We start from the raw sequence: 57,671 nt of genomic DNA, 5'->3' as shown, positions 1-57,671 counted from the left end.
GTCAGAACTCCTCGCGGGTGATGTCGGCACCGAGGGCGGTGAACCGGCTGGTCAGGTCCGCGTGGCCCCGGTCGACCATGGTGCCCTTGCCGATTACGGTTTCACCGTCGGCGACAAGTCCGGCCAGTACGAGCCGTACCAGGAGACCCTGGACAACCGCCAGCGTCCACGGCAACGCCACCCGTCCACCAATGGTCGCAACCGTCCAACCGCTCCCGAGGACCCACCGAGCACCGGGCCACCGGCACGGAAACGAGAAAGGCTCCGACCCAGGGTGAAACCCCAGGTCAGAGCCTTTATTGCTGGTGCGCCGCCAGGGACTCGAACCCCGAACCCGCGGATTAAGAGTGCTGCCGCTCGATCCTGGTTGGCCATCCTGACCTCGCTCCGTCCTGCTCGGCGGACATGCTTGCGGTGCTCGTCTTGCGGTCCGTTGGGGTCGCGCAGGGGTCGACCCCTCAGCCTGTTCTCCTGGGCGGCAGCCCCTGCATTGCAAAGATCAAGACTACTGTCGGCCAGCGTCGGTCACTGCCGCTGGCCTGCTCGCCGTGTCGCCTCCCGTCGACCTCGGGTCGCTTCCGTCGGCGGGCTTGGCTGTACGGATGGCTGTACTTACCGGCTCCACATCTCAGGCATCAAATCGCGCTTTAAACGCTCTACGTCTTCCGGGTAATGCCGGACCGGTTGCCCAATACGGACACGATTCGTATAGCTAAACTCTGGAATCTTCCACTGCGAGGCAAGCAGGCTTTCCCGCCAACTTTTTTTATCCCAACTTGCCGGCTCGATAGGCTCCACATCAAGCACGATATCCACCGTGCTTAAATATTGGTCTTTTGATCCAGGTGACAACACGAAACGGGCGGAGAGGTCTGGCTCTTTGCGCGGATCATCGAATGATTCAATCCATCGCTCCAGTATTTTACTTGCCTCCCATTCAAAGAGGGCGGCTTCGCCGGGCTTCAGTAGCACTTCCATCCAGGCGGGATCAACAGTTGGGGGGATCGATACTTCACGGCCGAGGATGGGAGAGTAACCTGATATGAAGGCTGGCCCATCTGGCGACACCCGCATAGAGTGAGCACCATCATTGATAATGATCCCCCGAACAGTGAAGGCGATGCGCAGAAATCTGTCATCCATGAAGTTTAAGGTGATCGGTAGATCCTCGGTTGACCTTTCCCTGTCCCTGTCTCCTTTAGCACCAGCAAACTCAGTCAATCGAGGCGGCCAGGGCACCTTTTCTACGGCAATGACGGCCTTGGGAGCTAGGGAGTCAATCCTTGCCCTAGCCGCTTCTAGAACTGAAACATGCGCCACCTCTACCGATCGCCCTGCTTCGACTGCCGCCGCCCTCGACTCAATCGCCTGCTCTCTTGCTGACTGACTCTGGGCTTTAGCGGCCTGACTCTGCACCTCTGCGAATTTGGCGCTCCTCTCGGCGGCATCGGCGTTTCTTCGTGATTGCTTGGCCGAGTGAAGAGCTACCACAAGCGCAGCGAATGCAATCAAGAAAGATGCACGGTCAAGGGTGATAACGTCCTTCAACGCTTCCCAGGTCATAGCGCCCAGGGTATTGGGTTTGGTCGAGCCGGCGAAGACGCCCAGCTGCTATCCCGATGCTCCTATGGAGGTCAAGTGGTCAGGGCGGCGAAGTCCGCGCGGAGGGCGGTGTAGACGTCGCGGACGATGTAGCGCTTGAGGCAGCGCAGGATCTCTTGCTTGCTGAGGCCTTCGGTGGTGCGTCGTTGCTGGTAGGCACGGGTGCGTTGGTCGTAGCGCAGGCGGCAGAGGGCGATGGTGTGTAGGGCGTGGTTGGCGCCGCGGTCGCCTCCTCGGTGGAGGCGGTGGCGGCGCACCCGTCCGGAGCTGGCGGGGATGGGTGCCGCTCCGCAGAGGTGGGCGAGGGCGGCCTCGGAGTGAAGTCGGTCGGGGTTGTCGCCGGCAGTGGTCAGGAGTTGGGCGGCGACGTCGGTGCCGAGGCCGAACAGGGCGCTGGTGCGCGGTGCGGTTCGGCGGACCAGCGGTGTCAGTTGCTGGTCAAGGGCGTGGATCTCCTCGGTTAGAGCGAGCGCCCGTCGGGCGAGCCCGGCCAGCGCCGCAGCGGTGGCTTGTTCCGGGTCGTGGAGTCGGCTCAGGTCGGCGGTGAGGGTGGCGCAGCGGTTGACCAGGACAGCGGCGCTGAGCTTGGTCAGCTCGGCCCGGAGGGCTTCCGGGGCAGCGGCGACCAGGCCCCGCATCTGGTTGATCGCGGCGGTTCGGGCCTTGACCGCGCCCTGGCGGGCGACCCGTAGGGCGCGGATGGCCTCGACCGGACCGGTACGGGTCTTCGGGATGCCCATGGCGGTGCCGGCGAGGGTGGCCCTGGCTGCGGCAATAGCGTCGATGGGGTCGGATTTGCCCTTGGTTCGGCGGGTCCTGCGGTCCGGGCGGTCGACCTCGACGACGGGGATCTTGCGGCTACCCAGGTGACGGGCGAGGCCAGCGCCGTAGCTGCCGGTGCCCTCTACTCCGACAGCGACCAGCTGGCCGAAGGAGGACAACCAGTCCAGCAGGTTTTCATAGCCGTCACGGGTAGCGGGGAACTCGGCGTCGCCGAGGAGGCCGCCGGTGCTGTCGATGACTGCCGCGTGGTGAGTGTCTCGGTGAGTGTCGACACCACCGATGACCGATCGCTTCTTCGCTGCCATGCTGGTGAGGTCCGCCCTTCTCGGTCGCGTCGAGAACACGTGGACACGTCACCGGTCAGGCGATACGGACAACACAGTGGTGGGCGCCTCTCGCACAGGCTCCTATCAAGTCACGACGCCTGACCGGTGACATGCAGTTGGGAGGGTCACCGAGCCGGCCGACGAATCGGGATCAGGACAGCAGCCGTCGGTCTGCCGGTGAGTCAGACCAACCCGGCGACCCACCCCACCATCCTCACTGTCTGCCGCCGACCCACACACCGTGGAGCGGGCCAGGGCCAGGGCGACAAGGTGGAGCGCCCTACCGGACGTACGACCTTGTCGCCCTGGCCCTGGTCTGCTCGGCTTGCCTGGATCGGTGGCTGGCGGGATGGCATCCCTCCTCAACCACCCACCCATCGGAACCGTTCGGCAACCCCATCCCGGAGTCGTCTGGCCCCCGCCGGAGGCGCTCTGACCCCGCGTCCGCCGACCACTCCGCACCGTCCGTGGAACCGTTCGGCAACTTCTACCTCGGGCCAGCCCAGCCACCGAATGACGACCCCGACGCGGCCGGCACCCCGTCCGACCGGCGGGAGGAGTCACCTCGACCGGGCCGGCGGGTAACCACTCCTCCCGGTTCTTCAAGCCGTCGACCACCTGGCGGTGACGCGCGGGCAGCTCCCCACCCCGCACCTCCTCCTCACCCCGCCCCCTCTCACCTCTTCCCCACCCCGGTCCCGAGCGGCCCCGTGTTCCGTTCGGCAACTCCACCGCGGTCGTCCCTGGTACGGCTTCGAGGCTCGCCGGAGTAGATGCGACCGGCGGTAGGGCTTCGTCGTATCGACCTGGTCGAGCCAGGCTCGTCACCGGGTCACCTCACTAACCCCAGGGATGACGCGCGGGGCGTGGGTTTCGGGCCGGCTGACTTTCCGCCCCGGCGCGGTCAGCGCCGGGGCGGCGGCTCCGCAGGAGCCGGTTGCCGCGCCCCGCGCCGCGCGTCAGCGCCTTGATCGGCAAGCGGTTCCGCTCAAGAGCCGACTCCCCGGAATGGCCGCCGCAAGGTCAACGGTGAGGGCACCATCCGACAGCGGAAGGATGGCCGCTGGGAAGGCCGGGCATGGGTCTTTACCAGCGACGGCCGCGAGATCCGCAAGAGCGTCTACGGCAGCTCGTGGGCAGACGTCCACGAGAAGCTGACCGCGCTCAAGGCCAAGACCCAGGCCGGTATCCGGGTCGCCGGTTCCATCCAGTCGGTAGCCGACTTCATGGCCTACTGGCAACGGGAGGTGCTTCACGACCGGGTACGGCCGAGCACGCTGCGCACGTACGAGTGGCTGTCGCGTTGCTACGTGGTGCCGCTGCTCGGGAGTCAGCGTCTCAGCAAACTCCAGCCTCCGACGATCCGGACGTTCCTGAACCGGGCGAAGAGCACGTGCCAGTGCTGCGCTCAGGGCAAGGATGCGGCGCGTGCCTCCGCAGGGAAACCGGCTCAGTGCTGCGCGAAGAAGCCCCGGCAGTGCTGCGAGTCGTACCCGTCCGACGGCACCATCCGGCACCTCCACCGGATGATCCGGGCAGCCCTCCAGGATGCCGTGGTCGACGGACTCATCCCCGAAAATCCCGCGCGCAACCTTCGGCTGGCGCACCGGTACCGTCCGCGGTTCACCCCGCTGACCGGCGAAGAGGCCAAGCTGCTGCTCAAGACTGCACGCGCGGATCGGCTCTACGCCCTGTACGCGGTGGCGCTCTCCCTCGGGCTCCGACGTGGCGAAGCGTTGGGTCTGCGGTGGCAGGACGTGGACCTGGTCGACGGCGTCATCTTCGTTCGGCAGTCGCTGCAACGCCTGGGCGGTCGGCTCGTCTTCGGTCCGGTGAAATCCGACGAGTCAGAGCGGGTCATCGGTCTTCCGGCACCATGCCTGGCCGCCCTGCGTCAGCACAGGACGATGCAGGAAGCGGAACGGAAGACGATGGGTGATGACTGGCAGGACTTCGGCTTGGTCTTCACCACCGGGATCGGCACGCCCGTCGAGCCGCGGAACCTCAACCGGCACTTCGTCCGGCTCCTGGAACGTGCCGGCTCCGACGGGTCCGCTTCCATGACCTCCGCCACTCGTGCGCGACGCTGCTCTACGAGCAGGGCGTCCCCATCGAGAAGATCCAAGATGTGCTCGGGCACAGCTCGCCCACGATCACGAAGCTGATCTACGTGGAGGTGACCCGGCAGGCTCAGCGATCGACCACAGACAAGCTCGGTTATCTGTTCGATGCCTGACGTAGGGGTCAGGAAAAGGGGTCAGGCCCAGTCCAATTGGACCGGGCCTGCTCTGTTACTGCTGGTGCGCCGCCAGGGACTCGAACCCCGAACCCGCGGATTAAGAGCCGGCGTTGGCAAGTGTTTCCCAGTCCCCACGCATCCCGCCAGTCCACATTCTGTCGGGTTTTCGTCGCGATGATGCCGGACAGTCCCTCCTAGTCGAACCTGTCAAAGGGCGGCCGAGCACCCGCAGAGCACCCCGTCAACGGGCTCGGGCATCCGTTGTAGGGCACTCACTGGCTCGTTAACAGCAGCGGTAGCAGCGAATCGCGTAGCTGCTCCGTAACCTCGACGATCTTCCGGTGTAGCGCAACCTTGTCGTCAAGAGCACTCATGGTGTCACCGATGGCTTCTTGAATGGCGGAGGGCGGAACCAGTACCGGCAAAGTCCGGAGGGTGTTAAGGGTCAGCGTTGGCACGGTGGCTGTCGACGCGTGCCTGTCGATCCAGTCACGGACCGCCGGATGTCGCATGTAGTGCAGCAGGTACCGAGAATCGACAAATGGTTGGGGACGTAGCCGGAAGCAGGCTGTCCCGGTTATCCATCCCTCGTGCTCCGGGCCGGCGAGGGCCTGCTTGCCGAGGTCTCCGGTCCGCACACAGATCAAGTCGCCGGGGGCGAGTCGATACCGATCTAGCTGCGCGGATGCTTTAGCCGTCACTAGTACGGTGCCACTATCCGCGATGCGCCCGTACATCAAATGCTTAGGTGCGACAACTTCGACTGGCACGCCATCGGCGTCAACCGGCCGGATCATGGTGCTCGACGGGCCCGCTACCACGTCGCATACCTCAGCTAGCGGCATCTCCTGCCAGTCGGCGGGAACAGGACCGACCAGAGAGTTCACAGGGAAAACTCCCTCAGGCGCGCCTCAATGATCTCATCGAGGCCGGCGGCTTTTTGGGCAAGCCGGTCAAGTTGCCGCGCGAGCTCCCCTACCTCTCGGGCTCGCGTCCGCAAGTCTGGCACCTCATTGATTGGCGGAATGTAGGCACGGGGATTTATCCGGTATCCTTCGCTTCGAACCTGCTCAATTGGTACCGCTGCCGCGAACCCTGCGACAGGGTCAAGCGAGTGCTTCCGCCAATCACGGTACGCCTCGACGATCCTGTCAATTTCTGCGGCGTCGAGGGTTCGGCGCCGCTGCTGGATGCTGCCGAGCTCGGTTGCATCTACGAACAGCACCTCACCGGAGCGGATAGCGGGTAAGTGTTGCAGGATCCACAGCGTGACTGGAATGTCGGTGCCGGCGAACATCTGACCTGGTAGCGCAATGACTGCCGAGACCACGCCGTCGTCGAGCATCGCCGCCCTGATATTTCGCTCATGTGTGTTCTCCGAAAGCCCAGCACCGTAAGGCATTACCACCGCCGCCCGGCCACCGGCCTTGAGCGAGGCGATGACGTACTGCAACCATGCGAAGTTACTGTTGTGCGCCGGTGGCACACCGTATCGCCACCGTCCGTTGAATCGGCCGCCTCCGTTCCAGTTCGATAAGTTGAACGGCGGATTTGCCACTACCACGTCGTATCTGCTCTCCGGCGCCCCAGTTGGCAGGCTGCCGGTAACGCTAGGCAGCACTTGCGGCGTTATCCCTCGCAGACGCAGCTGCAGGTACGCCAACGCGCACGACCGCAACGAGTAGTCGGAAATTGCCACCGCCAGCCGGTCGATAGCCTTACCCTGCTGCGTCAGCCGATCGACAATCGCCGCCGGAAATTCACCTGCTTTACAGCAGGGGTCGAAGATCTCGTCGCCCTCTCTCGGGTCGAGCAGATTTGCGGACAGTTCCGTGATGGCCCTAGGAGTGTGAAACTCCCCGCTGCCCTTGCGGGTCGTCAATCCGCCCACACGCTCGAGTACCGCGCTGAAGACCTGCGCAAGGTGAGCTTGGTGATCCGAGCCAAGCTGGTCGACCAGCTCCACAAGCGACGCCATCTGGCGCATATCACCAGCCTTGCGCACCGACTCCAGCAACGGGCGGAGGAGCACAGCATCTCCCCCGTCTGCCGGCAGGTCGGAGCGAAGCGCCCGCTCGACGTCTGAGTCACCGTCAACCAACACCTGCCATGCGGGGCGGCCCCGCAGATACAACAGGACGAGCACGACATCGCCGAACTCAATGACATCGAGCAACCCCCGGTATCGATCGAAGCCGCGCCAAATCGCTTCTCTGATGCGCCCCTCCGCCGCGCCTACCGTCACCGGCGGAGGGGTGAGCTTGCCCGATCCGTAACTCACGTGCCCCGCCCCTCGTCCCGCTTGTCCTTCGGCCCTCTCCGGCGCGAAATGATACGCAGCCAGAGATTGAGTAAGTCCTTCGAGTCCCGAGGCAGCATTCGGTGCACCAACGCGAGAAGCGTCATACCGGCGAACGCCCACCACGGCGCCTCAGCCAACGCCGCACTGACCGGTACCACCACGCCGGTCAACGCGCCAGGTGACAGCTTGGCAATCATCGGACCTCACCAAGCAGTCTGGAACTACGGCCACTCGGCGCGCCGGCAATCAGGCGCCCAACCGCCAAGAACTTCATCACATCCAAGAGTGCACCCCTCCCCATCGGTGGACCTCTCCACTGTAGACGCGTATTGCTCTGCGCGTCAACGCGCAGAGCAATACGCGCAACTAGGCCGGGTCTATCGAGAGTTCGCATCGGGGTGCGATGTGACCGACGAGCTGAGCCGGTCCTTGACGGTGCACGCCTGGCCGAGCATCCCGGAACCTGCTGGCACGCCTTACCGTGCCGGTACTGCGCGGCGCGGTAGCGATCTACGCTCACGGCCTGGATCGCTGACCAGCAAAATCCAGCCGCCACCAGGCCCTCACCTCATCCGGGAGACAGCGTGGTGAGCGAAGCGAGAGTTGCCCCTCGACCCGCAGCGTCGGCTCATCGGCGGATCGCGCGGCGTGTCCCGTGGGAACGTGCCGCTGATGCGGTAATCGTAGTCGCCGCGAGGGTCTGAGCTGCAGAAGGTAGACCAAGCAAGCGCCAACAACGAGAGGAGCTCGGGTTTCCATCCGACCCTGATGCAGGGATAGGTGGCAGGTGTAGACGCGGCCTGACTGGCCGACGATCTCCACCCTCAACGGACTTGGCGCGGCCCGGTGACTCCTGCACGTTTCTCGGTATCTGGCTTCTGGAGGACGGGCCGCCTCGACCTCACCGTCAAGGCGTTCGTCCGACGGAAACCTTGGTCACTGGACATGGCTTCACAGATGAAGGTGGGACCGTAGCACGCCGACCAACTCGCCTGACTGGCGCTCTGACAGCTTCTACATGCTGCACGATGGCTTCGCCTACTGCTTGAGCGAGCTTCGGCGGTACGGCGTTGCCGATGAGCCGTCCCAGAGACGCGAAGTGCACAGGTTCTCCAGGGGCAACGAACTCGTAGTCAGGCGGGAAGCTCTGGAGGATCGCGGCTTCGCGCAGGGAGATGGCGCGGTCCTGTTCGGGATGGCCGAATCGACCGGCGCCGTAGTTGTACGACAACGTCGTGATGGTGGGTGACGGTTCGTCCCAGACCATGCGGGCGTAGACGTTGCGGAAGGTGGAGCCGGACGACTTTCGGTGGCAAGGCGCGCGAAGCTCTTCACGCCAGTCTTCCCAGGTGCCGCCTGGGTTCGAGCTTCTGATTCTCTCCAGGTTGACTGGGGTGAGCTTGCGGCTCTTGTGTAGGCGGTCGGTGGGGTCGACCGTGCCGTCTTCGAGTGCGGGAAGTCCGCGAATGGCCTGCTCGACGGTGGCGTAGTCGGTGGGTGCGACCTTGCCCTTGGGTACGCGGATCTCGCCGAGGAGCGATGCGACGAGGACCATGCGCCGACGATGCTGGGGCACGCCGTAGGCCGGGCAGTGGCAGGACTCGTGGTGCACCGAGTAGCCGAGTTTCTCCAGCTTGCCGACGAACGCCTTGAAGATCGGGGTGCTCCCGATGCGAGGAACGTTCTCCATGGTCACGATCTCGGGCATCGTGCCCTCGACCAGACGGCTGACCTCGTCGATCAGCGGCCACTGGGCTTCGCGCGAGGTGTCCGTGCCACGGCGGTACGAGGAGAACGGTTGACAAGGAGCGCATCCGGCCAGCACCCGGATCGTTCCCTTTGGCCACATGGAGGCCAGCTCCTTGGCCTTCAGCTCGCGCACGTCCTTCTTGCGGAAGGGGGCGCGGATGTTCGACTGGTAGGGGTATTCGCATGCCGAGTCGATGTCCACACCTGCGGCGATATCGAGGCCTGCCTCCTGCAGTCCGTACGAGAGCCCGCCGACTCCACAGAAAAGGTCGACTGCGGAGATCTTGACGGTTCGCGGAGCCATGCCAGGACTGTAGTTGGTCGACAGGCGTCGACGCTGACGGCGTCGACGATCGTACCTTCGGCCTCGCGTCGGGGACGGACGGTCGAATCCTCGACCGCTACGTCACCTGAACGTCCCCGTTGCGCTCGAGGCCTGGTAGGAAGGCAGGGACACGTCCACAGTGGTCTCCCCCGAGGAGCTCGAGTGTCGCGCGGCCACTTGGAGGCCGCGAGACGGCAAGTAGAACGATTGTTCTAATCGTCCGCTTTTGTCGTACCCCAGCTCTACGCTCGGATCCCCACGGAGGAGGGAGGGGCCCATGGCGGCGGTCGCAAGGTCTTTTGCGTCACCTTCCGCGAACGTGTCCGCAATCCTGGTTGACGAACTGCGGGGGATCCTCGATCGCAACGGCAGGCATAGAGCCCAGTCCTTGGTGGCGGACTTCGTCGTCCGCCACCGCCTCAACCACAACGACGTCGACGCCCTGTTGGTGATGCTGACCCGGCAGCCAGTCTCGACTGCTCCACCCAGCCGCTCCGAGAACCAGGCACCTGCTTCGCCCGGCCCCGACAGTGCACCCACCGAGGAGCCTGACGCGGCGGAGTGTGATCCACCAACCTCGGCCGGAGGCGAGGACGACACCGCCCAGCCTCGACACGAAGAGACGCTCGACGACGGCCTCGACTGGATGTTCGGCGACGTTCCCGAGCAGCCCGTCGCACTGGCGTCCGACGACAAGGTGCAGGGTGCGTTCGACGATCTGCTCGGTGACTGGACTCGCACAGGCGGAAAGCTGACGCGCGCCGAGGTCGCGCTGCTCGTGACGCGGCGGGCCCTCTCCGCAGAGCAGCATGGCGAACTGCTGCGATTACTGAAGGAAGCCGGCGTCGAACTGCCCGCATCCGCCGACGCGCGTCCGGTCTCGTCTGCCGCAAAAGGCTACGAGCTGCACGGGGACACCGTGCGCCAGTACTTGCGCAGCATCGGCCGGTACCCGCTGATCGGTGCCCAGCGTGAGGTGGAGCTGTGGTCGCTGATGAGGCAGGGAGAGGCAGCACGACGTACGCTCGAGGCCGGTTGGAACGACCTCCCACGCGAGGAACGGCGGTCGCTGCGTGACCGGGCCGAGGATGGCCGCGACGCACACGCCGAGTTGGTGTGTGCGAACCTGCGGCTCGTCGTCTCGATCGCCAAGGCCAACCACTACAACCGCGGTGGAGTCGAGTTCGCCGACCGCATCCAGGACGGCAACCTCGGCTTGATGCACGCGGCTGATCTTTTCGACGGATCCAAGGGATTCAAGTTCTCCACCTATGCGACCTGGTGGATACGGCAGTCCATCGAACGGGGCATCGCCAACCACGGCCGCACGATCCGACTTCCCGTCTACGTCCGAGAGCAGATGCTGAAGGTCGACAAAGCTGCCCGCAGGCTGACCGACCGATTGGATCGGGAGCCCACCCTGACCGAACTCGCCGAGGAAACTGGCCTCGAGCCCGGCAGGGTGCAGGCGGTGTTGGACCATCTGCGCCCGCTGCTCAGCCTCGATCAGCTGTTCGGCGACGAGGGCGATCTTCGCCTGTCGGACGTTCTCGCCGACGAACAGGAACGTGACGGGCGTACCGATCCGGCGGAGATCGTCGGTCACATGATGTTCCGAGCCGACGTCGACCGCACGCTGCGTGAGGTGCTGCCGGAGCGGACGGTGAACGTGCTCCGACGGCGGTTCGGCCTCGGCACCGGCATCCAGGAGACCCTGGACGACATTGGTGCCGACTACGGTGTCACCCGCGAACGGATCCGCCAGATTCAAGGCAAGGCGATGACGACACTCCGGGAAGACGAGAGGGTGTTGGCGTTGCGCGAATACGTGACGGACGCTCCCGTGGTCGAGTCCGGCGATGCCGCTGAGGGGAAAGCGTGATGAACGTCGACAAGGGCCAGCCGCTGATGGAGGCATGCGACCGGTTCGTCACCTGGCTGGACCGTCGAGTGGTGGCGGCGGGCCGGGGCGACGGTCTGCAACGGCTGGAAGTGGCGCCCTCTGGAACGTTCTGGCTCGGCCGGCTCAGCCGGCTCGTCGGCAAGGACGAGGACGCTGGGGGCGCCAACGACGATCGGTCGGATCGCCTGGACCCGTGCGCGATGGGCATCCGGCTCCGCCCGGCCGAGTCGCCGCCGTGGTCGATGACGGTGACCGTGCGGGCTCGGGCCTGGGTGAAAGACCCCAAGGACGGTCCGGAACCCGATCGGCCCTGGTGGCGAACTGGCCTGGTGGAAGAGAAGATTCCGGTCGTGATCGGCGCTGCCGGGGGGACCTTCGGGGCCAAGCAGTTGCAGGACGCGTTCTCGGCGGTCGGCGCATCCGGCCTGAGCGCTGAGGTACGGGTCGAGGTGGAGGACTGGCACAAGCAGCCTGAGCTGGTCGTGCAACTGGTGAACACCAGCCCTAAGCCAGGCCGCGGGCTGACCGATCCCCATCTCTACGAGACGCAGCTGGAGGTGGCGGGGCTCCTCACGGTTCCGTTCGAGCTGGAGGCCCTGCCGGACACCTTCCGCTACGACCGGAAGGTGCCGGCGTACGGAATCAACGTGGGCGTCGAGGTGGTGGCCCCTGGGGTGTTCCGTACCACCGACACCGTCAGTGTGCAGACCTTCCGACCGGAGTACTGGAACAGCGACCGCCCGAAGCCCGATCTCTCCTTCGCCCGTCTCGCCGCAGATCCGATCCCGGTCCTCACCGATTTGGTGGACGCGCTCGACGAGTACGACCAGAAGCACTGGTCGGTAGCCGCGCTGGACGCACGTCAGTTGGCCGACGGCTGGTCGGATGCGATGCGCGCCGAAGCGGACGGCTCGGCGGCACTTGTGTTCGACGAGCTTGCTCGGCTGCGCACCGGCCTGGACCTGGTCCGGACGCATCCCGAGATCCGACGTTCGTTCCAGCTCATGAACGAGGCAATCGGGCTGAGCGCCAAGGGACGTGGCTACCGTTCGTGGCGGGCGTTCCAGGTGGGGTTCCTGCTGTCCGCCATCCGGTTTCTCGCCGAGCCGGCCGAAGAAGCCGATCACGTCGACACCGTGTGGTTCGCCACCGGTGGCGGCAAGACCGAGACCTATCTGGGCCTGCTGCTGACCGCGGCGTTCTTCGACCGGCTGACCGGGAAGCGAACGGGCGTGACCGCCTGGTCGCGGTTCCCCCTGCGGCTGCTGAGCCTGCAGCAGACGCAGCGTTTCGCCGACGCGCTCGCCGGCGCGGAACTGGTCCGCCAGCAGCAGGAGGACCTCCGGCGGACCGCCCCGTTCAGCCTGGGCTTTCTCGTCGGCCAGGCCGGCACCCCGAACAAGATCGTTCCGAAGCCGGAGAACGACGAGACCGGGCCGGACAGCCCGGGCATGCCCGACAAGTATCAGGTGCTGCTGAACTGCCCGTTCTGCCGCGACGAACGCCTGACCATGAAGTTCGACCGCAAGCGGTGGAAGCTGGAGCACCACTGCACCAACCAGGCTTGCCCCTGGAAGCGGGGTGCGCTACCGATCTACGTCGTCGACCAGGAGGTGTTTCGCTTCCTGCCGACCGTCGTCGTCGGCACCCTCGACAAGGCGGCATCGATCGGCCTGCAACAGGCCATGCGCGGTCTCATCGGCCCGCCCCAGAAAATGTGCTCCGAGGAGTGGCACGGATTCACCTACTCGACCCGGTCGAAGTCCCCCAACGGCTGCCTCGTACCCGACTGCCAAGGCACCCTGCTCGAGCTACCCATGCCCGACGAGCGCTTCGGCCCGTCGCTGCGGCTACAGGACGAGCTGCACCTGCTACGCGACAGCCTGGGCGCCGTCGACTCGCACTACGAGAGCCTGCTCGACCACCTTCAGCACAAGCTCTGCGGCACCCGCGCCAAGATCGTCGCAAGCAGCGCGACCCTGACCGGATACGACCATCAGGTCAAGATCCTCTACCGCCGTGACGGGCGCGTCTTCCCTCAGCCCGGGCCCCGAGCCGGTGAGTCCTTCTGGAGCCTGCCGGAGGACACCAAGCTGCGGCGCTTCGTCGCCGTCGCACCGCGCGGCGTCACGCTGGAACACGTCAGCGACCGGACACTCGACGCCCTGCAGCGATGTGTGCGGGAGATGCTGGACGACCCGGCGAGGGTGTGTGCGGAAGCCGGGATCGACCCAAACCACGCCGAAGAGCTGATCAGCATCTACGGCACCGACGTGGTCTACGGCTCGACCCTCTACGACGTGGAGGCCGCCGGCCGAAGCCTCGGCAGCAACAACACCGTCGACGGCATCAATGTCGAGCAGCTCACCGGCCAGACCGACTTCGACGAGGTGCGCGACATCCTGGAGCGGCTGGAGAACCCGGAGGAGAAGTTCGAGGACCGCATCCACGTGATCGCCGCCAGCTCGATGCTCTCCCACGGTGTCGACGTCAACCGGCTCAACACGATGGTCATGCTTGGCCTGCCGCTGACCACGGCCGAGTTCATCCAGACCACGGCCCGCGTCGGTCGCCGCTATCCAGGTCTGGTGTACGTCCTGCACAAGATCGGCCGTGAGCGTGACGCTCAGACGTTCCGCCACTTCGACAAGTACGTGAGCCAGGGCGATCGGTTCGTCGACGCCATTCCGATCACCCGCCGCAGCCGACGCGTGTTGGCCCTCACCCTGCCCGGCGTCGTGGCCGCCCGGGTCCTGATGCTCAAGGAACCGGCCAGCAAGCAGCGGCTGAGCACACCGGCGAAGCTACGCCAGTACGCCCACGACGCCGGGCTGACACCCGCCGACGAGGCAGCGGCTGTGACGGAGGTCCTCGGACTCGACGGGCCGGAGGACTCCCTGCACCAGCAGCAGATCGTCGAATGGGTCCGAGAGTGGTTCGCCGATCTCCACGACACTGCCAGCAAAGCCCGGTTCATCGGCGAGATCGGCAGCCCGTCCCCGATGACGAGCCTGCGCGACGTCGAGGCCCAAGCCCCGATCCACGACTGAGGCGGACGACATGACGAAGCTGGGCTCCCGCAGCGGCAGCCAGATCCTGCGGACCTTCCTGCCAGCGCAGACGGTCGACCTACGCGGTGACATCTACCGGGTCGACGAGTGGTCGGCACCGAGCCCGATCGACGTCGACTCCGAACTGGTCCGCTGGAGCCTGCTGAACGAGATCGCCGTGTGGACCGCCAACGACAAGGACAGCGGCATGGCCGCCGACCTGCTGCGCAAGATGCCGGTGGAAGTGGTCGAACTCGACGAGCGCCGCGGCGTCACAGTCGAGCGATACCCGCGAGTCTGGCTGTGCCGCGCCTGCAAACGCATCGGGAAGTCGGAGGACGCCCGCTGCAAGTGCGGCAAACGAGCCTGGGGGCAGCTGCACTTCGTCGGCGTGCACGAATGCGGAGCCATCACCGAACCCTGGATCAAGCGCTGCCAGCAGCACGACGACGTGCAGGTGGTCATCCCGAAGAGCGCCAAGGCAGCCGACATCAAGTTCGTCTGCCCGACCTGCCGCACCGAGACGATGCAGGGGCTCGGCTTCGGTCGCAAGTGCGAGTGCGGCGACGGCAACGTGCGGTGGAACGTGCACAAGGCCCGCATGGTCTACGTGCCGCGCGGCATGGTGCTGATCAACCCGCCGCGCCCGGAACACCGGGAGAACCTGAAGCTCGCCGGCGGCTCCCGAAAGGCCCTCGTCTGGGTGGTCGAGGGCCTGACCGCAGCCCGCCCCGCGGACGTGGCGGCGAAGCAGACCCGCAAGGACCTCGTCGAACAGCTGATCTCCAACGGGATGGCTCCCGACATCGCCGAAAAGATGGCGGACCTGGCCGAGGCAGGCGGTCAGCTGGCCGTAGCCGGGGACCAACCTGTCGACCGGCTGTCGTCGACGCGCCGCGAAGTGGCCGAGCGGGTGGCCGTCGACATCGCGATGGCCCTGGCGGAGAGCCGGACACCGACGACAGCCCTGCGCGCGCCGGAGCCGCACGACCCACTTGAGCGACGCTACCGAGAGGCCTACCCTCCGGCCTTGCGCCGCGCCGGCATCGACGGGCTCGACCTCGTCGACAGGTTCCCGGTACTCAACGCCATGTACGGCTACACCCGCGGTGACGACGATCCGTCGAAGTGCCGGCTGGTGCCGTTCCGGCGCAAGCGCAGCGGCTATCGGCTCTACGGCAACCTGGCGGAGACCGAGGCCTTCCTGATCCGTCTCGACCCGGTACGCGTGGCGACGTGGTTGTCCGGCCGAGGTCACCGACTGCCCGGCTGGGCCTCCGAGTCGACCGACGCGCTCGCGGCGCGGGTGGCGATCCTAGAGTCGGCAGTGATCCCCACCAAGCGCGACGATCCGAAGGTGGAGTCCGTCGGCTCCGACGTACTCAAGCTGATCCACACGTACGCACATCGGTTCATCCGGCAGACGGCGGTCTTCGCTGGCATCGAGCGCGACGCCCTCAGCGAGTACCTGGTACCCGAGCACCTCGGCTTCTTCGTGTACGCGGCCGCCCGGGGCGACTTCGTGCTCGGCGGAATGCAGGCGGTCTTCGAGTCCAATCTCGACGACCTGCTGACCGCGTTCGTCGACGCCGAGCACCGGTGCCCACTGGACCCGGGCTGCAGCATCGGCAGCGGCGCCTGCAGTGCCTGCGTGCACCTCGGTGAGCCGTCGTGCCGGTTCTTCAACCGGTTCCTCGACCGTGGTGTGCTGTTCGGGAGGGGCGGCTACCTGCGTACTGCGGTCAGCGTCCGATAGGCGTCACCCGACGCCGCCATTCGGCCTGGACGCGGTCGGCGGCGGCGTCGGTGGCCTCGTGTTCCCACACGTGCAGCACGACCCAGCCCCGCTCGGCGAGAGCGGCGTCCTTGGCCCGATCGCGGGCGACGTTGCGGTCGAGCTTGGCCTGCCACCAGTCACGGTTGTTGCGGGGCATCGTTCCGTGCTGCGGACAGCGGTGCCAGAAGCAACCGTCGACGAAGACCGCGACCTTGGCTCGGGTGAACGCCAGGTCGGGCCGGCCCGGCAGGCCCGGATGGTTGACCCGGAACCGCAGGCCTCGGCGGTGCAGCTCACGGCGGAGCGCCAGTTCCGGCTTGGTGGAGCTGCGGGGCTGCCGGCTCATGCGAACGGACGTGGCGGCGTCGAGCGGTTCGGGCACAGTGGACGTTCGGACCATGTTCCTGACCTGTCTACGGAGATTGTGAAGGATCTTGCACGGTTAGGCTTCCGTCGGGTTGCGACCCGAGTAATACTCGGCGTCGCTTTCGTACGTTCTCGAAGACGGAGCATGCGCCTGTGCCGGCAACCAAGCCCGACGTCCACGGTACGTTCGCACCAGGATCGGTCGTCGTGGTCCGCGACGAGGAATGGCTCGTCCGCGCGGCCGAGGAGACGACCGACGGCACCCTGGTCCACGTCCAGGGACTCGGTGAACTCGTCCGCGACACCACCGCCTCGTTCTACACCCAGCTCGACCGGGTGGTCGTGTCCGACCCTGCTCGCGCCCGGGTGGTGGCCGACGCCAGCCCTCGATACCGCACCGCGCGTCTCTGGCTGGAATCGACGCTCCGGAAAACCGCCGTACCCCTCGGCGAGCGCTCGCTGTCGGCGGCGACCAGAGGGCTCGCGGACACGCTGAGCTACCAGCAGTCGGCGGTACGCAAGGCGCTGGACCCGGCGAACCTGCGACCCCGGATCCTGCTCGCCGACGCCGTCGGTCTCGGCAAGACGCTCGAGATCGGCATGATCCTGTCCGAGTTGGTACGCCGCGGCCGTGGCGACCGCATCCTCGTGGTGACCCCACGCCACGTGCTCGAACAGATGCAGCACGAGCTGTGGACCCGGTTCGCGTTGCCGTTCGTGCGGCTCGACACCGCCGGCATCCAACGGGTCCGGCAGAAACTGCCGGCGACCCGCAACCCGTTCACCTACTACCGCCGGGCGATCATCTCGATCGACACCCTCAAGTCCGACCGGTACGTGGCCAGCCTGCGGAGACAGCGGTGGGACGCGGTGGTGATCGACGAGTCGCACAACCTGTCGAACGCTTCCACCCTCAACAACCGGCTCGCCCGTCTCCTCGCCCGCAACGCCGAGGCCCTGATCCTGGCTTCGGCCACCCCGCACAACGGCAAGCCGGAGTCCTTCGCCGAGCTGGTGCGCCTGCTCGATCCGTCCGCCGTGCCGCCGAGCGGCGTCCTGGACCGGGAGGAGGTTCGCCGGCTCGTCGTCCGTCGCCACCGGCACAGTCCGGAGGTCGCGAACGCCGTCGGCGCCGACTGGGCCGAGCGGCAGGAGCCGAACAACGTCCTCGTACCGGCCACCCCGGCCGAGAACGCGGTCGCCCACGAACTCGAGCACACCTGGCTGTGGCCCGGCGAGGGCGGCAGCCCGTACTCGGGGCCGCGCGGAACGTTCTTCCCCTGGACGCTCGCGAAGGCGTTCCTGTCCTCACCGGCAGCACTCGAGGAGACGATCGAGGGCCGCATCGATCGGGTCACCAAGGACGAGAAGCTGTCACCCGACCGGGCGGAGAGCGAACTCCGGGCCCTACGCCACCTCCGGCAGCTCAACGAGCGGACCATGAAAGAGCCGTCGGCCAAGTACACCCGGCTGGTGGCGTACCTGGAGGAGATCGGCGTCGGCGCCGGCTCCCCCACCCGGGCGGTGGTCTTCGCCGAGCGCCTGGAGACGCTGCGCTGGTTGCACCGCAGCCTGCCGAAGGACCTCGGCCTGCCGGCGAATGCCGTCGAGCTGATGCACGGCGGCCTCACCGACGCCGAGCAGCAGAACGTCGTCGAACGCTTCAAGCAGGAGCAGGCGGCCGTACGCGTGCTGGTGACCGGCGACGTCGCCTCCGAGGGCGTCAACCTGCACGCCCAATGCCACCAGCTGATCCACTACGACATCCCGTGGAGCCTGATCCGGATCGAGCAGCGCAACGGCCGCATCGACCGCTACGGCCAGAAGCACCCGCCCCGCATCACCGCCCTGCTGCTCGACCCGGCCAGCGAGAGGTTCGCCGGAGACGTCCGCGTGCTCGCCAAGCTGATCGAGAAGGAGAACGAGGCGCACACCGCCCTGGGTGACGTCGCCTCGCTGATGGGGCAGTACGACGTCAAGGGCGAGGAGGACGAGATCCGGTCCGTCCTCGCCGGCGCCAAGCAGCTCGACGACGTGATCCGACCGGTCGCAGAGGTCGCCGCCGGCAACGACCTCGCCGCGCTGTTCGCCCAACTCTTCGACGCCCCCGGGCAGACGAGCGACGAGGCCGTGGCGCCGGAAGCCACGGTGGAGCCCGGCGACGCCGGCTCGGGCCTCTACGACGACGAGGTCTCGTACCTGGAGGAGGCCCTGCGGGAGGCGTTCGTCGACCCCACCGCACCGCCGGCCCGCGGCGGCGTCGGGTGGCGCCGCGACGAGGCGTTCGGCACCGCCGAACTCGTTCCCCCGCCCGACCTGGTGCAACGCCTCGACGTGCTGCCGCAGAGCTACCTCGCCGACCGCAAGGTCACCGAACGCCTGGTGCTCGCCACGACCATGGCCCGAGGTCGGGAACGGCTCGCCGCCGCCCTTCGCGACCGCAGCGGCACGACCTGGCCCGACGCGCACTATCTGAGCACGCTGCATCCGGTCCTCGACTGGGCCGCCGACCGGGCCCTGGCCGCCCTCGGCCGCAACGAGGTGTTCGCCGTGCGCGGATCGGTGGACACCCCGACGGTGCTGCTGCTCGGCACCCTCACGAACAAGCGGGGGCAGGTGGTCTCCACGGCGTGGCTGACCGCGCAGTTCCCCGCCCCGGAGGACCCGTCGTTCGTCCTGGTGACCCCGCACGACTCGGTCCGCACCGCGTTGCAGGAGCTGGGCTGGACCGCGCCCCAGGCCAACCCCGGCCCCGTGCCCTCGATCGACAGCCTCCAGCCCTTGGTCGCACCTGCGGTGCACCAGGCCGCGGCCTATCTGGAGAAGAACGTCTTCGAGGCGGCCAGCCGCGACGCCCAGCAACGGGTCGAAGCCTGGCGCCGCAAGCTCGACGCGTGGGACGAGGGAGCCGACGTCCTGATCCGGCGCAGCGACGTTCAAGCCAGCCGGGCCCGCATCGACGAGGAACGTGAGCTGGCCGAAGCGATGGCACCGTCCCGACAACTGGTACGCCCGCTGCTGGTGGTCGTGCCCGACACGGAAGGCGAGAGCAAGTGAGCGGGTCGGACGCGATCCTCGTCGGCGAAGGCTGGATCTCCGAGCACTACTTCACCACCGAGGCCACGAAGGAGTCGTTCCGCGCCAAGGTCCTGGAACGCCGCACCGCGTGGGACGCCGAGAACGCGGAGAAGCGCTCGACACCACGGTCCCGGTTCCTCGCGGCCCGCAAGGAGCTGGAAAGCGACCTAGCCACCCTGTCCGAGTTGCTCGACCCGGCCGCCGCCACCGAGCAGACGGGCAGCCGGGCAGCCCACGGCGCACCCGCCCGTGTGGTCACGAGCATGCACGCCATCCTCGGGCTCGACGCGCCCGGCCTGGTCACCGTCGAGACAGGACCGCTTACCCGGGTCTCCTCGGTCGGCGTCACCGGTCACGCGCCGCTGGTCGTCGTCGCCGCTCTGCCCGTCACCACCGTCGAGGAACTGCTCGCCCGCGACGCGGTGACGCTCGACGAACCGGTCCGACTGACCGAGGACGGCGAGGACGTCAAGAGCGTCGCCCGACTGCTGTCTGCCCTCTTCGTCGCCGACGACGCCCCCGAGCTGGCACTGGTGCTGGCCGGTCGGTGGGCGCTGCTCGCCGAACGCGAACGCTGGGCCGAAGGCCGCTACCTCGCCGTCGACATCCAACTCGTCTGCGAACGCAACGACACCAAGAAGGGCGGCGAGATCGACCGGGCGCTGGCCTGCCTCTGCGCCGAGTCGATCGCCCCAGACGCCGACGGCAAGCTGTGGTGGCACGGCGTACTGGAGGCGTCGGTCAAGCACACCGTCGGCGTCTCCCAGGACCTACGCGAGGGCGTACGCCTCTCCATCGAGATCGTCGCCAACGAGGTCGTCGCCCGCCGCCGCGCCCAGGGGCTTCCGCCGCTGCCGAAATCCGAGGCCCAGCCGCTGGCCCGGCAGTCCCTGCGGTTCCTCTACCGGATCCTGTTCCTGCTCTACGCCGAAGCCTCCCCCGAGCTGGGCGTGCTGCCGGTCGGCGCCCCCGAGTACGACCAGGGCTACAGCCTCGACCGGCTCCGCGAACTGGTACAGGTCGAACTGGCCACTCCCCGAGCCCGCACCGGTACCCACCTCTACGAATCGCTGGGGGTCCTGTTCCGTCTCGTCGACCAAGGCCACCCACCAGCCGACACCGGCGACGACGAGGCCACGAACGCGCCGGGCTTGATCTTCAACCCGCTGCGTGCCGACCTCTTCCTCCCCGAAGCCACTGCCCACATCGACGAGGTCGGTCTGGGCAACGCCGCCGTCCAGCAGGTGCTGGCGCACCTGCTGCTCAGCAAGGAGCAGCGCGGCAAGGACCGAGGCTTCATCTCGTACGCCGAACTGGGCATCAACCAGCTCGGCGCGGTCTACGAGGGCCTGATGTCCTACACCGGCTTCTTCGCCGACACCGACCTGTACGAGGTGGCCAAGAGCGGCGACGGCTCGAAGGGGTCGTGGGTCGTCCCGGTCGACCGGGCCGACGGCATCGCCGCCGCCGACTTCGTGAAGACCATCGACCCGGTGACCGGCGAGCCCCGCCCGGTGGTGCACGAGCAGGGTTCGTTCGTGTTCCGCCTCGCCGGGCGGGAACGCCAGCAGTCGGCCTCCTACTACACCCCCGAGGTGCTGACCCGCTTCACCGTCGGGCAAGCCCTGGAGGAGCTGCTCACCGACGAGACTCCGGCCCAGCAGATCCTGCACATGACGATCTGCGAGCCAGCACTGGGCTCGGGCGCGTTCGCCATCGAAGCGGTCCGCCAACTCGCCGAGCAGTACCTCAAGCGCCGGCAGAAGGAGCTGGACCAGCGCATCGACCCGGACGAGTACCCGAAGCGCTTGCAGGAGGTCAAGGCGTATCTCGCCCTGCACAACGTCTATGGCGTCGACCTCAACGAGACCGCCGTCGAACTGGCCGAGATCTCGCTCTGGCTGGACACCATGGTCGAGGGCCTGTCCGCGCCGTGGTTCGGCCTGCACCTGCGCCGAGGCAACTCGCTGATCGGCGCCCGCCGCGCCGTCTACCGCCGCAGCCAGGTCGCCGACAAGTCCTGGCTGGGAGCCGTGCCGCAGGAGGTGCCGCTGACCTCCCTGGTCGAGGACATAGACGCCGGACGCGTCGCCACCGACGGCATCCACCACTTCCTGCTGCCCGCCGACGGCTGGGGCTCGGCCGCTGACGCGAAGGAGGCCGCTGCCCTCGCTCCGGACGCCGCCACAAAGTTGAAGAAGTGGCGGACCGGCACCCGGAACAAGCCCACCAAGACCCAGATCGACGCGTACGCCGAACTCGCGCACCGGGTCGAGACCCTGTGGCAGATCGCCTACCGGCGGCTGACCATCGCCGAGGAGCAGATCCGCCGCTCGATCCCGGTGTGGGGAGCGGGTGAGCTGCCCGCCGGTGGGGCGGTCACCCGCGAGCAGATCGAAGCAGCACTCGCCGACCAGAATGGCGCCTACTGCCGGCTACGACGAGCGATGGACGCCTGGACCGCCCTGTGGTTCTGGCCTCTCACCGACACCCTCGCCACCGTGAACGGCAAGGTAATCGAGCCGCCGACGGCCGCCCAATGGATTGCCGGCCTACAGGCGCTGCTCGGTCGCAACCCGGACGTGCACAAGCGCAAGCCAGTCGAGCTGCGCTTCGGCGCCGGCATGAGCTGGGAAGAGCTGGACGAAGCCGAACCCATGGAGATCGGCTTCGCCAGCGCGGAATCCATCGACGAGGTGCTCCAGAAGCACCCCTGGCTGGTGGCCTGCGAGCGGATCGCCCAGCGACAGGGCTTCTTCCACTGGAACCTCGACTTCGCCACGGTCTTCGCCCGCGGCGGCTTCGACCTCCAAGTCGGTAACCCACCGTGGGTTCGCCCGGTTGTCGACATAAACTCGCTCCTAGCAGAAGGCGACCCTTGGTGGCGGCTGGAGGTCAAGCCCAGCCAGCAAAGCGTCGAGGAGAAGCGAGCCGCAACGCTGGCTGCGCCCGGGATGCTGGAGTTCACCGCTGACGGGGTCGTCGCGGCTAGTTCCACGAACGAATTTTTAGGATCCGCAGCACAGTTCCCGCACCTAACTGGTCTGCAACCGGACCTCTACCGCTGCTTTATGGAGATCGTCTGGCGCAACGCTGGGCATTCCGGGATTTCCAGCCTGATTCACCTAGATACGCATTTTGCCGAGGAGCGTGCCAGCCTACTGCGCGAAGCGTCATATTTGCGCCTCCGGCGGCATTGGGAATTCATCAACGAGCTGCACCTTTTCGAGATTCAGCATCAACGACACTTCGGAGTCAACGTCTATGGGCGCATGTCCGACCGGCCCAACTTTCTCCACGCCACGTCGCTGTACCATCCAGACACCGTAATTCGGTCGGAAAAACATGACGGATCCGGACCGGAACCCGGACTCAAGGACTCGCTTGGACGCTGGGATGTGCGACCACATCGCTCGCGCATCAGTCGGATCAGCCAGGCTCAACTGAAGTCGTGGCACGCGATTATGGAAGCGCCGAACGTTCCTCTCATGCGAACGCGGATGGTGTATGCAGTAAACGCCGCCTCCGAGGCTGTGCTCGACGGAATTGCGCATTCACCCAGACTTCGCGAGTTGATTCCATCCTACTCGGCTGGCTGGCACGAGAAGAACGACAGAGTCAAGGGGTTATTTCATTCGGAGTGGGGAGCCACGAAATCGTGGGACTCGGCCGTCCTCCAGGGCTCGCACATATTTGTGTCGACCCCATTCTACAAAGAGCCGAATCCCACGATGCTACACAACACCGACTGGCGTCCAGTCGACATCGAGACTCTCGGCACCGATGCCACACCCGTGACTGGCTACAAGCCAGCAGGTGATGCTGACGTCTTCGACCAAGCGTACGGCAGGTGGGAACACGGATCAGAGAAGGTATCGCCGCGGAAATTTTACCGCCTGGCGTGGCGAAAGATGGCCGCCAATACTGGCGAGCGAACCTTGGTTTCTGCCATAATTCCACCCGCCGCCACGCACATCCAAGGCATCTATTCGCTCGGCTTCGCCGATGGCGATAATGAAAAACTTGTTATGGTTGCAGCACTGGCGTCCTCGCTGATTCTTGATTTCTCGGTCCGGGCTGCCGCACTCGCAAACATCGGCTTTGGAACTATGGATCGCCTCCCGGTCGTAACGAATCATGAGCTGGAAAACGAGATTGCTCTACGCACGCTTCGGCTGAACTGCCTTACCGACGCCTACTCCGATCTTTGGGTCGACCGATACCGCGCTGAATTCCTTGACGATACGTGGACGGGCGGCCACCCGGTCCTTCGTGAGCGAGAATTCGGTCGCTTAGAGAACGAGTGGAACGAAGACATACCCCTACGCCTAGCTGCCGAGCGGCGGCAGGCCCAGCTCGAAATCGACGCATTAACAGCATTGATGTTGGGTGTCGAAATCGATGTACTTTGCGCACTTTACCGCACGCAATTTGCCGTCCTGCATGGATATGATCGAAGAGCTCATCACTATGATGCCAATGGTCGACTAGTACCCAATTCTGTACTTAATTCATGGCGTTCCAAAGGTAACCAGATCGGCGTCGAGGCACGTACCACGACCAACCAGGCAGGCAACACCTACACCTACGAGCTCCCGTTCGTCACCCTGGATCGGGAGGCGGACATGCGGCAGGCGTACGCCGTCTTCGAGCGGCGGCTGCGGGAGCGTTCGTGACCGAGCTGCTGCCCACGTTCCAGGCGGCCCGCATCCGGCAGGGTCTGGTCGACTACCTGACGACGACGTTCGGGCTGACCGACGGTGACGCTCGTGACGGCCTGGATCGGTTCCTCTCCGACCCGGACACGGGCATGTTCAAGGGTCCCTACGTGCGGCTGCGGCTGCCATTCCGGCCCGCCGAAGAGGGGTGGCGGACCAGCCTGGAGTGGTACGAGGGTTTTCCGCCCTACGGTCACCAGGCGACGGCGTTCGCCCGGCTGGCGTCGGCGGTGGGCGGCGAGCCACGTCGGCCGTTGCCGACGTTGGTCACCACCGGCACGGGTTCGGGTAAGACCGAGGCGTTCCTGCATCCGATCCTCGACCACGTGATCCGGGCCCGGCGGGACGGGGTGACCGGCACGAAGGCGCTGATCCTGTATCCGATGAACGCGCTCGCCAACGACCAGGCGGCGCGTCTGACCCGGCTGCTCACCACGCACGCGGCGCTGGCCGGGGTGACGGCCGCGCTCTACACCGGGCAGGAGGGCTCCACTCGCACCACGGTCACCCCGAACGGGTTGATCACGGACCGGGTGGCGATCCGGGACACCGCCCCGGACCTGCTGCTCACCAACTACAAGATGCTCGACCAGTTGCTGCTGCGTGCCGAGGACCAGGAGTTGTGGCGGCAGTCGGCGACGAGCCTGCGCTACCTGGTGTTGGACGAGTTCCACACCTACGACGGGGCGCAGGGCACCGACGTGGCGATGCTGCTGCGCCGGCTGGGACTGGCGCTCAAGAGCCACTGGCGTGACGACGATCCGCTGATCGACGATGCCGCCCGGTCCCGGCCGCTGGGCCTGATGACGCCGGTCGCGACCTCCGCGACGCTGGGTGACAAGGGCGACCCGTCGGTGATGCGGGAGTTCGCCCACACCGTCTTCGGGGAACGCTTCGACTCCACGTCGGTGATCACCGAGACCCGGCTCAGCCTGGCGGAATGGGCGGACGGCGCGGCCGAGGCGGTTGCGGCGGCGGGGTTCACGCCGAAGAGCCTCGACGAGTTGCGCGCCGTCGGGATCCGGCCGCTTCCCGAGGTGAACCTGGACGCCTCCGGCGCGGAAGCCGCGTACGCCGTACTCGGGCTGCTCTACGGGGTGACCAGCGACGAGCTTGCTGGCGCAGCACCGGAGGTGTTGTCGGCGTTGTGCCGGGCGCATCCGCTCGTGATCGAGCTGGCGCGGACGGCCGGTCAGGCCGTCGCGCTCAGCGACCTCGCCGTGCGGGTGTTCGGTCCGCAGGCCGAGCCGGAGCAGGCCGAGGCGTTGTCGTCGCAGGTCCTGGCGATGCTCGGGCACGTGCGTAAGGTCGTCGGCCGCGATGCGCTCTCGGTCGACGTGCATCTGTGGGTGCGGGAGCTGACCCGCATCGATCGGGCTGCGACCGCCACGGCGCGGTTCCGGTGGAGTGACGACGGGCCGGTGGTCGCCGGCGACGAGGCCGAGGAGGCCCGCCCGTCGTTCCCGGCGATCTTCTGCCGGCACTGTGGGCGGTCCGGGTGGGGTGTCGGGCTCGCCCCGGTGGGTGACAGCCTGGCCTCGGACGACGAGGGCATCCGCCGCCAGCACGCCGCTCGGGAGGGCCGGTTCCGGCCCCTGCTGTACGCGCCCACCGAGGCCGCCGTCCGGTCCGACAGCGAGTCGCCGGTCGAGGGGTTGGTGTGGTTCGCGGTGCGCAGCCGGGAACTGCTGGGCACGGTCGACGTGGACGATCCGGATCTGCGTGACGGTTGGGTCCTGCCGGTGCTGACGAACGTCGGGGACACCGCCGACGAGCTCAGCCGCAAGGACGCGTGCCCGTCGTGCGGGCAGGAGGACGGCATCCGGTTCCTGGGCAGTGCCATCGCCACGCTGCTGTCGGTGTCGCTGTCCACCCTGTTCGGGGCGCCGAAGCTGGTGTCCGAGGAGAAGAAAGCGCTGGTCTTCACCGACTCGGTGCAGGACGCGGCGCACCGGGCCGGTTTCGTGCAGGCCCGGTCGCACACGCTGACCATGCGCTCGGTGTTGCATGAGGCTGTCGCGGAGGGGGCGCTGACGCTCGACCGGTTGGTGGACGAGGTGCTGGCGAAGGCGGGCGACGATCCGGTTCGGCGATACCGGATCCTGGCGCCGGACTGCGCCGACCGGGAGTCGTTCGCGCCGTTCTGGCAGGCACCGCGTCAGCGGGCCGTCACGACGCCGGTGCAATCGCGGGTACGCAAGCGGCTGGCCCTGGATGCCGCCCTGGAGTTCGGGCTGAACTCCCGCATTGGCCGCACGCTGGAACTGACCGGCTCCGTCGCGGTCGAGATCGAGGCAGGACTTCCGGCGCGCATCGCCGGCCTGGCTCGGGCTGCCCTCGACGGCACCGCCTGGCAGGAGCGTCTGGGGTCGGCCGGCGCCGGCGACGACGTCCTGGTGCAGTGGGTACGCGGTGTGCTGGACCGGATGCGGGTGCAGGGCGCAATCGACCATCCGTGGTTTGCCCGCTATCGCGCCGAGGACGGCCGAGACTGGTCGATCTGGGGTGGCCGGCGCCGCGACGAGGGCATGCCGGCGTTTCCCCGCGACCGGCCGCGACCGGCGTACCCGAAGGTGGGTGGCTCGCCGGGACCGACCAACTACTCCCATCTCGACCCGGTGACCTCGTCCCAGTCCTGGTACGCCCGCTGGACGTCGCGGGTGCTCGACGTCTCGCCCCTCGACGGTGGCCGGCTCGCCCGGATGCTGTTCGAGCGGCTCGCCCGTGACGGTGTGCTCATCACGACGACCAGCCAGTCCGGGGCCACCGTCTACGCCCTGCCCGCCTCCGGGGTGGTGGTGGCCCCGACCGACGAGGCCGACCTGACCGCCGGGCAGCACCTGCTGGTTTGCGACACCTGCCGGGGCAGCACGCCTGGCAGTGTCGCCACCGTCGCCCAACTCTCCGGAGCGCCCTGCCTGAACGTACGGTGCCGTGGACGCCTGCAGCCTCAGCCGCTGCCGGGCGACAACTTCTACCGCCGCCTCTACGGCTCCCCGGACATGCGGCGGGTCGTCGCCCGGGAGCACACCAGCCTGCTCGACGACGCGACGCGCCTGGCGTACGAGGACGGTTTCCGTGGTGCGGCGACCAGTCCGCAGGCGCCGAACGTGCTGGTCGCCACGCCCACCCTGGAGATGGGCATCGACATCGGCGACCTGTCGGCGGTCTTCCTCGCCTCGCTGCCCCGTACGGTGGCTTCCTACCTGCAGCGGGTCGGCCGGGCCGGGCGTCTCACCGGCAACGCCTTCGACCTGGCGTTCGTGACCGGTCGCGGCGAGCACCTGCCGAAACTCGGCGACCCGTTGTCGGTGATCGACGGTGAGGTGCGACCGCCGGCGACCTACCTGGCCGCCGAGGAGATCCTGCACCGGCAGTACACGGCCTACCTGATCGACGCGTCGGCCCGGGAGCAGGGCCGCCGGCACCCGAGCCGGGCGGCCGGGGCCATCGGGTCCTGCGCGCCCGGCACGTTCCTGGGCGACCTGGTCCTGCGTGCCGAGGAGTCCTGGGAGCAGGACCTGGCCGGGTTCGTCACGACGTTGGCCGACCTGCCCGGCGAGGTGGTGGACAGGCTGCAGGACTGGGTGGACAGGCTGCGGGACTGGCTGGTGCCGAAGGCCGGCCCGCGCACCAGCGGGTTCGCCCGGCACGTGCAGCAGGCGAGCGAGCGCTGGCAGCAGACGGTCGCGGTGCTCGAACAGCGCCGAGCGAAGATCATCGACCTGCTTCCCGACCTGGAGGCGCGGGCACAGTCGCCCGCCGTGACCGAGGACGACCATCAGGCACTGCGATCCGCGCAGGCGACCCGGCAGATGACCAGTGGTCAGCTGGCTCATCTGCGCAGCAGCTACTGGATCGGTGTCCTTGAGGAGTACGGGCTACTGCCCAACTACACGCTGATCGACGACACCGTCACCCTGGACGTCGGGCTGTCGTGGATCGACCCGGACGACGGCAGGTACCGCTACGACAGTGCGCAGTTCCAGCGTGGTTCGGCACACGCCCTGCGCGAGTTCGCGCCCGGAGCCACGTTCTATGCCCGTGGCTGGGAGATAGAGATCGACGCCGTGGATCTCGGCCTGGACGGAACGTCGATCCGCACGTGGGTGTTCTGCCCGGACTGCGGGTACGCCGCCGACCTGGCCCTGACCGGGAGAGAAGTCACCCCGGTCACGTGCCCACGGTGCGGCAGCCGAGGTATCCACGACACCGGGCAACGACTCGACGTGGTGGAGCTGACCCGGGTCTCCGCCGAGCTGCGGCGTGACGAGGTGGCCATCTCGGACCGGCGCGACGAGCGGGGCCGCGTGGCGTTCCAGATCGTGACCACCGTCGACGTCAACCCGGACGACATGGCGGAGCGCTGGTTCGCCGAGGGCATCGGGCTGGGTTGCAGCCACCTGCGCTCGGTCGACATCCGTTGGCTCAATCTCGGGCCGGCCGGCCATGGCACGACCCGGACGATCGCCGGAGCCGAACGGCAGGGAACGTTGTTCCGGGTCTGCTCCGGCTGCGGGAAACGCGACACCGAAACGGGTCGCAACCGTCCGCACGAGCACCGTCCCTGGTGCCCGCACCGAACTTCGGCGAGCGAGACGACGAGCACCATCGCCCTGTCTCGGACCTTGCGCACCCAGGGTCTGCTGGTCCGGTTGCCCCGCACGGTCAGTCTCGGTGACGACTTCGCCGTTCCGAGCCTGTCCGCAGCGCTGCTGCTGGGGCTGCGGGAGCAGATGGGCGGGCACCCCGACCACATCCGGGTCGAGCAGGTCGTCGACCCGACGCTGTCCGACGGCAGCGACAACCACGACGCGATCCTGCTGCACGACACCGTTCCCGGCGGTACCGGGTATCTGGCGGGCATCGCTGCCCCGGGCGAGTTCCGCCAGCTGCTGGTCCTTGCTTGGAATCGGGTGCGGGACTGCGAATGCCGCATCGAGGAGCGCCTTGCCTGCCATCGCTGCCTGCTACCGTTCACGCCACCGGTAGTGATCCGCCGGGTCTCGCGGGCGTCGGCCGAACGGCACCTGCGCACCCTGCTCGGGTTGGCTCCCGACGAGCAGACAGCCGAGGACACGACCTGGACGGTGACCGAGGTGGCCCCGCACGAGGAACCGGAGTCCCATCTGGAGCGTGCCTTCCACCGGGTGTTCCTGGGCCGGCTGCGCCGTAGCGGCGCAGCCGTCACCGAGACGCCGTCTCCGGTCGGCAACGTCGCCCGGTTCACCCTGCCCGGCACATCCCGGCACTGGGCCCTGACGCCACAGGTGAACGTCGCCAACTCGCGGCCGGACTTCCTGCTCAAGGCCAACGACACGAACGTGCCGGACGTCGCTGTCTTCACCGATGGTCGGGCCTACCACGCCACTGCCGCGGTAAACCGGCTCGCCGACGATGCCGTCAAGCGTGCTCACCTGCGTGAGCTGGGCTTGGTGGTGGTCGCTCTCACCAGCGCCGACATCGCCGCTGCCGAGACCGGCACCCATACCGCGCCACGGTGGTGGAACGCCGCCCTGGCCGGCAGCCTGATGAACGTGCCGGGATTCCAGGCGTCGCCGGAGGCGTACAAGGCACTGGGCCGAGGGCTGGTCGACTGGCTGGTCGGCTGGGTTCTCGACCCCAACCCGGCCGCGGTGCGGTCCGTCGCACGCGCCGTGCCGATGTTCCTGTCTGCCGGGGCGCAACCGCTCCACATCCCTTCGGACGTCGCCCTGGCCCAGGTGGGCCGGGCGGCTCTGCTCGGCGAGGAGTCGCCTGTCGGCGAGCGTCGCGTCCACCTGCATCGCAGCGGTTCCCTCGCGGCTGTCGTCGAGATGCGGCCCGGCGCCGTCGTCGAGGTCGCAGTCGTGCTCGACGATCGGACCGAGGTGCTCGACGAGAAACACGCCGATTCGTGGCGTGCCTGGCTGCGGCTCGCGAACGCGCTCGGTCCGCGCGACTGGGCGACCGCCGTGACGACGACCAGCCTCGTCGAGCCGATCGCCGGCAAGCCGGACACGGCTGAGCCGCTGCGGCCGACGGGTGCCTGGGCCGACCTGTACGAGGCCGCGTTCTCCCAGGACGAAAAGGAACTGATTGCCGCTCTGGCCGACCACGGCGTCGCACCACCGACAGTCGGCGCGGAAGGCCCGGACGGCATCCCGCTCGACGTCTGCTGGCCCACGCTGCGCGTCGCCGTGGCCTTCCCGCACATGTCGCCCGAGGACCGCACCGACCTGGCCCGCCACGGCTGGCGCCTGGTGGAGCCCACGCCCGCCGAGATCGTCGCTGCCCTGGCCCACGCCGCCGTCGACCCGGACGAAGGACACTGATGCCGACCATCATCATGGGAAAGCTCGCCAGCAAGATCGACGGCTCGGTCCGCGGAAAGGCAATGACCTTCCTGCAGAAGCTCGGGGTCGACGACGCGACCCCGGGCCTGCACGTCGAACCCATCCAGCACAGCGTGGATCCGCGGGTCCGCACCGGACGGGTCGACGAATTCTGGCGGGCCGTCATGTTCCGCCTCGACGGCGACGGCGAGACCCACTACGTCATCCACGGCATCTGGCCACACGACGACGCCATCGCCATCGCCCGACGCGTACGGCTCAAGGTCAACCCGATCAACGGCCTGCCTCAGATCGAAGAAATCGAGCCGTCCCCGGCTCCGACTCTGCCTGTCGGCAAGACGACGAAGCCCGTGGAGCCGCTGTTCGCCCGGCTCGGCCACGACCGCACCGACCTCGTCGAGCGACTCGGGCTCCCCGAAGACGTCGTCACCCGAGCCCTGGCCGCCTCGGACGAGGACGGCATCCTCGACCTCGCACAACGCCACGAGGGCTGGATCGGCACCATCCTGGTCGACCTGGCCGCAGGGGACGACATCGACGCGATCGTCCAGCGCATGCAACTGGAGAAGGCGTCCTCGTCCGGTGACGACGATGCCGACGTGCTGCACTCCCTCAAACGGCCGGCCGCCGCGCTGCAGTACGCGTTCATCGACGACCAGGAAGAACTGCGCCGCGTCATCGAGGGCGGCGACTTCGGCGCCTGGCGCATCTTCCTGCACCCCGAACAGCGCCGCTACGTCGACCGCTCGTACAGCGGCCCGTTCCGGCTCTCCGGCGGAGCCGGCACCGGCAAGACGGTCGTGCTCGTCCACCGGGCCCGCGCACTCGCCCGGCGCAACCCCGACGCCCGGATCGTCCTCACCACGTTCACCACCAACCTCGCCGAAGCCCTGGGCGACAGCCTCAGCCAACTCGACCCGCGCGTACCGCAAGCCAAGGCCCTCGGCCAGCCCGGCGTGTACACGACCGGTGTGGACGCGCTCGCCTCCGCAGTGCTGCGGACCGCTGGTCGCGGCCTCGCCCCCGCCATGCGGGAGGTCCTCGGCGAGGAGCGATCGACGCCGCTGGCCCGCACCGCACCGACTCGTTGGCGGGAAGTCGTCGAATCGACCGGCACCATGTTGCCGCACGAACTCGCCAACGAAACGTTCCTCGCCTCGGAGTACGCGCACGTCGTCCTACCCAACAAGGTGCACGACGAGGTCGGCTATCTACGGGTACGCCGACCGGGCCGTGGCGTCGCGCTGGACCGCGCCAAACGCCGAGCCGTCTGGGCACTCGTCGAGGCGTACCGGGCACGCTGCCGGGCCGACGGCGGCCTCGACTTCGCCGAGGCCGCCGCAGTCGCCGCGGCGCACCTGGCAGCAAGCGACACCCACCCCGCCGATCACGTGCTCGTCGACGAAGGACAGGACCTCTCGCCCACCCACTGGCTCCTGCTCCGAACCGTCGTCGGCGAGCACTCCGACGACCTGTTCGTCGCCGAGGACTCCCACCAGCGCATCTACGGCACGCGCGTCGTGCTCGGGCGGTACGGCGTCGCCATCGTCGGCCGCTCCCAGCGGCTGACCCTGAACTACCGGACCACGGCGCAGAACCTGCACTACGCCATGACGATCCTCGCCGGAGGCCAGTACGTCGACCTGCAGGACGAGCCGGAAAGCACCGGCTACCGTTCGGCCCGGACCGGCCCGATGCCCGTCGTCGAGACCATCGACTCCCTCGCCGAAGAAGCGGCGGTAATCGTGCGGCACGTGCGCGCCTGGCTCGACGCAGGAGACCCGCTGGAGAACGTCGCCGTCCTGGTACCCGACCGATACCACCGCGACCGTGTCGTCACTGCCCTCACCGACGCCGGCATCGATGCTCGCGCCGTAGACCGTGACCGTCCGCCGGCAGGCCGAGTACCGGTACTCACGATGCACCGCGCCAAGGGCACCGAGTTCTCCAAGGTCGTGCTGGCCGCAGGCAAACCGTCGCCGACGGAGATGGAACGCCTCGCCATGCTGGATCCTGCCGAACGGGCGGACACGGAGCTTCGGGCCCGTTCGTTGACCTACGTTGCGGCGACTCGGGCACGTGACCAGGTGGTCGTGGTGCAGCGAAGCTGACAGCCACGCAGAAAGCCTGGGGAAAGCCGCGCCCGCTGTTATGCAGGGAACATCGGGTGCCGAAACGTGGTTCGTCAGGAGCGCTTCTTCGCTCAGCTCGAAGACCTGATGAACCGCTACATGCGCCAGCAGCTGACCAGCGCGCAGCTGATCGTCAAGCTGGCCAAGGAGGTGTCTGCGTACGCGCGGCGTGGCCAGCAGTTCGGCCCTCCGCTCAACCACGCCGAGCTGGCCTTCTACGACGCCGTAGCGCAGAACGGTGCGGCCACGGAGCTTATGGGTGTCGGCACCCTGGCGGAGATCGCCCGGCAGTTGGTCAAGTCGATCCAGTCGTCGATCACGGTGGACTGGTTCTCCCGTGAACCGGTACGCGCCAAGCTCCGCAGCCGCATCCGGCGGCTGCTGGCCCGCTACGACTACCCACCGGACCACGAGCGCGCCGCCGTCGACCTGGTCATCCGCCAGATGGAGACCTTCGCCAACGAGTGGGCCGGCAGGTAAGCCTCGGAGGACTGGTAGGCGCTACAGGATCGCGAAGCGGGCCGTATCAGACGATCAAGTTGGACGTGCGATCTCGAAGGCACAGCCCCAGGAGAGAGTAAGGCCAGCGCCGCCATGGCCATAGTTGTGGACCACCTTCGCGTCACCAAGCTGCTCTTCTTCGACCCGGACGTACGGCCGGGTGGGGCGAAGTCCCACCCGGTGCTCGACGACCCGGGCGTTACGCAGGCGAGGCTCGACGTCGGCACAGCGGGCGACGATCGCTGCGGCGGTCTCCGGATCGGGTTCTCGGTTCCACTCACCGGGTTGGGCGGTGCCGCCGAGCACGAGAGTCTCGCCCTGAGGATAGAAGTGCAGCAGGTCCGGTGAGGGCCCGGTTTCTTCGGAGAAGAACTCGGTGATGCCGAGGTTCTCGACCACGACGAGCTGCCCGCGGATCGGAGTCAGGTCGGGGTCGGGTACGAGGTCACGGGCACCCATTCCGGAGCAGTTGACGATCACTGGGGCCACACCAACGGCCTCACCAAGCGAGTGAATCCGGCGGATCGCGATCTCGCCGCCGGCCGCCTCCAGCCGCCGGCGCAGGTAGCCGAGGTAGACCGGCATGTCGACCAGCGGGGCGGTGTAGCGGCACCCGGTGGCGAAGCCGTCCGGCAGTTCACTCGGCTCGCACATCCGGAACCCGTCGAGCTGGCTACCCCACTCGGGCGGTTCGACGGGCGTGCGGGACGCCTCGATCCCGGAGACGAGCCGTACCCCGGTCGCCGGGTCGGTCGCGAGGTGCCGCAGCACCTCCAGCGTCTGAGCGCTCCACACCCGTACCCGGTCGACGGGCTCGACAAGGTACGGACCCCACATCGCCCCGGCGGCGTACGAGGTGGTCCGCTCGGGTGGCTCGGCTGCCCAGATCTCCACCCGCCGTCCGGCTTCGGCGAGGCAGACGGCGGTGGTGAGGCCGGATACACCGGCGCCGATGATCAGGGCGTCGAGATCGGTGCGGCTCATCGGTCGACCGTAGTGTCAGGCCGGTTGGCGCGCGAGCGCGTTCTCAAGGTCGGGGAGCAGGTCGGCGACACTCTGGTTCCGCTTCCGTCGCCGGAGTTCCTGCGCGAGCGTACCCAACAGGGCGGCACTACGAGGCGATCGGACCTGCTCGAGCCGGGGTAGGGCCATCCTGGTCACGGCGCAGGCGTCGTCGAGTTTGCCGTGGGCGGTGTAGCCGAGGGCGAGCCAGGCGCCTTCGTAGAGGGCCCTCCGCTGGTAGGGGACGTCCGGTCGCCGGGCGTAGGCCCCGGTGCGCAGGAGTGCCTCGCCCTTGCGGAGCAGGGCCCGCCCGTCGGTTCCCCTGCCGCTGGCCACCACTTGCCGACCGGCGAGGATCATCGCGTAGCCGGCCTGGCAGTCGAGGTGGTTCGGCGTCAGGTAGTACATCCACTCCGGGTCGCGGTCGGGATGCCGCTTCGCGAGCTGGTCGCGGGACTCTGCCCAGGTTCGTTCGCACTGCTCGACGTGTCCGGCGGCGGCGTGGGCGTACGCGAGGCGGGACAGCACGGAGGCTTGGACGCTCGCGGCGGACCGGCCGGCGACCCGGCGGGCGGCGTCGCCGAGGCACAGGCCGTCGTCGGCGTCGCCGAGTGAGACGGCCTGGAAGGACAGGTCGGCGAGGATGTGGGCTTCCATAGCCCGGTATCCGGCGTCATGGGCGGCGCGCAGACCGGTGAAGAAGTAGCGCTGGGCGAGACCTTGTTGTCCGGCGTCGAACGCCTTCCAGCCGGCGAGTTGGGCGAGGTCGGCGAGGGCGACCAGAAGTCGGCGGGTGGTGGCGTCGGTGTGGCCGCCGTCGCGGAGTACGAGCAGGACAGCGCGGACCTGGGCGCCGACGTAGCCGAGGCCGGACGCGCCGCCGCGCTCGTCGTCGAGCAGTTGCAGGCGCGGCACGCTGGCTTCGATCTGGTCGACGAGGGGGTCGTCGGGTGTCGCGGTCGGGAGCGCGGCCCCGTCCGTCGGTAGGTGTACGCCGAGGTAGATGTTCACGGCCTGGGTGAGGGCGACCCCGGAGACGGAGAGGAACATTCTCCGGTCCACCAGTCCTCCCAACAGCCAGTCCTCGGCGACCAGCATGGTGCTCGCGAGTGTCCACGGCCCGTCCATGCCGGTGCTGGCCGCCATGACCAGCGTGCCATCCGCGCTGTCGGGCTGCCCAAGCCAGAGTTCCCCTGCGGTCACGATGCGACCGAGGCGACGGGAGATGACGTACGCGGTCAGCGCCGGAAGCGGCGGGCGGGGGATGCCGCCCGCGTCGCGCCAGTGGTAGGGCGCGGTTTCGGCGAGCGTGCCAGCCCCGAAGAGGCGGTTGATCTCCCGCGCGAGGGTGCGCGGGGTGAGGCCCGCTTCGGTCATGTGCGCGGCGAGGGTCTGGTTGGTGCGGTCGGGTGGCAATCCCATCGGCTCCTCCGCAGGGGCAACCGACAGTACCGCGACAGTGCCGGATCGTGTTGACCGCTTCGGCCCACGGAATTGACGCTCTTGACGGTTCCATCCCCTGCCCGAGCGGTGCCGGTTCGCGGTCTGCTGAATGCGTCCCCGCCGGCGCACCGCCAGGAGGGCTGCGCCGGCGGGTGAATCCCCGACGGGCGAGCGGAGGACTGATGCGTACTTCGGCGATGACCCAGACCAAACCTCCATGGGACTGGGAGTTCGACTGGCACCTCACGAACCGCTGCAACTTCTTCTGCGAGTACTGCCACCCGCAGATTCGCTACGTGCTCAACCGCAAGCACCTCGACGAGCCGACCCCTGAGCTGGTGGTCCGGCGCTTCGACGAGCTGGGCAAGGTCTGCCTGGTGCACATGTCCGGTGGCGAACCGTTCATGTTCCCCGGCTTCGTCGAGCTGTGCCGGGGTCTGGCCGGCAACCACTTCATCAGCATCAACACCAACCTCGCCTCGGACGACGTGGCGGAGTTCGCCGAGCGTGTCCCGGCCGGCCGGGTGGCGAAGATCGTCGCCGCGATCCATCAGCCCGAACGCGAGCTCCGCGGGCTGGAACTCGACGCCTACGCCCGCAACTACCTGATCCTGCGGCGCGGCGGGTTCGACGTGACCGCCCTCTACGTGCTCTACCCGCCGCTACTCGGTCGGTTCGCCGCCGACCTGGACCGGCTGCGCGAACTGGGCGTGGACCACGTCCGGGCCAAGGTGTTCAAGGGCGTGTACGAGGGCGTCCGCTACCCGGAGGGCTACACCGACGAGCAGAAGGCCCTGGTGTTGGCGAACTCCGGCGAGTACGTCTTCAACCGGCCCTACCTCGACGGGATGCTCTCCTTCCGGGGCCAGGCGTGCACCGCCGGTGTCACCTCGTTCAAGGTCACGGTCACCGGTGACGTACGCCGGTGCGCCTCCGTACCCACCGGCTACGGAAACCTCTACGACGGCACCTTCCAGCCCGCGGACGTGAACGAGCCGTGTCCCGCCAAGCGGGTGCTGGTCCTGTCGCAGTGCCTGTCCTACCTCGTCGATCCTCCGGTCCGCCCCGAACAGGGCGTCGACCCGGACGACCTCTGACCCGAAGGGCATCCCCATGCAGATCTCGATCCGTCACGCCTGCGTCGACCCGGACGACCAGCCGTTCGACGTCGCCGAGCGTAAGGGAGTCGGCCATCCGGACAGCCTCGCCGACCTGGTCGCCGACGCCTTCTCCCAGCGCTACTCGTCCTGGTGCCTGCGCGAGTTCGGTGCCATCCCCAACCACTGGGTCGACAAGGTGAACCTCGTCGGTGCCGCCGCCGACGTGCGCTTCGGTGGCTTCGACATCCTCAAGCCCGCCGACTGCTACCTCTTCGGGAAGATCACCGACCAGGTCGGTGCCACGCAGGTGCCGATCGAGGAGATCTTCCGAGCGGTCGTTCTCGAGATCCTCCCGGCCGCGCTCGGTGATCGCCGCATCCTCGAACACCTCCGCCTGCACATCAACAACACGCGCGGCACCGCCGTCGACCACGACCGGAGGTTCTACCGCCCGGACGCGGCACTGGACATCAACACCGTGCTCGCGACCGAATCCGTCGCCAACGACACCGTCGTCTGCGTCGGCACCAGCCGGCGCAGCCTCGCCGCCGATCTCGCGATGCGACTGGAACGCCGGCTCACCGCCGAAGCGTTCCGGCAGGCCGTGCCGGCTGCCGGGACCGACGTGAAGGTCATGGTGGTCCGGATCGGCTCGGCGCTGGAGGTCACGGCCGCCGTACCGTTCCATCCCGAGCTGGTCGGCTCCTGGCCGGCGTACCGGGCCTCGCTCGCCGAGGCGCAGAGCGCCGTCTCCGCCGAACTGAAGTCGCTGCTCGATCAGGAGCCCCGAGCCCGGCACGTCACCGGCCTGTCGCTACATCTCAACACCAAGGACGTCCCCGGTCGCGGCTACCTGGCACCGTTCGGTACCTCGCTCGGTAAGGGTGACTGTGGCGCGGTCGGGCGCGGCAACCGGTACAGTGGCGTCATCGAGCCGCTCCGCCCGGCGAGCGGTGAAGCCCCGGCCGGCAAGAACCCGGTGCACCACGCCGGCAAGATCTACACCGCGCTCGCCGCCGAGACCGCCGAGCGGGTGCTGGCCGAAACCTCGGTGTACACCGAGGTCACGATCGCCGCCCGCAACGGCGGCCAGCTCGACGCTCCCGCCCACGTCCTGGTCTCGGTGGACCGCGATGTCGACGCGCTCACCGTGGCCGAGATCGAAGAGGTGGTGCGACGCGTCGTCGCCGGTGCCCCGACCTTCGCCGCCCGGTTCATCGCCACCGAGCCGCTGGCCCGGTTCCGGGACGGGGTGCCGCTGTGACGCGCAAGGTCCTGTCCACGGTGCACCAACGACACATCGACGCCCTCCTCGACCAGCCCGCGGTCATCGACGCGGAGGGTCTACGTATCGGCTCGCAGTACGTGATGTTCTTCGCCGAAGCCGACCTGATGAGCGAGCACGTAGCCCACCTCACCGAGGGTTTCAGCCGTCCCGACGTACTGGAGGTGGGACTCGGCCTGGGTGTGTTCGCCGCGCAGCTGTCGAGGCGTGAGGTCGGCTCGTACACCGCGATCGAACCGCATCCGGGCGTGGCCCTGGCCGCTCGCATGCGGCTGGTCGAAGCCTTCGACACACCCATGCGGGTGCACGTCGACCCGTGGCAGCTCGTGAGGCTACCTACCAGTGCCTTCGACGCGATCATGTACGACACCTGGCCACCGGACGGCCATGCCGACCTGGACTTCGCCGACTTCGTCGCCAACGTCGCGATTCCCTGCCTGCGTCCCGGTGGCCGGTTCAGCTTCTTCCACAGCGGCACCGCGATCAGCCCGGCCCGCCGCGCGGTCCTCGACCGGCACTTCGCGGAGTGGACCGCCCACCCGCACACCATGCCGGTCGAGCAGACCCCACCGCACTGGACGAAACCCAGCCGCGACTTCGTGATCCCGATCGCCACGAAAGGCGGTGCCCGATGACTCCACCAATCGCGCCGGCGGTCACCGCGCAGCAGATCGACCGGTTCGCCTCGCACGGGTACCTCGTCCTGCCGGATCTGATTCCGCCCGCCACCATCCAGGACCTCCGCGTCGAGGCCGACGAGATTCTCGGTGGCCGGCTCGCCCGGATGGTGGCCTCCAGGACGCGCGACCCGCGCGTCACCTGGTGGCGCCTCGCCAGCGGCAAGCCGTACGTCCTCAAGGTCAAGCCCGTGGTCGACCTGTCCCCGACCGCCACGACGGTGGCCGACGACCATGCGCTGCGCGCTGTCGTCGCCGATCTGCTCGGTGCTCCCCCGGCGCTGATGGACAACAAGCTGATGTACAAGCAGACCGTCGACATCGCCGCAGGCTGGGCGGCGCTGCCGGTGCTCGGTGAGGAGGTTCGCAAGCACACCGACGCCGCCTACTACGCGACACGCGGCTACCCACGGGTGCTCACTGTCGCCGTCTGCCTCGACCCCTGCACCGAGAAGGCCGGCGCGCTGCGGGTATGGCCCGGCAGCCACCGACGCACCATCGGGATGATCCCGACGGACAACCAGGGGCCCGTCGTACCGGACGCCGCCGCGCCCGACACGGCGGCCGTGACGCTGGTCGCCGCGCCCGGCACGGTACTGGTCTGGGACGCCGCCCTGGTTCACGCCAGCGGACCCAACACCTCCGGTCACCCACGCCGGCTGCTCGTGCTCGGGTACAGCCCCGCCCGGCCGGAACGCGGGGCACCGCGATGAAGATCCTCATGCTCGGTGGCACCCGGTTCGTGGGCCGGCACATCGTGGAGGAATGCCTCCGGCGCGGAGACGACGTCACCGTGCTCTACCGGGGCCGGTCACCGTCACCCTTCGCCGGGATCACCCGCCACGTCCTCACCGACCGACGCGCACCAACCGTCGAAGCAGCCGCCGTCCTCGCCGAACCCTGGGACGCGGTCATCGACACCAGCGCCCGCGATGTCGACGACCTGCGCCCGGTCCTGCCCCTGCTCGGTGGCGTCGGCCGGTACCTGTTCGTCTCCAGTTGCGGGGTCTACCGCAGGACACTCGGCCGGCACGGCCTGACCGAACGGGCGCCCACCATCGCGGCTGACGTCTCCCACCCGGTACGCGCCTCCGCCACCCGCAAGCTCCGCTGCGAGCGGTACCTCCGGCGTCGTCTCGACCTGACCGACGTACCGCTGCTCATCGCCCGCCTCGGCCTGGTCATCGGCCGGTACGACGACAGCGAACGCCTCGCCTACTGGCTCGAACGCGCCCTGCGCGGCGGCGACGTTCTCGTCCCGATGGACGACCGCCAGGCCATCCAACTCATCGATGCCCTCGATGTCGCCCGGTTCCTGCGCAACGCCATCGACCAGCGACGTACCGGCGTCGTCAACGTCGCCGGTGCCCGCACCACCGCCCGAACCCTGGTGGACACGGTCCTGACCAGCGCCGGCCGAGCCGTTGCCCCCTGTCGCGTCGGCGAGGAGTTCGCCCTCGCCCATCGCCTCCAACCGTGGACCGAGATCCCGCTGTGGCTGCCCGCCAGCAGCCCCGAACTGGCTCTCATGTCGGTCGACAACAGCCGTGCCACCGACGCCGGTCTCACCCTCCGCCCCCTTGCCGACAGCATCACCGACGCCCTCGGTTGGCAGGCGCTACGGCGCAGTTGGTCACAGCGGTGGCTCGATCATGCCCGTGAGCAGGACCTGATCAAGCGGTGGAGGGGATGACGGCGATGCTGCCCTACACCCAACCCGCGCCGTACCACTCGCAGTGGGGCGAGGACCGCTGGCTCGCTGAGAACTACCACCTCCCGGTGCACGGAGTGTTCGTCGACGTCGGCGCTGGCGACGGCGTACGCGGCAGCAACAGCCTCTACTTCGAGAACCGGGGCTGGCGCGGACTCTGCGTGGACGCCGACCCCCGCAATCACCAACGCCTCCGGGACCGCTGCTGTGCCGTGGACACCTGCGCCGTGTCCGCCACCCCCGGACTCTGGCCGTTCGGCATGTACGCCCACAAGCCGTCGTGGTCCGGCCTGCAGCGGCGCGGCACCGACTACCAGGAGATCCTCGTCGCCTGCCGGCCCCTGGAAGACCTCCTCGGCCAGTGGTGCATCGAGCAGATCGACCTGCTCAGCATCGACGTCGAAGGCACCGAACTCGACGTCTGGGACTCCTTCGACCACACCCGGCACCGGCCGACCGTCGTCATCGTCGAGTTCGACGACGAGCACGCCGACCGGCACCGACACACGATCCACCGCCACCTCGGCCCGGACACCTACGAACTCGTCCACGAGACACCAGCGAACCTGATCCTGCACCGAACAGACCGGCCCTGGCGGCAACGCCGATGACCAGCCCCGGCATGTCGATCACCCAGCTACTACCCGACGGCAAACTGATCGTCCTCTGCGGACGCGCCGACGACGCCTCAGCCTGGCAGGACCTGCTCGGCCCGGCCCGCTGCCTCGCCATCGCCCTGGACGACGCACCGCACGAGGCCCGACCCCGGACACTGCGCGGCGCGTCCGACCACCTGGCGTGGCAACACCACGCGATCGGCGGGCTCGACGGCTCCGGCTGGCTCGCCGAACCGGCGGACGCCTTCGACCCCGACCACACCGCGACACTCGTTCTGCCCGACCCGCTCGATCCGCCGGACGCCGGGAACCGGCGACGGTTCGGCTTCAGACGGCCCGCGTGGCGGCTGTTCGAGGACAAGACCATGGTCGACACGCTCTGGGACGCCGCCGGGGTGCCACGCGCACCGTCGATCGTCGGGGACGGAACCGCTGACCTCTCCGTGCTGGGGGCGATCGTGGACCAGGGCACCGGAGTCGTCTGCTCCTGCCAGCCCAGGGGTGCCGGTCCGTCCGCCGGCGGTGACGGCATCTGGTGGTGGCGCGAAGGCCCACCACCGACGACCATCCCCACCGCCGGACCCGGAACCTGGCGCGTCCGGCTGATGCCGCTCCTCGAAGGGGTCCCGGTACGCCTGCACGGGCTGGCCCTCACCACCAGGATCATCCCGTTCCCGCCCATGGAACTCGTGACGCTTCCCCGCCCCGGGCAGGGGACCTTCCTCTGCGCTGGTGCCGTTCCCCTGCTCGACGATGCCGCCGATCTCGTCACCCACACCGAGCGGATCGGGGTTGGGCTACGCGAACGCCTCGGCTACCGCGGCGGCTTCTCCGTCGACGGCATCCTCACCCCCAGCGGGTTCCAGCCCACCGACTTCAACGCTCGGCTCACATCGGCCATGGAAGCGGCACCATCTGACCGTCGGGTCCTGCTGCACGCGGTCAACCTGCTCGCCCGAGAAGGAAACGAACCCGACACCGGCGCGGTCGAGCAACTCGCGGAGGACCTCTTTACCATCGGCACCAGCTGCACGATCTTCGGCGCGGCCACGCACGCCGACGATAGGGCCTCCCGGACGACGTCGGTCCGCTGGGATGGTGACCGACTGGTCCCTGCACCCAGCGGCGCGGCAGACGGAAGGCTCCTCATCACCCCGTCGCCGCGCGGCTGGCTGCTCACCGCGACTCTTGCCACCGCCCGGCTCCCGGGCGGTGGCCGGGTCGGACCCCGGGCACCCGAGATCTTCCGGGTCAGCGACGAGGTCCTCGGCACCAACTTCGGCCACCTCGTACCGCCATTCGACACCAGGCCCAGCGCCTGTCTGCCGAAAGTAGCGCTCAACCCCGAGCCAGCAACCAGGTAGCCGGGCCGTGCACGGGAGTGGTCGGGGGGCAGTGGCTACATGCGGTCCGGGGTGGCGATGCCCAGCAGGTACAGACCTCGGTGCAGGATCCGGGCGGTGAGGTCGCACAGGGCCAGCCGGCTGTCGCGTACCTCGCCGGCGGCGCGCAGAACCGGGCAGTGCTCGTAGAACCCGCTGAAGGTGGCGGCGAGAGTGTGCAGGTAGCCGGCGAGCCGGTGGAATTCCAGGGTGTGCTCGACGCTGGTGACGACACTGCCGAAGTTGACCAGTTCGAGGGCGAGGGCGTGCTCGGCCGGGTGACCGATCGAGATCGGTCCTGCGGTGAACTGATCGATGCCGGAGCGGCGGAAGATGGACCGGATCCGGGCGTGGGCGTACTGCAGGTACGGGGCGGTATTGCCATCGAGGGAGAGCATCCGTTGCCAGTCGAAGACGTAGTCCTTGATCCGGTCGGTGGACAGGTCGGCGTACTTGATGGCACCGATGCCTACCGCGCGGGCGACGTCGGCGATGGCCGCCTCGGGCAGGTCGGGGTTCTTCCGCCGGGCCAGGTCGGCGGCCCTGGTCACGGCCTCGTCGAGCAGTCCGACGAGCTTGATCGAGTCGCCGGCCCGACTGCGCAGCATCTTGCCGTCCGAGCCGAGGATCGAGCCGAAGCCGATGTGTTCGGCCATCGCGGGCGGGCTCAGCCACCCGGCCTGCCGGGCGACCGCGTACACCATCTCGAAGTGCTGACGTTGTGGCAGCCCTACCACGTAGAGCAGCCGGGTCGCGCCGATGTCCCGGGTCCGGTGGCGGATCGCCGCGAGGTCGGTGGCGCCGTAGCCGTATCCGCCGTCGCGCTTGCGCACGATGATCGGCAACGGCTGCCCGTCGCGGCCGGCGAAGCCTTCCGGGAAGACACAGGCGGCGTCACCGCTGTCCCGCAGCAGCCCGAGCTGATCCAGTTCCTCGGTCACCGGGGCGAGCATGTCGTTGTAGTAGCTCTCGCCGTAGAAGTCCTTCTCGGTGAGCAGGACGTCGAGCTGGTCGTAGACGGTGAGGAAGTACTTCTCCGACTCGGTGACCAGCAGCCGCCACAACCGCAAGGTCAGCTCGTCGCCGCCCTGTAGGGCGACCACCCGCCGCCGGGCCCGCTCCTTGAACGCGTCGTCGGCGTCGAACTTCGCCCTGGCCGCCTTGTAGAACGAGTCCAGGTCACCGACGGACAGTTCGTGGGCGGCCTCCGACTCGCCCAGGTCGAGCAGGTGCTCGATGAGCATCCCGAAGGGTGTGCCCCAGTCGCCCAGGTGGTTGGCCTTGATCACCCGGTGTCCGAGCCACTCCAGCAGCCGGACGGCGGCGTCACCGATCACGGTCGACCGAAGGTGCCCGACGTGCATCTCCTTGGCGACGTTCGGCGCCGAGTAGTCGATGACCACCGTCTGGGGTGCGGCGCTCGCCGCGACGCCGAGCCGGGTGTCGGCGGCCATCCGCGACAGCAGCCTGCCGAGAGCCGGGTCGGCGACGGTCAGGTTGATGAAACCCGGACCGGACACCTCCACAGCCGAACAGAGGTCCGCCAGCTCCGCCCGGCTGAAGACCTCGGTGGCGATGTCCCGGGGCGGGCGGCCGAGCCGACGCGCCAGGGACAGGGCGGCGTCGGATTGGTAGTCGGCGTGCTGCGACCGCCGTACGACCGGGTCGACGGGCCCATCGGCCACGGCTGAGAACGCCTGCGCCAGCCGGTCGGACAGCAACTTTTCAAGATCCATGAAGTGCGCCAATCTCGCTCCGATCCGCCTCGTGCAAGGAGGCGGATCTGCCGGGAAATGCTCGGGGAGCGGATCGATCGACGACCAGGTTGACCGGCGGATCGATCCGCCGGTCGCGAAGGGGTCAGCTCAGGCGGTCGAGTGCGGCTCGCAGGCGAGCCAGGGTTCGCTCGCGTCCGAGGATCTCGATCGACTCGAACAGCGGCAGCCCGACGGTACGGCCGGTCACCGCGACCCGTACCGGTGCCTGGGCCTTGCCGAGCTTGAGCCCGCGCTCCGCGCCGATCGCCTCCAGCGTCGACTTGAGCACCTCGGTCTGCCACTCGCACGTCTCGTACGCCTCGACCACAGCGGCCAGCAGCGCCGGGGCCTCGGCTTTCATGGCCTTCGCCCACGCTGCCTCATCGGTGACCGGCTCGTCGAGGAACAGGAAGTCGACCATCGGCACGATCTCGGAGAGCACCGCGATCCGGGTCTGCGCCAGTTCGGCGACCGCAGCGAACGCGTCGGCGTCGTACGCCTCCGGCCGCCACGGCGCGGCCTCGGCACTCAACCAGGGCTGACACGCCTCGATGAACGCCTCCACCGACAGCGCCCGGATGTAGTCCCCGTTGAAGGCCCGCAGCTTCTTCACGTCGAAGAACGCCGGAGAGGGGTTGACGTCCTCCAGGCGGAACTCCGCCACGATGTCGTCCCAGGGCAGGATTTCGCGGTCACCGGAAGGTGCCCACCCGAGCAGCATCAGGTAGTTCCGCATCGCCCCGGCGAGGTACCCCTCGGCCCGGAAGTCCTCCAGGGCCACCCGGTCCCGACGCTTGGACAGCTTCTGCCGCTTCTCGTTGACCAGGATCGGCGCGTGCACCCACACCGGGGGCTCAGCGCCCAGCGCCTCCCACAGCAGTTGCTGCTTGGGTGCGTTCGGCAGGTGCTCCTCCGCCCGGATCACATGGGTGATGCCCATGACCATGTCGTCGACCACGTTCGCCAGCAGGAACACCGGCGACCCGTCGCCACGGGCGATCACGAAGTCCTCGATCAACTTGTTGTCGAAGGTCGGCTTTCCGCGTACCAGGTCGACGATCACCGTCGAGCCGTCGTCCGGCGTACGGAAGCGCAGCGCACGACCTTCGCCGGCGCTCTGAGCACGGTCCCGACAGAAACCGTCATAGCCCTTGTGCTCGCTGCCCGTACGCGCAATGACCTGGTCCCGGGTGCAGTCGCAGTAGTAGGCGCGACCGGCGGCGAGAAGCCGGTCGATCGCCTCGCGGTGCTGCGGGGCAAAGTCGGACTGGAACAGCGGACCCTCGTACTCGCTCGGGCCGATGCCGAGCCACTCCATCGCATCGAGGATGCCCTGCACCCACTCCGGGCGGTTCCGCGCCGCGTCCGTGTCCTCGATCCGCAGCACCATCGTTCCGCCCGACTGTCGGGCCAGCACCCAGTTGAACAGGACAGACCGGGCGTTGCCTACGTGGAACATGCCTGTCGGGGAGGGTGCGAAGCGGACGCGGAGATCGGAGCTGGTCACGGATAGCAGGCTACCGAACAACCGATGGTCAGCCTCACCGATATCCGGGCCGGAGCTTCCGAGGCGAGACGGGGCGCCCCCGATCTGCGCAGACCTGCTGTGAACGGGGTGCTGGAAGCGACAGCCGCGCCCCTACGCGGAATGGCGCGCACCCGACTGCGTACTCGACCTGAGCCCTGACGAGTACCCGACCGAGTACCAAGCGTGGTGCAGCGAACGCCTTCGTGATCCGGATTCGGCTCTCCATGGTGGGGAGAGCCTGACAGCGCTACGACAACGCGCGATGGAAGCCGTATCGCGCGCCCACGAGGCCGCCCAGCAGGGCGTAGCCCTCATCGTGTCGCACCGCGTCTTCATCGGCGCCGTAGCCGCAAACCTGAACGGTGCCCGCAGCCCGCAAGACACGTTCCAGGCAGCCCGGGACTTCAGACTCGGGCCGGCGATGGTCTGGCCAGCCTGCCCTACACGGAGAGCAGGGCCTCCTCGTTGGAGATGATGAACTCTTTCAGTGCATCCGGCTTGAGATCCACCGCAGGCAGCTTGTCGATCGTCACCCGGTCAAGCTGGTAGCCGCCACGCGACGGATCAGCGAACTCCTTCCCGGTCCGGGCGTCCTCGTTCAGCTGACGTAGCCGACAGGCGAAGAAGTGCTGAACGGAAACGCCCTCACCAGCGGAGGCGGTGAACAGGAACACCTGGGTGAACCGGTCCGCCTCGGCACCGAGTTCTTCGTGCAACTCGCGGCGAAGCGCCGCCTCCAGGGAGACATCCGTCGACTCCAGGCCGCCGCCCGGCGTCGTCCAGTACGGCGCCTGGCCGGGCTTGATCCGCTTGATCAGCACGAGGCGGTCGTCCTCATCCAGCAGAACGGCCCGCACCGACCTACGTACGATCTGACGCACGACTTGCCCCCATCCGCGCCCAGGAATCACTAACAGTAGGTACCTGTCGCATCTTTGGAGGCACCACGAGGTACCTGATCCAAGCCGCACCCGCCGACGCGACGCGCCAGGCAGTTGATCCATCTCTCCACCGACACGCCACCCGTCCACCGGGAGCCCGAACGGTCCAACCGCTCCCGAGCACCCACCGAGCACCGGGCCACCGGCTGGGAAACGAGAAAGGCTCCAACCCAGGGTGGAACCCCAGGTCAGAGCCTTTATTGCTGGTGCGCCGCCAGGGACTCGAACCCCGAACCCGCGGATTAAGAGTCCGCTGCTCTGCCAGTTGAGCTAGCGGCGCTCGTTGGCAACGGAGAGAACCTTAGCACGCACCTTGATCCGGGTTCCAATCCGATCCCCTCCTCACCTCTTCGGACGAGATTAACGGCCATATCCAGGCAAAAGCCCCGGGAATCCGGTCAGTGGGGATCAGTCCCGGGCGCCGATACGGCACGATGTGCGCCAGGCACGCGAGAAACCGAGGTGGGGATGGGCAGGTTCGCGCGGGCCGGGGCGATGGTGTGCGCCCTGGCTGTGACAGCGTCGATCGCACTGACGGGTTGCGGTCCCGACCCGCAGAAGCCGGCGTTCGTGGGCGGCGGCCCGTCGGGGTCTCCCGAGACGGGCGTGGCGGCCCCGGTGGGCGACCGGGAGGGGACGCCGGGGTCGAGTGGACCGGCGCAGACGGTGACGATCAGTCCGGCGGACGGGGCGACGAACCGACCGGTGAGCACGGAGATCGCCGCCGGCACCCCGGGCGTGAAGATCACCGATGTCGCGCTCACCACGGCCGACGGCAAGCGGGTCGCGGGCGCACCCCGTACCGACGGCTCGTCCTGGGTGCCGGCCGCCCCGCTGAAGTACGGGACCCGCTACACCGCCACGGTCACCGGCACCGGTACCGCCGGCCAGGTGACCGGCACCAGCACCTTCACCACGATGAAGAAGCCGAAGTCGACCATCGGCTCCGGGCTCTACCTCTTCGACGACAAGACCTACGGCGTGGCGATGCCGGTGGTCACCGAGTTCTCCCCGGGCATCCCGAAGAAGGACCGGGCGGCGGTGCAGAAGCGGATGTTCGTGCAGACCGACCCGCCGCAGCCGGGTGCCTGGCACTGGGTGTCCAACGGAACCCAGGCCTACTACCGGGGCGCCGAGTACTGGAAGCCGGGCACGAGGCTCACCGTCCGGATCGCCCTGGAGGGCATCCCGCTGAGCAACGGGAAGTACGGCAACGTCGACCGCCGGGCCAGCGCGAAGATCGGCCGGGCCTTCGAGATGAAGGTCGCGAACGCCACCAAGCAGATGACCGTGTACGAGAACGGCCAGGTGGTCAGGACCGTGCCGGTGAGCCTGGGCAAGAAGCAGACCCCCTCCTCCAGCGGCACCATGGTGGTGATGGAGAAGAAGGAGGCGACGGTCTTCGACACCCGGGACGACCCGGACCCGGCGAACCGCTACGTCACCGAGATCGACTTCGCGCAGCGGCTCACCTGGGGTGGCGAGTACATTCACGCGGCGCCCTGGTCGGTGCAGCACCAGGGGCGGCGCAACGTCTCGCACGGCTGCGTGAACGTCTCCATGGACAACGCCCGCTGGCTGTTCCAGCGCACCCTGGTCGGCGACCCGATCACGATCACCGGCACGGAGCGCAAGCTCACCCCGGGTAACGGCTGGACGGCGTGGAGCCTGAGCTGGGCGGAGTTCGTCAAGGGCAGCGCGCTGCCGGTACCGGACGGTGGAGAGGGTGCCACGCTGGCACTCTGACGACCGGGGTCGCGTGTTTTCCTTCACGCCCCGAAACGGGTACCGGGTTCTCTGCGTCTGGTGAGAGACGATGGTTTCCGGACCACGACTGTGAGGACGACATGCGAGCTGACCAGAACCAGCTGATCCGGAGCAGGGGCGCCCGGCGCGGCCGGCGACGCGGCGGGTTCGCGGCGGCGGGGGTGCTCGCCGTCGCGCTCGCGCTGACCTCGGGTTGCACCGGTGGCGGCGACGACGGGCCGGCGGCTCCGCCGGGCGCCAGTGAGAAGGCACCCGAGGCGGCGGTGACGATCACCACTCCGCCGGCCGACGCGAAGGACGTGCCGGCCTCGACCGGGATCGCCTTCACCGCCGAGAAGGCCCAGGAGGCGGCCGTCGAGCTGAAGGACCCGGCCGGCGCGGTCGTCGAGGGCACGCTCGCCGCCGACGGGAAGAACTGGCTGCCGTCCAAGGCCCTGGAGTACGGCACGACGTACACGGCCACCGTGACGGCGACCGGCTCGGACGGGAAGACCGCGACCGCATCGCACTCGTTCACCACGATGGCCAAGCCAGCCAACCAGGTGCGGGTGACCAGCTTCCTCGGCGACGGCCAGGTGGTCGGGGTCGGCATGCCGCTGATCGTCAAGTTCGGCCGGGCGATTCCGGAGGACCACCGCGACGACGTGCAGCGCCGGATGACCGTCCGCTCCGACCCGCCGCAGGAGGGCGTCTGGCACTGGGTCAGCCCCACCGAGGCCCGTTACCGGCCGAAGGAGTTCTGGCAGGCGGGCACCACGGTGTCGTACAAGGTGCAGGCCGGCGGTCTACCGCTGGGTGACGGCTGGTACGGGCGGGCCGACCTGACCGTGGACGTCAAGATCGGTGCGGCGACGGTGATGACCGTCGACAACAAGACCAAGCGGATGACGGTCACCCGGGACGGCAAGGTGATCAAGACCATTCCGGTCAGCCTCGGCAAGAAGAGCACCCCGTCGTCCAGCGGGACGATGGTGGTCATCGAGAAGCTGAAGGAGACGGTCTTCGACACCTTCGACGAGCTGGGGCCGGAGGACGGCTACCGCACCGACATCGACTTCGCGCAGCGGCTCACCTGGGGCGGGGAGTTCATCCACGCCGCACCCTGGTCGGAGGGACAGCAGGGTCGGGTGAACGTCTCGCACGGCTGCGTGAACGTCTCCATGGCCGACGGCGCGTGGCTGTTCAACCAGACCCGGATCGGTGACCCGGTCACCGTCAAGGGCACCGAGCGCAAGCTCCAGAACGGCAACGGCTGGACGGACTGGAACATGAGCTGGGAGGAGTACGTCAAGGGCAGCGCCCTGCCGTACGAGCCGGAGGCGACGCCGTCGACGACGCCGTGAGCTGACGGTCAGCGCGTGACGGCCGGGGCGGCCCGCAGTGCAGGCGGGCCACTCCGGCCGTCGTCGTTCATGCCCGGTTGAACCACTGACGGGACTGCGGGAGCAGCAGGAGCACGAGCAGGACGATGCCGGTGGCGAAGGACAGCCAGTCCCCACTGAAGATGCTCAGTACGGCCAGCGCGCCACCGATGACGGCCAGGATCCAGGCGATCTTGTTGCCCTTCCAGAGCCCGTACGCGATGGCGAGGTAGATCACCGCCGCGATGAGGGCGACGATGATGCCGCCCGCACCGCCGTCGAGCCCGTCGTACATGCGCAGGACAGCTTGGAGACCGGCGAGCAGGAACACCACGGCGGCCAGGATCACGGTTATCGGTGCCTGACGAGGCGCAACTGTAGTCATGCTACGTACGGTACCGGCAGGTACCGCGGAACGCGCTCCCTGACATCCATCAACTTCGACCCGTGATTGGCGGGAGCCGCCACGGTCCGAACCGGAGCGGAAAAGCAGTGAGCCCCCTCCGTGGAGGGGGCTCACTGCTTACTGGGGTGACTGATGGGATTTGAACCCACGACACCCGGGACCACAACCCGGTGCTCTGCCAACTGAGCTACAGCCACCATGCCGTCGCGCCCGGATCACCGACCCGGGCGGGCGCGCCGACCAATGATAGCCACACCCCTCCCGCTCCCGTCGAGCGGGTTCCACCCCCGGGTTCGGAACAGCGCCCTACAGCTCCGCGGCGATCGCCTTGGCGGTCTCCACGTCCGGCCCGGGGAGCGGGACGAACAGGGTACGCCGGTAGTACTCCAGCTCCCGGATGCTCTCCCGGATGTCGGCCAGCGCCCGGTGCGCCAGCCCCTTGGCCGGCTGCCCGAAGTACACCCGGGGATACCAGCGCCGGCAGAGTTCCTTGATCGAGGAGACGTCGATCATCCGGTAGTGCAGGTGACCGTCGAGGCGGGGCATGTCCCGGGCGAGGAAGCCCCGGTCGGTGGCGATGGAGTTGCCGCAGAGCGGGGCGGTACGCGGCTCCTTCACGAAACCGGCGACGTACTCCAGCACCATGTCCTCGGCCTCGGCGAGGGTTACCGTGGAGCGACGCACCTCCTCGGTGAGGCCGGACTTCTCGTGCATGGTCCGGACGATCTCCGGCATCCCGGCCAGCTTCTCCTCGTCGGCGTGGATCACCACGTCCACGCCGTCGCCGAGCACGTTGAGGTCGGGGTCGGTGACGAGCGCGGCGACCTCGATCAGCGCGTCCCGGCCGAGGTCCAACCCGGTCATCTCACAATCGATCCAGACGAGAAGATCAGCCACCGGACCAGACTACGCGCAGCACAGACGGCCCGCGCCTGCGCACCGTCGGCCGGACCGACCGTTAGGGTTTCCCCGTGCCAGCCGAACCTGCCGCTCCGTCCGCCCTGGTCGAGGAGGACCCGGGCGGTCGCAGGGTCCGTCGGCTCCTGACCGTCCTGGCCCTGGCCGCCGTGCTGCCCGCCCTCTACCTGCCGGGGCTCGTGCACGACTTCTTCGACCTGAAGATCTACATGCGGGCGATGGAGTGGTGGGCGGCGGGCAACCCGCTCTACGACTACAGCCAGCCGGACCGGGTCCAGGGTGCGCTCTACTTCACGTACCCGCCGTTCAGCGCGCTGTTGCTGCGGCCGTTCGCGGCGCTCCCGCTCGGCGCGACCATCGCGGTCTTCACGGCGCTCACCGCGGTCGGCGTGGTGGTGACGACCCGGTGGCTGGCCGGCCCGGTGATCGCCCGGCACGACCTGCCCCGCCTGTTCACCCTGACCGTGGCGGTCCTGCTCGCCTTCGCGGTGGAGAGCACCCGGGAGACCATCACCTTCGGCCAGATCAACATGTTGCTGGTGGTGCTGATCCTGGCCGACCTGCTCTTCGCCGTACCCCGGGGAAGTCGCTGGGCCGGGGTGGCGGTGGGGCTGGCGACGGCGCTCAAGCTCTTCCCGGGCATCTTCATCGTCTACCTGCTGGTGACCCGGCGGTGGCGGGCGGCGATCGTGGCGAGCGCGACCGCGGCGGCGGCGACACTGCTGGCGGCGGCGGTCGCACCGCGCGACTCGTGGCGGTTCTGGACCCACGAGTTGTGGGCCACCGACCGGGTGGGACGGACCGACTACACCGGCAACCAGTCCCTGTTCGGGCTGCTGAGCCGCTTCACCGTGCCCGAGAAGCCGGACCGGCTGGTCTGGCTGCTGCTGGTGGCGGCGGTGACCGTGTACGGCCTGTGGCGGGCGTGGCGCGCGGCGCGCGCCGGTGACGCGCTCACCGGCCTGACCCTGACCGGCCTGGTCGGCGGGCTGGTCAGCCCGATCACGTGGACCCACCACATCTACTGGTTCATCCCGGCTGTGGTGATCATGCTCGACGCCGGGCTCGGCCCGGACCGCACCCGCCCCGGGGCCGACGACACCGGCCCGGCCGCTGGTCGCTCCCGGATCTCGTGGTTGGTGGTGGCGAGCGTCACCACCTACCTGGTGATCGCCTACGGCGTGGTCTCGTTCCAGGACTGGGGGGCCGGTCCGGCCCGAACCGACGACCCGCTCGACGTGCTGACCCGCAACACCTACGTCCTGCTCTCGCTCCTGCTGCTGGTGGTGCTGCCGGTTCGACCGGCCGCCGGGGACCGGGTGGCCGAGGCGGGTCCGCACGTGCCCCGCGCGCGGCCGTCCCGGTGGACCCGCTGGCGCCCGAAGGCGAAACTTGCATCAAATGGACAGAACTGACGGGTAGCGTATTTTCCGGTTAATCTGGTACCACCTACCTCAGACGTTCTCTCAGGTAGCACCGATCCCCCGGTGAAGGTGGCCCTCCGCGTCGGCAGCGCGGAGGGCCACCCGCCGTGCGGGGCCCGGGTCAGTCCGGGTCCGCGCAGTCCCGGGCCGCCCCGCCGCCGGGCGACAGTGGCGGCCAGAACAGATCGGGCGGGACGACCGGGCGGGGTTCCCGCTCCGTCCCGCACGCACCGGCGGGCAGGTCCGCCAGGGTGGCCGGGCGACCGGCCGGCACCGGCCCGATGGCGGTACGGCCGCCCGACCCCACCGCCACCAGGGTCCGCTCGGCCGGTGACGCCGGAGGCGGGCCACCGCTCGACGAACCGAGCGCGCTGAGCGAGGTCACACCGAGCCGCTGGGCGAGGATCGGCACCTGGTCCGGTTCGACCACGAAGACCACCTCCCGGGGGCGGGGCGGGCGCAACAGGAGCAGCAGAGCCAGGGCCACCAGCAGCGCCCCGCCGGCGGGCACCGCCCAGCGGGCCGGGGTGAGCCAGCCGGGCCGCAGTTCGGCCCGGACGTCTAAGGCCAGGCCCGCCCGGCCGTCCGGGTGCATCAACACCAGGCTCAGCGGCCGGTCGCCGAACTCGGCCGGGCTCCACTCCAGTACGCCGATGCCCTCCCGCAGCCAGAAGGGCCGGCCGACCGGCCCGGGGGCCGGGTCGGCGGGTTCGGCACGGCCCGCCGGTTCCATCCGGGCCGGCAGCGCACCCCGGGCCACCACCACGCGGGTCAGGGTGGCCCGGGGCGCGTCGCCCAGCCAGCGGTCCACCTCGGCGGTCGGGGCCAGCCCGAGGAAGGCAGGCCCCTCGGCGGTACGGGCGGTCAGCCGGAGCCGGTTCGGTCCGGCGTGGACGAACGGCACGTCCCGGCGCAGCAGGCCGGACAGGTCGGTGACGACCACGGCGTGGCCGTCGACGGCCACCGGCTCGAACCGGGCGCGGAACCCGCCCTCGGGATCGGTGTGCCGGGCGACGACCCAGAGCGCGCCGCCGGCGACGAGCACCGGTATCGCGATGACCAGCAACAGCATTCCGGCGAGCGCCCGCGCGAACCGCATCCGTGTCGTCCTCCTCCTGAGCCGGGTACCTGGACGACCTTACCTAGACAAGTGGCGCAATCCCCGGATATCGGAACCAAGCGGACAGTGGCTCCCACGCGCCGGCCCCGTCGGACACCCGACGGGGCCGGTCAGGGACGTACGGGTCGCGGCTCAGGCGTCCCGCACCGGCCCCCGGCGGGTACGCGCGAACGCGGCGCCACCCAGCCCCAGGCCGGCGAGGCCGGCGACCAGACCGGCGACCCCGAGCCCGGTGGCCAGCCCGGTGTCGTCCGACACCTCGTCGGCGTCGTCGTCATCGGCGTCCCGGGCCGCCGGCGCGGCCGACGGGGCCGCCGCGGCGAGGGCCAGCACCGGCGCGGGGCTCTCCGGCTCCTCGCCGCCGGCGGTCGGCTCCTCGATCCAGCGCTGCACGTTGCCGTCGGAGTAGGTCTGGAGGGCCTTGAAGACCATCCGGTCGGTCTGCGGCAGCGGCCCCAGCGACACCGGGAACTCCTGGAACTCGCCCGGCCGCACCCCGCCACCCGCGGCGGCCGTCCAGGTGAGCTTCGACACCACCTCGGAGAGCTGGCTGCCGTGCACCTCCACCGGTGGGTCGACCTTGCGCTTCTCGACTGTCACCGTCCAACCAGGCACGGGCAGTGTGGAGACCGAGCCGACCGGGGCGTTCTCCGGCAGCACCACCTCCACCTTCACGGTCGAGGCGGTGTCGCTCTCGTTCGGCACCCGGAACGCGAACCGGCCGTAGCTGCCCTGGGTGGCCTCCTTCGGGTTGACCGTGACGTGCGCCGAGGCCGGCCCAGCGAAGCCGAGGACGGCGGTGGCGACGGTGCCGAGGACGACGGCGGCAGCGGCGGCTGCGGTACGCCGGTGACGGATCATGGGACGGAACCTTCCTAACGGACGGGCACGGTGGTGCTCACCGTGGCCTGGTCGATTTCTGACGTGCGGACGGTGACCCGGAGCTGCCACTCACCCGACGCCGGCAGGTTGATCTCCCCGGTGGCGTGGTTGTCGGTCAGCGGCAGCAGGGTGATCTCGATCGGCTCGATCCCGGCCGACGGCAGCGCGACGGTGGCCCGCCACTCCACCACCGGCTGCGGGCGGTTGTCCGATGAGTACGCGTACAGGTGCATGGAGTTGTTGCCCGGCTCGGCCGGGTCCACCTCCACCTGGAGGGAGTAGAGCGAGCTGGTCAGGGTGGTGGTGAAGAGCGTGCTGCGGGTGCTGGTGACGTCGGCTCCGGCGGTGCGGGCCGGCGTGGTCTGCACCAGCGTGGCGGTGACCCCGAGGACCACCGCGGCGACCGCCAGCTCCAGCCAGAGCGCCCGGCGCAGCGGCCTCGGCCGGGCCGCCTCCCGCCACCGGCGAACCAGGTTACGCGAGACCGCCGCCACCCCGACCACCAGCGCGAACAAGGCGATCTTGGCGACCAGCAGCCACCCGTAGGTGGTGTCGACCAACGCGGCCGGGCTGCCCACCTCGATCAGCGCGTTCACCGTGCCGGCGAGCAGGAGGGCGGCCACGGCGAGCGCCGCCCACCGCGACCAGACCGGCAGGATCGCGCCCAGCTCGTGCTCCTCGGCTCCGGGCAGCAGGAATCCGGCGAGCACCACCAGCCCGCCCAGCCACACCGCCATGCTGCCCAGGTGCACGGCGTCGACGAAGATCGACAGCGGCGGCGCGGGCGAGGCCGCCGGGTGCCCGGCCAGCGGCCAGGTGAACAGCGCCGCGCCGCCGAGGGTGGCCAGGATCACCCGGTCCGCCCGGCCCCCGCGCCCGGCCAGCAGCGGTCGCAGCAGGAACGCCGACGCGGCCAGCAACCCGAGCCGGACCAGGTGCGCCAGACCGAAGTCGCTGCCGAGCGCATCCCGCAGGCCCGCGCCGTCGACGTCGAGCAGCCCCCCACCCGCGGTGTACGGCACCTGGGCCCAGAGCCCCACCAGGGTGCCGACGGCGACCAGCCCGAACCCCGCCCAGGCGACCCGGGCCGGGCCGGTACGGGACAGCCGGCGCGGCCAGAACGCGCCGATCATCAACACCGGGCCGACCAGCAGCAGCAGGCCCGCGTAGGTGAGGTACTTGGCGACCTTGATCGTCAGCCCCACCACCGGGTCCGCCCGGCTGACCGTCCCGGAGTCGACCGGCGGTGTCGACGGCGCGCCGACCGAGTAGGTGAACGCCCCGGAGACCGGGTGACTGTCGGCCGAGACGACCCGGTAGCTGACCAGGTACGTACCGCGCGCACCGTCCGGGGCGAGCCGCAGGGTCACCACCGAACCGTCGAAGGCCGGCTCACCCCGGTCGGCCCGCGACCCGTCCGGGGCGAGCACCCGGATCTTGCCGGGCACCTGCCGGACCGACTCGCTGAAGGTCAGCACCACCTCGGCCGGGGCGCTCGGCACCACCGCGGAGGCGGCCGGACTGCTGCTCACCAGCACCGCGTGCGCGCTCGCCGGACCGGCCGGGGCGAGCAGCAGCGCGACCAGGACGACCAGGAGGCCGGCACCGGCCGCCAGGCGGACGAGCGGGTGCGCACGGGTGCGGCGCGAGAGGGGTGTCGGAGCAGTCATAGCGGCAATGCTCGCCGACGTGACCTGGCATCGCCGACCCAGGTCACCCCGGTCCCGCCACGGCGGGCGCCACGAGCGGGCGGTCCACCTGGCGGGTGGTGCGGCCCAGCGCCCAGAGCAGACCGGCCTGGACCACCGCGGCCAGGTGACCGATCTCGTGCACCAGGGCGGTCGTCGAGTTGGCGATGTCCACCGCGCTGGTGCCGGCCAGGCAGACCGCCAGCACGAAGGCCACCGGCACGAACGCCTGGGCCCGTTCCGGCCGGTACGCGGCCAGCGCGAAGCCCACCGCGAGCGCCACGTCGAAGGAGGCCATCTCCCGGCTGGTGTGCGGGTCGACGGCCACGCCGAGGCCGGCGAGGAGCATCGGCAGCGCGATGGCGAGCTGGGCCGCCGCGGCCACCCCCACCGCCACCCGGAGCACCTGCCGACGGGCCCGGACCGCCGCCATCGCCGCCGCCCGGGCAGCCTGCTGGTCGGCGGCCACCGCCGCCAGCACCGAGGCGGTCAGGTCGGGCACGGCCACGGCCTGCACCCGGACCAGTCGGGTCACCTGCTCGGCCCGGGCCAGCCAGCTCCGGCACCCGGAGCAGGTGGAGATGTGCGCGTCCAGCGTGGCCGGCGGCGTGCCCGGATCCTCGCCGTCCAGCCGCGCCGACAGCGCCGCGCGTACGTCGTCGCATGTCATGGTGGGATAGTCGGTCGCCGGGTCCGATTGGTTCCCGGCGTGGCGCACGCCATGGAAGTGCCGAAGGTCTCTGTCCGCTCCGTCGTCTCCGCGTAACCTGGAGTGTCGTGATCCCCGCGCCGCTGGATGCCGCCGGGGTCGGCCGCACCGCCGACACCCCGGCCGTGCCCGCGTGGGGTCCGCCGGGCGACCCGGCGGACCCCACCACCACCGGGCCCGACCCGGCGACCCGCTGGGCGCTCACCGCCCGCGACGGCGACCCGGTGGCCCAGGCCGCGTTCGTACGGCTCACCCAGGCCGAGGTGTGGCGCTTCGTCGCCGCCCTGATCGACCCGGACAACGCCGACGACCTCACCCAGGAGACCTACCTGCGGGCGTTCCGGGCGCTACCGGCGTTCGAGGGACGGGCCAGCGCGCGTACCTGGCTGCTCGGCATCGCCCGGCGGACCTGCGCCGACCACCTGCGCACCGTGGTCCGGCGGCGGCGGCTCGACGAGCGGCTCGCCGCGCAGGCGTACACCGACCGGCCGCACCCCGACCCGGCCGGGCACCTCGGCGCCGCCGACCTGCTCCGCCGGCTCCCCGCAGACCGGCGTGAGGCGTTCGTGCTCACCCAGGTCCTCGGCCTGTCGTACGCGGAGGCGGCGGCGGTCGGCGGCGTGCCGGTGGGCACCATCCGGTCCCGGGTGGCCCGGGCCCGGGGCGACCTGCTCGAGGCGGTCGGCGACGCCCTGGGCAGTTGAGGCGGGGTCGGGGCAGTGGCACGGACCACGGAACTTCACGGTGGATCGGAGCGACCAATGACC

At 68.9% G+C, this 57,671-nt stretch carries 39 protein-coding genes, 2 tRNA genes and 2 pseudogenes (1 of these 43 only partly in view); 22 read left to right on the top strand and 21 right to left on the bottom strand.

Features of this window, described 5'->3' with window-relative positions:
- Position 1 precedes the first annotated feature (1 nt).
- The 3 genes from IGA62_RS18895 to IGA62_RS18885 all read right to left on the bottom strand — a co-directional run bounded on the left by IGA62_RS18895 (position 2) and on the right by IGA62_RS18885 (position 2,690).
- Positions 2–181 carry a hypothetical protein gene (locus tag IGA62_RS18895; RefSeq protein ID WP_198501083.1) on the bottom strand — a complete coding sequence of 60 codons (180 nt, stop codon included), beginning with the start codon at positions 179–181 and terminating at the stop codon, positions 2–4.
- Positions 182–612: 431 nt separating this feature from the next.
- Positions 613–1,563, bottom strand: coding sequence for a hypothetical protein (locus IGA62_RS18890; RefSeq protein WP_145819523.1), 951 nt, complete (start codon positions 1,561–1,563; stop codon positions 613–615).
- Between the two features lie 71 nt (positions 1,564–1,634).
- Complete coding sequence (locus tag IGA62_RS18885; RefSeq protein ID WP_145819524.1) at positions 1,635–2,690, bottom strand: IS110 family RNA-guided transposase; 1,056 nt, start codon at positions 2,688–2,690, stop codon at positions 1,635–1,637.
- A gap of 1,247 nt (positions 2,691–3,937) precedes the next feature.
- On the opposite strand from IGA62_RS18885, the pseudogene IGA62_RS18880 reads away from it, so the two are divergent.
- Positions 3,938–4,947: pseudogene (locus IGA62_RS18880) on the top strand (tyrosine-type recombinase/integrase).
- Positions 4,948–5,222: 275 nt separating this feature from the next.
- On the opposite strand, the gene IGA62_RS18875 reads toward IGA62_RS18880, so the two are convergent.
- From IGA62_RS18875 to IGA62_RS18860, 4 genes are all read right to left on the bottom strand, one after another.
- Positions 5,223–5,837, bottom strand: a complete 615-nt coding sequence (locus tag IGA62_RS18875) for a restriction endonuclease subunit S (protein WP_145819527.1) — start codon at positions 5,835–5,837, stop codon at positions 5,223–5,225.
- Positions 5,834–7,231, bottom strand: coding sequence for an N-6 DNA methylase (locus IGA62_RS18870; protein ID WP_145819528.1), 1,398 nt, complete (start codon positions 7,229–7,231; stop codon positions 5,834–5,836). Before IGA62_RS18870 ends, IGA62_RS18875 begins: the two co-directional genes overlap by 4 nt.
- Complete coding sequence (locus IGA62_RS18865) at positions 7,228–7,449, bottom strand: hypothetical protein (protein WP_145819529.1); 222 nt, start codon at positions 7,447–7,449, stop codon at positions 7,228–7,230. The genes IGA62_RS18870 and IGA62_RS18865 overlap by 4 nt, the downstream gene beginning before the upstream one ends.
- A gap of 710 nt (positions 7,450–8,159) precedes the next feature.
- Positions 8,160–9,305 carry a DNA cytosine methyltransferase gene (locus IGA62_RS18860; protein ID WP_145819530.1) on the bottom strand — a complete coding sequence of 382 codons (1,146 nt, stop codon included), beginning with the start codon at positions 9,303–9,305 and terminating at the stop codon, positions 8,160–8,162.
- A 340-nt stretch (positions 9,306–9,645) separates the two neighbouring features.
- On the opposite strand from IGA62_RS18860, the gene IGA62_RS18855 reads away from it, so the two are divergent.
- The 3 genes from IGA62_RS18855 (at position 9,646) to IGA62_RS18845 (ending at position 16,035) form a co-directional block, all read left to right on the top strand.
- Entirely contained in the window at positions 9,646–11,208 is a 1,563-nt protein-coding gene (locus tag IGA62_RS18855; RefSeq protein ID WP_145819531.1) for a sigma-70 family RNA polymerase sigma factor, read from the top strand.
- On the top strand, positions 11,208–14,279 hold the full coding sequence (locus tag IGA62_RS18850; protein WP_145822135.1) for a helicase-related protein: 3,072 nt from the start codon (positions 11,208–11,210) through the stop codon (positions 14,277–14,279). Before IGA62_RS18855 ends, IGA62_RS18850 begins: the two co-directional genes overlap by 1 nt.
- Before the next feature lie 208 nt (positions 14,280–14,487).
- The gene (locus IGA62_RS18845; RefSeq protein ID WP_232624698.1) at positions 14,488–16,035 is read left to right on the top strand and encodes a hypothetical protein; all 1,548 of its coding nucleotides are present in this window, start codon (positions 14,488–14,490) and stop codon (positions 16,033–16,035) included.
- Here the strand turns inward: IGA62_RS18845 and IGA62_RS18840 are convergent.
- On the bottom strand, positions 16,022–16,402 hold the full coding sequence (locus tag IGA62_RS18840; protein WP_332838446.1) for a very short patch repair endonuclease: 381 nt from the start codon (positions 16,400–16,402) through the stop codon (positions 16,022–16,024). The genes IGA62_RS18845 and IGA62_RS18840 overlap by 14 nt on opposite strands.
- A gap of 173 nt (positions 16,403–16,575) precedes the next feature.
- Between IGA62_RS18840 and IGA62_RS18835 the strand changes: the two genes are divergently transcribed.
- From IGA62_RS18835 to IGA62_RS18815, 5 genes and pseudogenes are all read left to right on the top strand, one after another.
- Positions 16,576–19,479 carry a helicase-related protein gene (locus IGA62_RS18835; protein WP_145819534.1) on the top strand — a complete coding sequence of 968 codons (2,904 nt, stop codon included), beginning with the start codon at positions 16,576–16,578 and terminating at the stop codon, positions 19,477–19,479.
- Entirely contained in the window at positions 19,476–24,176 is a 4,701-nt protein-coding gene (locus tag IGA62_RS18830; protein ID WP_145819535.1) for an Eco57I restriction-modification methylase domain-containing protein, read from the top strand. The genes IGA62_RS18835 and IGA62_RS18830 overlap by 4 nt, the downstream gene beginning before the upstream one ends.
- Complete coding sequence (locus tag IGA62_RS18825) at positions 24,173–30,532, top strand: DEAD/DEAH box helicase (protein ID WP_145819536.1); 6,360 nt, start codon at positions 24,173–24,175, stop codon at positions 30,530–30,532. The genes IGA62_RS18830 and IGA62_RS18825 overlap by 4 nt, the downstream gene beginning before the upstream one ends.
- Positions 30,532–32,664 carry a UvrD-helicase domain-containing protein gene (locus tag IGA62_RS18820; RefSeq protein ID WP_145819537.1) on the top strand — a complete coding sequence of 711 codons (2,133 nt, stop codon included), beginning with the start codon at positions 30,532–30,534 and terminating at the stop codon, positions 32,662–32,664. Before IGA62_RS18825 ends, IGA62_RS18820 begins: the two co-directional genes overlap by 1 nt.
- A 63-nt stretch (positions 32,665–32,727) precedes the next feature.
- Positions 32,728–33,165 (top strand): annotated as a pseudogene (locus IGA62_RS18815) (type I restriction enzyme endonuclease domain-containing protein); the annotation flags it as partial.
- 54 nt (positions 33,166–33,219) lie between these two features.
- Here IGA62_RS18815 and IGA62_RS18810 read toward each other — a convergent pair.
- Together IGA62_RS18810 and IGA62_RS18805 are read right to left on the bottom strand one after the other, a co-directional pair.
- Positions 33,220–34,170 carry an FAD-dependent oxidoreductase gene (locus tag IGA62_RS18810; protein WP_145819538.1) on the bottom strand — a complete coding sequence of 317 codons (951 nt, stop codon included), beginning with the start codon at positions 34,168–34,170 and terminating at the stop codon, positions 33,220–33,222.
- 15 nt (positions 34,171–34,185) lie between these two features.
- Positions 34,186–35,610, bottom strand: coding sequence for a carph-isopro domain-containing protein (locus IGA62_RS18805; RefSeq protein ID WP_145819539.1), 1,425 nt, complete (start codon positions 35,608–35,610; stop codon positions 34,186–34,188).
- A gap of 203 nt (positions 35,611–35,813) precedes the next feature.
- Between IGA62_RS18805 and IGA62_RS18800 the strand changes: the two genes are divergently transcribed.
- Genes IGA62_RS18800 through IGA62_RS18770 form a run of 7 tightly spaced genes read left to right on the top strand, consistent with a single transcriptional unit; the run spans position 35,814 to position 42,385 of the window.
- A complete protein-coding gene (locus tag IGA62_RS18800; protein WP_232624696.1) occupies positions 35,814–36,728 on the top strand; it encodes a radical SAM protein in 915 nt (304 codons plus the stop codon).
- 16 nt (positions 36,729–36,744) lie between these two features.
- A complete protein-coding gene (locus IGA62_RS18795) occupies positions 36,745–37,995 on the top strand; it encodes a methionine adenosyltransferase (protein ID WP_145819540.1) in 1,251 nt (416 codons plus the stop codon).
- Positions 37,992–38,651 carry a class I SAM-dependent methyltransferase gene (locus IGA62_RS18790; RefSeq protein ID WP_145819541.1) on the top strand — a complete coding sequence of 220 codons (660 nt, stop codon included), beginning with the start codon at positions 37,992–37,994 and terminating at the stop codon, positions 38,649–38,651. The genes IGA62_RS18795 and IGA62_RS18790 overlap by 4 nt, the downstream gene beginning before the upstream one ends.
- Positions 38,648–39,406, top strand: a complete 759-nt coding sequence (locus tag IGA62_RS18785; protein ID WP_145819542.1) for a phytanoyl-CoA dioxygenase family protein — start codon at positions 38,648–38,650, stop codon at positions 39,404–39,406. Before IGA62_RS18790 ends, IGA62_RS18785 begins: the two co-directional genes overlap by 4 nt.
- Positions 39,407–39,414: 8 nt before the next feature.
- Positions 39,415–40,386: an NAD-dependent epimerase/dehydratase family protein gene (locus tag IGA62_RS18780; protein WP_145822137.1), complete on the top strand. Its 972-nt coding sequence runs from the start codon at positions 39,415–39,417 to the stop codon at positions 40,384–40,386.
- On the top strand, positions 40,383–41,015 hold the full coding sequence (locus IGA62_RS18775) for an FkbM family methyltransferase (protein ID WP_232624694.1): 633 nt from the start codon (positions 40,383–40,385) through the stop codon (positions 41,013–41,015). The genes IGA62_RS18780 and IGA62_RS18775 overlap by 4 nt, the downstream gene beginning before the upstream one ends.
- An 11-nt stretch (positions 41,016–41,026) precedes the next feature.
- The gene (locus IGA62_RS18770; protein WP_232624693.1) at positions 41,027–42,385 is read left to right on the top strand and encodes a hypothetical protein; all 1,359 of its coding nucleotides are present in this window, start codon (positions 41,027–41,029) and stop codon (positions 42,383–42,385) included.
- Positions 42,386–42,420: 35 nt separating this feature from the next.
- Here the strand turns inward: IGA62_RS18770 and argS are convergent, their stop codons facing one another.
- The gene (gene argS, locus IGA62_RS18765) at positions 42,421–44,139 is read right to left on the bottom strand and encodes an arginine--tRNA ligase (RefSeq protein ID WP_145819543.1); all 1,719 of its coding nucleotides are present in this window, start codon (positions 44,137–44,139) and stop codon (positions 42,421–42,423) included.
- 124 nt (positions 44,140–44,263) lie between these two features.
- Positions 44,264–45,667 carry a glutamate--tRNA ligase gene (gltX, locus tag IGA62_RS18760; RefSeq protein WP_145819544.1) on the bottom strand — a complete coding sequence of 468 codons (1,404 nt, stop codon included), beginning with the start codon at positions 45,665–45,667 and terminating at the stop codon, positions 44,264–44,266.
- 169 nt (positions 45,668–45,836) lie between these two features.
- Here gltX and IGA62_RS30980 point away from each other — a divergent pair, with 169 nt between their 5' ends.
- Positions 45,837–46,163 carry a histidine phosphatase family protein gene (locus IGA62_RS30980; protein WP_145822140.1) on the top strand — a complete coding sequence of 109 codons (327 nt, stop codon included), beginning with the start codon at positions 45,837–45,839 and terminating at the stop codon, positions 46,161–46,163.
- Here the strand turns inward: IGA62_RS30980 and IGA62_RS18750 are convergent.
- Positions 46,129–46,569, bottom strand: coding sequence for an NUDIX hydrolase (locus tag IGA62_RS18750; RefSeq protein ID WP_145819545.1), 441 nt, complete (start codon positions 46,567–46,569; stop codon positions 46,129–46,131). The genes IGA62_RS30980 and IGA62_RS18750 overlap by 35 nt on opposite strands.
- Positions 46,570–46,833: 264 nt before the next feature.
- Positions 46,834–46,909: transfer RNA gene (locus IGA62_RS18745), tRNA-Lys, on the bottom strand.
- Between the two features lie 188 nt (positions 46,910–47,097).
- On the opposite strand from IGA62_RS18745, the gene IGA62_RS18740 reads away from it, so the two are divergent.
- Together IGA62_RS18740 and IGA62_RS18735 are read left to right on the top strand one after the other, a co-directional pair.
- Positions 47,098–48,375: a L,D-transpeptidase gene (locus IGA62_RS18740; protein WP_145819546.1), complete on the top strand. Its 1,278-nt coding sequence runs from the start codon at positions 47,098–47,100 to the stop codon at positions 48,373–48,375.
- Positions 48,376–48,476: 101 nt separating this feature from the next.
- Complete coding sequence (locus IGA62_RS18735) at positions 48,477–49,739, top strand: L,D-transpeptidase (RefSeq protein WP_145819547.1); 1,263 nt, start codon at positions 48,477–48,479, stop codon at positions 49,737–49,739.
- A gap of 67 nt (positions 49,740–49,806) precedes the next feature.
- Here IGA62_RS18735 and IGA62_RS18730 read toward each other — a convergent pair whose 3' ends face one another.
- From IGA62_RS18730 to orn, 3 genes are all read right to left on the bottom strand, one after another.
- Positions 49,807–50,142 (bottom strand): hypothetical protein, encoded by a 336-nt coding sequence (locus tag IGA62_RS18730; protein ID WP_145819548.1) that lies wholly within the window; start codon positions 50,140–50,142, stop codon positions 49,807–49,809.
- 142 nt (positions 50,143–50,284) lie between these two features.
- Positions 50,285–50,360 (bottom strand) — tRNA-His (locus IGA62_RS18725).
- Positions 50,361–50,469: 109 nt separating this feature from the next.
- A complete protein-coding gene (gene orn / locus IGA62_RS18720; protein WP_145819549.1) occupies positions 50,470–51,060 on the bottom strand; it encodes an oligoribonuclease in 591 nt (196 codons plus the stop codon).
- A 74-nt stretch (positions 51,061–51,134) separates the two neighbouring features.
- Here orn and IGA62_RS18715 point away from each other — a divergent pair, with 74 nt between their 5' ends.
- Positions 51,135–52,496: a glycosyltransferase family 87 protein gene (locus IGA62_RS18715; RefSeq protein ID WP_145819550.1), complete on the top strand. Its 1,362-nt coding sequence runs from the start codon at positions 51,135–51,137 to the stop codon at positions 52,494–52,496.
- A 130-nt stretch (positions 52,497–52,626) separates the two neighbouring features.
- Here the strand turns inward: IGA62_RS18715 and IGA62_RS30975 are convergent, their stop codons facing one another.
- From IGA62_RS30975 to IGA62_RS18695, 4 genes are all read right to left on the bottom strand, one after another.
- Positions 52,627–53,604 carry a hypothetical protein gene (locus IGA62_RS30975; RefSeq protein WP_145819551.1) on the bottom strand — a complete coding sequence of 326 codons (978 nt, stop codon included), beginning with the start codon at positions 53,602–53,604 and terminating at the stop codon, positions 52,627–52,629.
- A gap of 153 nt (positions 53,605–53,757) precedes the next feature.
- On the bottom strand, positions 53,758–54,486 hold the full coding sequence (locus IGA62_RS18705; protein ID WP_145819552.1) for a YcnI family copper-binding membrane protein: 729 nt from the start codon (positions 54,484–54,486) through the stop codon (positions 53,758–53,760).
- A 14-nt stretch (positions 54,487–54,500) separates the two neighbouring features.
- Positions 54,501–56,177, bottom strand: a complete 1,677-nt coding sequence (locus IGA62_RS18700) for a copper resistance CopC/CopD family protein (protein ID WP_145819553.1) — start codon at positions 56,175–56,177, stop codon at positions 54,501–54,503.
- A 43-nt stretch (positions 56,178–56,220) separates the two neighbouring features.
- The gene (locus tag IGA62_RS18695; RefSeq protein WP_145819554.1) at positions 56,221–56,865 is read right to left on the bottom strand and encodes a zf-HC2 domain-containing protein; all 645 of its coding nucleotides are present in this window, start codon (positions 56,863–56,865) and stop codon (positions 56,221–56,223) included.
- Between the two features lie 164 nt (positions 56,866–57,029).
- On the opposite strand from IGA62_RS18695, the gene IGA62_RS18690 reads away from it, so the two are divergent.
- On the top strand, positions 57,030–57,608 hold the full coding sequence (locus IGA62_RS18690; RefSeq protein WP_145822141.1) for a sigma-70 family RNA polymerase sigma factor: 579 nt from the start codon (positions 57,030–57,032) through the stop codon (positions 57,606–57,608).
- 57 nt (positions 57,609–57,665) lie between these two features.
- On the top strand, positions 57,666–57,671 hold the 5' portion of the coding sequence (locus tag IGA62_RS18685; RefSeq protein ID WP_145819555.1) for a MauE/DoxX family redox-associated membrane protein. The gene runs 519 nt beyond the window's last position; the window shows 6 of its 525 coding nt (coding positions 1–6); its start codon is at positions 57,666–57,668; its stop codon lies off the right edge, out of view.

Origin of the sequence: Micromonospora sagamiensis (genome assembly GCF_014680085.1) — a bacterium.
In the GTDB taxonomy this organism is placed as follows: domain Bacteria; phylum Actinomycetota; class Actinomycetes; order Mycobacteriales; family Micromonosporaceae; genus Micromonospora; species Micromonospora inyonensis.
Note: the sequence above shows the minus strand (reverse complement) of the source record. Positions and strands in the feature narration are given on the sequence as shown.

Bases quoted from the DNA above. Each gene is read 5' to 3' on its own strand.
- IGA62_RS18890 (WP_145819523.1), bottom strand. From the start codon at position 1,563: ATGACCTGGGAAGCGTTGAAGGACGTTATCACCCTTGACCGTGCATCT.
- IGA62_RS18885 (WP_145819524.1), bottom strand. From the start codon at position 2,690: ATGGCAGCGAAGAAGCGATCGGTCATCGGTGGTGTCGACACTCACCGA.
- IGA62_RS18865 (WP_145819529.1), bottom strand. From the start codon at position 7,449: ATGATTGCCAAGCTGTCACCTGGCGCGTTGACCGGCGTGGTGGTACCG.
- IGA62_RS18860 (WP_145819530.1), bottom strand. From the start codon at position 9,305: ATGGCTCCGCGAACCGTCAAGATCTCCGCAGTCGACCTTTTCTGTGGA.
- IGA62_RS18850 (WP_145822135.1), top strand. From the start codon at position 11,208: ATGAACGTCGACAAGGGCCAGCCGCTGATGGAGGCATGCGACCGGTTC.
- IGA62_RS18845 (WP_232624698.1), top strand. From the start codon at position 14,488: ATGGCCGCCGACCTGCTGCGCAAGATGCCGGTGGAAGTGGTCGAACTC.
- IGA62_RS18840 (WP_332838446.1), bottom strand. From the start codon at position 16,402: ATGAGCCGGCAGCCCCGCAGCTCCACCAAGCCGGAACTGGCGCTCCGC.
- IGA62_RS18820 (WP_145819537.1), top strand. From the start codon at position 30,532: ATGCCGACCATCATCATGGGAAAGCTCGCCAGCAAGATCGACGGCTCG.
- IGA62_RS18810 (WP_145819538.1), bottom strand. From the start codon at position 34,170: ATGAGCCGCACCGATCTCGACGCCCTGATCATCGGCGCCGGTGTATCC.
- IGA62_RS18805 (WP_145819539.1), bottom strand. From the start codon at position 35,610: ATGGGATTGCCACCCGACCGCACCAACCAGACCCTCGCCGCGCACATG.
- IGA62_RS18800 (WP_232624696.1), top strand. From the start codon at position 35,814: ATGCGTACTTCGGCGATGACCCAGACCAAACCTCCATGGGACTGGGAG.
- IGA62_RS18795 (WP_145819540.1), top strand. From the start codon at position 36,745: ATGCAGATCTCGATCCGTCACGCCTGCGTCGACCCGGACGACCAGCCG.
- IGA62_RS18785 (WP_145819542.1), top strand. From the start codon at position 38,648: ATGACTCCACCAATCGCGCCGGCGGTCACCGCGCAGCAGATCGACCGG.
- IGA62_RS18780 (WP_145822137.1), top strand. From the start codon at position 39,415: ATGCTCGGTGGCACCCGGTTCGTGGGCCGGCACATCGTGGAGGAATGC.
- IGA62_RS18775 (WP_232624694.1), top strand. From the start codon at position 40,383: ATGACGGCGATGCTGCCCTACACCCAACCCGCGCCGTACCACTCGCAG.
- IGA62_RS18770 (WP_232624693.1), top strand. From the start codon at position 41,027: ATGTCGATCACCCAGCTACTACCCGACGGCAAACTGATCGTCCTCTGC.
- argS (WP_145819543.1), bottom strand. From the start codon at position 44,139: ATGGATCTTGAAAAGTTGCTGTCCGACCGGCTGGCGCAGGCGTTCTCA.
- IGA62_RS18740 (WP_145819546.1), top strand. From the start codon at position 47,098: ATGGGCAGGTTCGCGCGGGCCGGGGCGATGGTGTGCGCCCTGGCTGTG.
- IGA62_RS18735 (WP_145819547.1), top strand. From the start codon at position 48,477: ATGCGAGCTGACCAGAACCAGCTGATCCGGAGCAGGGGCGCCCGGCGC.
- IGA62_RS18730 (WP_145819548.1), bottom strand. From the start codon at position 50,142: ATGACTACAGTTGCGCCTCGTCAGGCACCGATAACCGTGATCCTGGCC.
- IGA62_RS30975 (WP_145819551.1), bottom strand. From the start codon at position 53,604: ATGCGGTTCGCGCGGGCGCTCGCCGGAATGCTGTTGCTGGTCATCGCG.
- IGA62_RS18705 (WP_145819552.1), bottom strand. From the start codon at position 54,486: ATGATCCGTCACCGGCGTACCGCAGCCGCCGCTGCCGCCGTCGTCCTC.
- IGA62_RS18700 (WP_145819553.1), bottom strand. From the start codon at position 56,177: ATGACTGCTCCGACACCCCTCTCGCGCCGCACCCGTGCGCACCCGCTC.
- IGA62_RS18695 (WP_145819554.1), bottom strand. From the start codon at position 56,865: ATGACATGCGACGACGTACGCGCGGCGCTGTCGGCGCGGCTGGACGGC.